The sequence below is a fragment of the Stieleria tagensis genome, from assembly GCF_024129865.1.
Classification (GTDB): Bacteria; Planctomycetota; Planctomycetia; order Pirellulales; family Pirellulaceae; genus Stieleria; species Stieleria tagensis.
The window spans coordinates 1-41,001 of sequence record NZ_JAMYFE010000031.1 but is presented as its reverse complement, the minus strand read 5'-3'; the positions used below and the strand labels follow the sequence as shown (position 1 = coordinate 41,001).

The 41,001-nt window shown below is 56.2% G+C and carries 22 protein-coding genes; 13 read left to right on the top strand and 9 right to left on the bottom strand.

The annotated features are described in order from the left end of the window. Nucleotides 1-5,253: DUF4347 domain-containing protein (locus NHH03_RS06470; protein ID WP_253154944.1), on the bottom strand; the 5,253-nt coding region annotated here is incomplete at its 3' end. 318 nt (nucleotides 5,254-5,571) lie between these two features. Between NHH03_RS06470 and NHH03_RS06465 the strand changes: the two genes are divergently transcribed. From NHH03_RS06465 to NHH03_RS06445, 5 genes are all read left to right on the top strand, one after another. Further along, complete coding sequence (locus NHH03_RS06465; RefSeq protein ID WP_253154943.1) at nucleotides 5,572-7,371, top strand: TolC family protein; 1,800 nt, start codon at nucleotides 5,572-5,574, stop codon at nucleotides 7,369-7,371. Between the two features lie 412 nt (nucleotides 7,372-7,783). Further along, a complete protein-coding gene (locus NHH03_RS06460) occupies nucleotides 7,784-8,527 on the top strand; it encodes an efflux RND transporter periplasmic adaptor subunit (protein WP_253154942.1) in 744 nt (247 codons plus the stop codon). A gap of 51 nt (nucleotides 8,528-8,578) precedes the next feature. After that, nucleotides 8,579-10,423 carry an efflux RND transporter periplasmic adaptor subunit gene (locus NHH03_RS06455; RefSeq protein ID WP_253154941.1) on the top strand — a complete coding sequence of 615 codons (1,845 nt, stop codon included), beginning with the start codon at nucleotides 8,579-8,581 and terminating at the stop codon, nucleotides 10,421-10,423. Between the two features lie 4 nt (nucleotides 10,424-10,427). After that, nucleotides 10,428-12,578: a site-2 protease family protein gene (locus tag NHH03_RS06450; RefSeq protein ID WP_253154940.1), complete on the top strand. Its 2,151-nt coding sequence runs from the start codon at nucleotides 10,428-10,430 to the stop codon at nucleotides 12,576-12,578. Between the two features lie 183 nt (nucleotides 12,579-12,761). Then, nucleotides 12,762-13,940 (top strand): HD domain-containing phosphohydrolase, encoded by a 1,179-nt coding sequence (locus NHH03_RS06445; RefSeq protein ID WP_253154939.1) that lies wholly within the window; start codon nucleotides 12,762-12,764, stop codon nucleotides 13,938-13,940. 258 nt (nucleotides 13,941-14,198) lie between these two features. Here NHH03_RS06445 and feoB read toward each other — a convergent pair whose 3' ends face one another. The 3 genes from feoB to NHH03_RS06430 form a co-directional block, all read right to left on the bottom strand. Continuing rightward, nucleotides 14,199-16,337 carry a ferrous iron transporter B gene (feoB, locus tag NHH03_RS06440; protein WP_253154937.1) on the bottom strand — a complete coding sequence of 713 codons (2,139 nt, stop codon included), beginning with the start codon at nucleotides 16,335-16,337 and terminating at the stop codon, nucleotides 14,199-14,201. Continuing rightward, nucleotides 16,334-16,570: a FeoA family protein gene (locus NHH03_RS06435; protein ID WP_253154936.1), complete on the bottom strand. Its 237-nt coding sequence runs from the start codon at nucleotides 16,568-16,570 to the stop codon at nucleotides 16,334-16,336. The genes feoB and NHH03_RS06435 overlap by 4 nt, the downstream gene beginning before the upstream one ends. Nucleotides 16,571-16,674: 104 nt before the next feature. Next, nucleotides 16,675-18,051, bottom strand: coding sequence for a dicarboxylate/amino acid:cation symporter (locus tag NHH03_RS06430; protein WP_253154935.1), 1,377 nt, complete (start codon nucleotides 18,049-18,051; stop codon nucleotides 16,675-16,677). 298 nt (nucleotides 18,052-18,349) lie between these two features. Here NHH03_RS06430 and NHH03_RS06425 point away from each other — a divergent pair, with 298 nt between their 5' ends. From NHH03_RS06425 to NHH03_RS06415, 3 genes are all read left to right on the top strand, one after another. After that, complete coding sequence (locus NHH03_RS06425; protein ID WP_253154934.1) at nucleotides 18,350-19,657, top strand: hypothetical protein; 1,308 nt, start codon at nucleotides 18,350-18,352, stop codon at nucleotides 19,655-19,657. 110 nt (nucleotides 19,658-19,767) lie between these two features. Further along, complete coding sequence (locus NHH03_RS06420) at nucleotides 19,768-21,213, top strand: sulfatase family protein (RefSeq protein ID WP_253154933.1); 1,446 nt, start codon at nucleotides 19,768-19,770, stop codon at nucleotides 21,211-21,213. Nucleotides 21,214-21,308: 95 nt separating this feature from the next. Next, nucleotides 21,309-22,172, top strand: a complete 864-nt coding sequence (locus NHH03_RS06415) for an inositol oxygenase (RefSeq protein ID WP_253154932.1) — start codon at nucleotides 21,309-21,311, stop codon at nucleotides 22,170-22,172. On the opposite strand, the gene NHH03_RS06410 is transcribed toward NHH03_RS06415, so the two are convergent. Next, nucleotides 22,138-23,982, bottom strand: a complete 1,845-nt coding sequence (locus NHH03_RS06410; RefSeq protein WP_253154931.1) for a sulfatase family protein — start codon at nucleotides 23,980-23,982, stop codon at nucleotides 22,138-22,140. The two genes, NHH03_RS06415 and NHH03_RS06410, sit on opposite strands and share 35 nt — an antisense overlap. Nucleotides 23,983-24,067: 85 nt before the next feature. Beyond that, nucleotides 24,068-26,218 carry a Tex family protein gene (locus NHH03_RS06405; RefSeq protein ID WP_253154930.1) on the bottom strand — a complete coding sequence of 717 codons (2,151 nt, stop codon included), beginning with the start codon at nucleotides 26,216-26,218 and terminating at the stop codon, nucleotides 24,068-24,070. Between the two features lie 172 nt (nucleotides 26,219-26,390). Here NHH03_RS06405 and NHH03_RS06400 point away from each other — a divergent pair, with 172 nt between their 5' ends. Further along, complete coding sequence (locus tag NHH03_RS06400; RefSeq protein ID WP_253154929.1) at nucleotides 26,391-27,152, top strand: exodeoxyribonuclease III; 762 nt, start codon at nucleotides 26,391-26,393, stop codon at nucleotides 27,150-27,152. A gap of 8 nt (nucleotides 27,153-27,160) precedes the next feature. Next, a complete protein-coding gene (locus NHH03_RS06395; RefSeq protein ID WP_253154928.1) occupies nucleotides 27,161-28,411 on the top strand; it encodes a PHP domain-containing protein in 1,251 nt (416 codons plus the stop codon). Between the two features lie 147 nt (nucleotides 28,412-28,558). Here NHH03_RS06395 and NHH03_RS06390 read toward each other — a convergent pair whose 3' ends face one another. Together NHH03_RS06390 and NHH03_RS06385 are read right to left on the bottom strand one after the other, a co-directional pair. Then, nucleotides 28,559-31,033 carry a YidC/Oxa1 family insertase periplasmic-domain containing protein gene (locus NHH03_RS06390; protein WP_253154927.1) on the bottom strand — a complete coding sequence of 825 codons (2,475 nt, stop codon included), beginning with the start codon at nucleotides 31,031-31,033 and terminating at the stop codon, nucleotides 28,559-28,561. Nucleotides 31,034-31,188: 155 nt separating this feature from the next. Next, nucleotides 31,189-35,061 carry a DUF7133 domain-containing protein gene (locus NHH03_RS06385; RefSeq protein WP_253154926.1) on the bottom strand — a complete coding sequence of 1,291 codons (3,873 nt, stop codon included), beginning with the start codon at nucleotides 35,059-35,061 and terminating at the stop codon, nucleotides 31,189-31,191. 332 nt (nucleotides 35,062-35,393) lie between these two features. Between NHH03_RS06385 and asnS the strand changes: the two genes are divergently transcribed. Beyond that, nucleotides 35,394-36,788 (top strand): asparagine--tRNA ligase, encoded by a 1,395-nt coding sequence (gene asnS / locus NHH03_RS06380; RefSeq protein ID WP_253154925.1) that lies wholly within the window; start codon nucleotides 35,394-35,396, stop codon nucleotides 36,786-36,788. An 8-nt stretch (nucleotides 36,789-36,796) separates the two neighbouring features. Here asnS and NHH03_RS06375 read toward each other — a convergent pair whose 3' ends face one another. Next, nucleotides 36,797-37,882 carry an acyl-CoA dehydrogenase family protein gene (locus NHH03_RS06375; RefSeq protein WP_253154924.1) on the bottom strand — a complete coding sequence of 362 codons (1,086 nt, stop codon included), beginning with the start codon at nucleotides 37,880-37,882 and terminating at the stop codon, nucleotides 36,797-36,799. Nucleotides 37,883-38,111: 229 nt separating this feature from the next. Between NHH03_RS06375 and NHH03_RS06370 the strand changes: the two genes are divergently transcribed. Next, nucleotides 38,112-39,767, top strand: coding sequence for an alpha-amylase family glycosyl hydrolase (locus NHH03_RS06370; RefSeq protein WP_253154923.1), 1,656 nt, complete (start codon nucleotides 38,112-38,114; stop codon nucleotides 39,765-39,767). Next, complete coding sequence (locus tag NHH03_RS06365) at nucleotides 39,764-40,906, top strand: glycerate kinase (protein WP_253154922.1); 1,143 nt, start codon at nucleotides 39,764-39,766, stop codon at nucleotides 40,904-40,906. The genes NHH03_RS06370 and NHH03_RS06365 overlap by 4 nt, the downstream gene beginning before the upstream one ends. The last annotated feature ends 95 nt before the right edge of the window (nucleotides 40,907-41,001 follow it).

Genomic DNA, 41,001 nt, shown 5'->3' with positions numbered 1-41,001 from the left:
GTAGCTGGCGGTGATGCTGGTGCCGGTGGTGTCGGCGGTTAGCGTTTCGTTCCCGTCATCGAGCAAGTTGGCGATGGTGATCGTGAGTGAGCTGAGGGTTGCGTTGTCCACGTCAGTCAAGATCGCGTCGCTGGAATCGGTGATCAAGACGGCGCCGCCGCCCTCGTTGAACGCCGTGTCGTAGTCCTCGCCGGTTGCCCCACTGGAGTTATCACCGTCCAGGTCGATGGTCGGTGCATTGTTGTTTGCCGTGATCGTGACGTTGGCGGTGGCGACGTTGCTATTTGTTTGTCCGTCGTTGACGACAAACTGGATTTGGCGAGTCGTTGTGTCTGGATTGACAGAGCTGTTGTCGTAGCGGATGGTTCGCAGGACTTGCTGGTAGTTGGCGACGCTGTCGATGTTGCTGAGCGTCAGTGTTCCAGCAACGTAGCTGGCGGTGATGCTGGTGCCGGACGTGTCGGCGGTTAGCGTTTCGTTCCCGCCATCGAGCAGATTCGTGATGGTGATCGTGAGTGAGCTGAGGGTCGCATCGTCCACGTCAGTCAAGATCGCGTCGCTGGAATCGGTGATCAAGACGGCGCCGCCACCTTCGTTGAACGCCGTGTCGTAGTCAGCGCCGGTTGCCCCACTGGAGTTGTCACCGTCCAGGTCGATGGTCGGTGCGTTGTTGTTTGCCGCGATCGTGACGTTGGCGGTGGCGACGTTGCTGTTTGACTGACCGTCGTTGGCGACAAACTGGATTTGGCGGGTCGTCGTGTCTGGATTGAGGGAACTGTTATCGTAGCGAATCGTTCGCAGGACTTGCTGGTAGTTGGCGACGCTGTCGATGTTGCTGAGTGTTAGCGTTCCAGCTACGTAGCTGGCGGTGATGCTGGTGCCGGTGGTGTCGGCGGTTAGCGTTTCGTTCGCACCATCGAGCAAGTTGGCGATGGTGATCGTGAGTGAACTGAGGGTCGCATCGTCCACGTCAGTCAAGATCGCGTCGCTGGAATCGCTGATCAAGACGGCACCGCCACCCTCGTTGAACGCTGCGTCATAGTCCGCGCCGGTGGCCCCGCTGGAGTTGTCATCGTCCAGGTCGATGGTCGGTGCGTTGTTGTTTGCCGCGATCGTGACGTTGGCGGTGGCGACGTTGCTGTTCGACAGGCCGTCGTTGACGACAAACTGGATTTGGCGTGTTGTGGTGTCTGGATTGAGGGAACTGTTGTCGTAGCGGATGGTTCGCAGGACTTGCTGGTAATTGGCGACGCTGTCGATGTTGCTGAGTGTTAGCGTTCCAGCAACGTAGCTGGCGGTGATGCTAGTGCCGGTGGTGTCGGCGGTTAGCGTTTCGTTCGCACCATCGAGCAAGTTGGTGATGGTGATCGTGAGTGAACTGAGGGTCGCATCGTCCACGTCAGTCAAGATCGCGTCGCTGGAATCGCTGATCAAGATGGCGCCGCCACCTTCGTTGAACGCTGCGACATAGTCTGCGCCGGTGGCCCCGCTAGAGTTGTCATCGTCCAGGTCGATGGTCGGTGCGTTGTTGTTTGCCGTGATTGTGACATTGGCGGTGGCGACGTTGCTATTTGTTTGTTCGTCGTTGGCGACAAACTGGATTAGGCGTGTTGTCGTGTCTGGATTGAGGGAGCTATTGTCGTAGCGAATCGTTCGCAGCACTTGCTGGTAATTGGCGACGCTGTCAATGTTGCTGAGTGTTAGTGTTCCACCAACGTAGCTGGCGGTGATGCTGGTGCCGGACGTGTCGGCGGTTAGCGTTTCGTTCCCGCCATCGAGCAAGTTGGTGATGGTGATCGTGAGTGAGCTGAGGGTTGCGTTGTCCACGTCAGTCAAGATCGCGTCGCTGGAATCGGTGATCAAGACGGCGCCGCCACCCTCGTTGAATGCCGCGTCATAGTCAGCACCGGTGGCCCCGCTGGAGTTGTCATCGTCCAGGTCGATCTGTGGGGCTTGGTTTTGCGGCAGGACTGTGACTTCCCCGCTGGGCGTGAATTGAATACCGGAGGGACTGCTAATTCCGGCCGAATCGGGTACGAAAACGTCGATCAAATTGCCAAAACTGCCATAGCGGAGCACTGTGTCACTCAGGCTGCTGGTGACATAAAGCAAATCGTCTGGCCCGAATGCGACTCCGATCGGGCCATCGAGGCCGCCTAGTCCCGCGCTAATAAAGACGTCTTGGAATGCCCCGGTCGTAGCATTGAAACGCAGGATTTGGTCAGTGTTGTAGGAGGCGACGTAAAGGTTCCCGTCGCGGCCGAAGGCGAACGATTCGGCGCCATCCAACCCGCCGGATCCGGCAGTGATGAACTCGCTGACCAGTGCCCCGGTTTCCCCATCGAAGCGGAGGATGTTGTCGGAGTTTCCGCCGGAGACGTATAGGTCACCGTCGGCGAAAAATGAAAGTGCCGTTGGACCATCTAGACCCCCTGATCCCGAAGCGACAAATTCGTCGATGAAGGCACCTGTGGTTCCGTCGTAGCGAAGGATGCTGTCGGTGTTGTAGCTGGCGACATACAGGTTGCCGTCCGGTCCAAATGCGATGCCGGTTGCGCGGTCGAGACCGCCACTGCCGGCGGCAACGAACTCATTGATTAACGTTCCAGTGACCGGATCAAATCGTTGCACATTGTCCGACAGGTAGCTGCTGGCATACAACATTCCATCGGGGCCAAACAGGATGTCGGCACCTCCCTGTTCAAACAGAGAGGACAATCCCAAACTCAACTCCAACGTGCCATTGAGAGGGTCTAAACGCAGCAATGGATTGGCATTGGCGGATCCCAAATAGAGGTTTCCATCAAACCAACGTCCATCTTCATCGATTGCCGAAACCAGAATGTTATGCGTTAGTCCGGCTACGGTGTAGGTGTGCGAGACACTGGTCAAACTGCCTGAATACAACGCGACGGTGCCATCGCCCCAATCAACTCGCCACAGGGAGACGTTGTCATCGCCGGGGTCTGAAACGGCCAGATTGAGTGTATGTGATTCGTTTGCGGTGGCATTTCCAGACCCTGTGACGGTGATCGTCGGTCTGGTGTTCTCAACCGTCACGGTGGTCGTTCCAATGTCTTGGCCGCCCTTGCCATCCTGGACGCGCAGCCCAATCTGGAAGGTTCCATCATCATCAATTCCGAAGCCAACCAGAGTTGCCCAGTCAACCGACGCCGACGCCGTGACCGGTTCACCGATCTCGCCGAACACGCCATCGTTATCCAGGTCCCAAGCGAAACTGATTGTATCGGCATCAAAATCAGTCGAATTCGAACCGTCCAAAATCAACGAGTCGCCTTCATTGATTAGATAAGGTGTCCCTGCGGACAGATCGACGACAGGATCTGAATTATGGAACTGGCGCAGAAAAACGCCGGACGAATCGTCGTGTCCGCCCCGGGTCCCGTTGCCGCTCCAGGCGACGACTAGATTGTTAACGTCGTGAATTGCGACTGAGGCATTGGATTGCGTTCCGGCGGTCGTTGAATTGACCGCTTGCTCGGTGGCGATCGTCAGGCCACTGGAATCGAATCCCTGGTAAAAAACGCCCCGTCCGTCGGCATCGGCTTTTGAGTAGCTGATGACATACTGGTCGTTGTCATCCAGATCGATCGATGGATCCATCGCGGTGATGTCGTTGCTGATTTGCAGGACGGATTCCATCGATCCGTCATTGTGAATCAATCGTTGCCAAATGCCTTCGGTCGAAACGGTTTCCGATTGAGCCACAACGACAAAGTCGCCGTTCTGCATCACTGCGACCGCGGGATTTTGTCCGGTTTGGAATGGCAGACTTAGATCCAGTGCCGCGGCCACCGCGGTATCGGATCCAAAATCATATTGTCGAGCGAGCAGATCCGCCCCGTCTTTCCAGACCACAACAAAACGTCCGCTTTGGTTGATGTCGATCGCTGCATCGGTGGCGGTGGCAGCGGAGTCGATTGCCAGCAGTGACGTCGACAATTGGTTGCCCGCTGCGGCCGAGGTGAAATCAAAATTGCGAGCGAAAATCCCTTGGCTTGCGTTGCTGCTGTGCCATGACAACACAATCTGGTTGGAGTCATTGCTGGCGATTGAAACGTTCGTTTGTTCGCCCACGGTCTGACCAGCGTTGACGAGCAAGTCGGCGGTATCGATCGCGTTGCCACTGGAATCAAACCTCCGCAAATAGATTCCGCTGCCGTCACCGTCACTGGAGACAAAAGCGATGGCAAAGCGTCCGGAATCGTCAACCGTGACCACCGGCTGAGACTGGTTTCCCGTGGCGTCGGCGTTGACCTGAAATTCCGAGCCCTGTTTGACGCCTGCCGAATCAAACCACTGTGCAAAAATCCCGCTGCCATCTCCGTCGGCGTTGCTGTCGACCCAGACCACGATGCTGTTTCCAGCCCCGTCGACTGCGACGGTTTGTTGAGGTTGCTGAGTTTGTTGATCGCCTGCGGTTGTCGTGTTGGTTCGTAGTTCGTCGGTCGCTGAAATTTCAGGGGCAGCTAGCAAGCCGATCCAATCATTGTTGCTAAATGCATTGACGGTGCTGGTGGTTTCGATCAGGCCCGTTTGGTATTCCAGATCCCAGTTTCCTCCCCGCAGCATATGCCCGGTGTCGTCACTTGATGCAGCCACGTCGGCTCCAGTCAGCACCGAAAGGGCCTGGATCAATGTTCGTCCGGAATCGGTTTCGGCAACATTGCACCCGTAAATCAAGACGTCGGCTTCCCCGCTGAGGGCTGATTGCCAGGAGGCCAGATCCGAGGCGTAGCCATCCAAGTTGTTCGCTTGGATAACGGAATCACCCAATCGCAATTTGCCGTCGTTTCCATGTGATAAAACATGCACCGCGTCGACTTGGTCATAGCTGGAGAGAATCTCGGTGATCTGTTCGATGCCGTCTCGAGAGGCGTCTAACAGATAGACCTCCAGATCGCGATGTTCGCCGTCAAGTTGTAGATCGTCGATTAGTTGCTGGTGGTCGCCGACACCAGCATCAATGAAAACCAGTTCGAGCCGTTTCTCGGTCGAACTTTCTTGAGAGGCCGACGGTGTCGCGTCTGGCGCTGATTGATTCGACGGGGGGGCTGTCTCTGGTTCCAGCGTGGTTTGTGGCAATTCAACGGCTGGTTCTTCGGCGATCGGTGGCGCGATCGGAGTGGCGCTAAACAAGATCCTGCGTTCCAGGACGGCTGCGTCAATCGCACGTCGATCGGATTCAACCACATTCGTGGGGGTGATCGATTTGCGGTGAAGCCAAGTCATGCGGAGAACTCAAAGGTCGACGTGAGTAGAGTGCGAAGGTTGACGTAACGGATGTGTGCTGGGGCCCCCTCCAGGACCGTAGGCGTCCATCATGCTGTACCCGTGCACGTAACCCTAGGTCAGAAACTGCTCGCTTGGCGGGGCACCGTTGATGTGCCGAGAGAAGTAACGGCGAAGCCATTGGGGTTCACGCCGATTTGTAAACACGGTGAAGGTGTTCGGGTTATCCGACCTGTCCGGCCCCTAACAAAGAAAGCAACTCGGTTGGCACGGTGTGCGGCGACCGGAAGACCTGTGGATCGCCGATGGGATCAAGTAATGACTATACGTTTGAGTCTATTGAGCTTGACGGTGGCGGCAAACTGGTTTGCGGCTGGGTTGCTGCATGCCCAAACGGACCAGAAAGTCGAGAGCAAAGATTCGATCAAACCAGCATGGCTTGCCGCTTCACCACTGGAGAGTCCAGCGGATGCGCTGGAATCCCCCCAAGAGAAAGAGGGCTCTGCGCAGGCAAAGGCGATGGAATCTACGATCGCTGGCGGTCAGGCGACAGCCCAGATCGATGTGGGAACGGTACACAAGTATCTGCACGCATCTGATACCGCACCCGCATTGGCCGATGATTATCACCCCTGGTGGGAAGCGACCGCGACGAAATCGTTTCAGCTATCGCCGTATTCGATGGTGGTGCAGAGTGACATGTTGATTCTGTCGGCATTGCGTCACAGTCCGCGGATCGCTGCACTCAACGAAAACGTCACGATTGCGAACACCAGTATCACTCGTGCGGCTGCTGAATTTGACCCGACGGCATTCGTCGAATCGCGATTCGTTCGCACGAGTGTTCCCACTGGCAGTTCGCTGGAAGCCGGTGTGAATCGAGATCGATTGCGTGAAGAAAATTTTTCAATGTCTGGCGGACTACGGCGCAGAACCGAAACCGGTGCGCAATTCGAAATCGGCCAACAGATCGGACTGCGCGACAGCAATTCGCAGTTCTTTACGCCGGCCAATCAGGGAAATTCCCGATTGACGCTCAGCTTTGATCAACCGCTGTTAAACGGTGCTGGCAAAGCGATCAATTGCAGCCTGATCGTGCTTGCCAAGATCGACACCCAAATCGCAATCGAGAACACGACCACAGTGGTCCAAGACCATTTGTTGGCGGTCAATGAAGCGATGTGGAATTTGTACTTCCAGCGGACTTCGCTGCTGTTGCGAATCCGTCATCTGGAACTGGCCACCGCAATCCATGACTGGTTGGAAAATCGCCAAGACTTGGATGCATTGACCAGCCAAGTCAAACGGGCCGAGGCGGCGGTGGCTACACGAAAGTCAGAACTGGCGCGGGCGGTCACTGCGATTCGCAATGCGGAAGATCAGTTGCGGGTGCTGGTGAGTTCGCCTGAACTGACACAGGATCAATCATTGGAGATCATCCCTGCCCGGCCACCAAGTCTGGCCTATTTCCCGGTCTCGCTTGAAGATGCCGTCGTCACCGCACTGCAACAGCGCAGTGAGATAAACCAAGTGGCTCGGCAGTTGGATGCCGCACGGGTTCGCATGCGCATCGCCCGCAATGAGATGTTACCGATGTTGGACTTGGTGCTGGAGACCTATGTCAGCGGCTTGCGCGGGCAAAACGACATCAGTCAATCCTGGGTGGATCAATTCAGTGTCGGCGAGCCAAGTTACTCGGCAGGGTTGCTGTTTGAGGTGCCACTGTATCGACGAGCGGCAAAGGCCAACGTCCAGCGACGGCAGGCGGAATTGCGCCAACTGGCGGATCAAATGAGTCAAACGATCCAGCAGTTGCACGCCGAGGTCGCTGCGGCTGTGCGTGAGGTCGAAACCAGTTATCGCGAAATGAACGCTCGCTACATCGCCATGGTATCGGCCGAAGACTACATGGAATTGATCTCCAGGCGTTGGCGTGAACTGCCAGGTGAAGGGGATTCGTCCAACCTATTGCTGGACGATCTATTGAATTCCCAGGATCGGTTGCTCGTCGAAGAGGTCAAATTTGCTCAATCGCAAATCGACTATGCCCTCAGCACCACGCGTTTAAAACGCGCCACCGGATCGTTATTACAGATCCAACCGGCAGTTCCGTACTAGCCCGACACGGCGCCGCAGCGCAACAAGTCATTGTCGTGTGCTTTTCCGTAGCTGGATCCGCCGGGATTCAGACCACCACGCCAGGCTTCAAATAACGCATTTCTATTTCACTTTTCCAAGTGAGAGTGAACGGATCGAAGTGACAATATGCCGAACGATTTGAATTGGCAAGGCAGTTTAGCGCAACTTCAAAACTGACGTGTCGGGTAACAAAAACCCAATGCCTGACGCAGATGCGCAACTTCAGAACACGATGGCGAAAGGCCTAATTGCAACCTAGGTTTGCCAACAGGTCTTCCGTTCCGTGCTTTTCTAAAACGCAATGTCTGCTCGAAATCACTCACTGTCGAAGTCACGTTTTGGATGGCAGCTAGGCTCGCTTTTATGCGGTCTCCTGTGCTGTCATTCCACGTTGGCCACCGAATTAGAAGGCTATACCGAGCCGCTGCGGACGATCGAAGTCGCTTCCGATGAGTCCGGTACGATTGCTGAACTCCTGGTGCAACAAGGCCAGGTGGTGACGCAGGGGCAGCCAATCATGCGGCTCAACAGCCAGGTTCATCAGGCCCAGTTGCAGATCGCGAAACAGCAAATGACGGCCGCCGGTAGACTCGATGCAGCGCGAGCAGAACTGGAGCTAACGACCCAGCGGGTGGAGAAACTTCAATCGTTGAGATTGTCGGGACATGCGCGGCAGTCAGAAATCGATCGCGCGGCAAAGGAATTGAAAGTTGCCCAAGCCAATTTCCAGGCCAACACCGAAGAACTCGAAACACGCCGATTGGAATACGAACGGCTGGCCACTCAAATCGGTCGACGGGTGATCCATTCGCCGATCGATGGGGTCGTGACGGAATTGCACAAACAACCCGGCGAGTATGTCGCGCCGATTTCGCCAGAGATCGTGACGCTTGTTCAAATCGACACCTTGTTGGCGACCTTTGCCATGATCGGTCCGCACGCCGCCACACTGCGCCAGGGGCAATCGATTCACGTGTCGATGATCGAATCGGGCCAGTCGGTCAAGGGAATCGTGTCTTATGTCGCACCGGTCACCGATGCGGAAAGCGGCACAGTACTGGTCAAAATCCGGATTGAGAATACTGAGGGCCGGTACCGCAGTGGAGCTCGGTGCACGATCCAGATTCAGGACTAGTTTGACGTGGCGACACAGATCTCCCCTGCAAATCCGGCTGATACAACGTCTTTGGCACAGACGATTGTGACTGGCAACTGCGCCCCCGGAAATGGCTTGCAGGATTTGGATTCGTTGGTGTCTGCGTTTGATCCAGCGCAGACGATTGAAGATGCCCATCGAATTCTTCTTTCACAATTGGATCGCATTCTCAGTGCGGATGTAGTCGTCTGTTTTGAAAGCGGCCGATCCGTCGTCGAAGCCGAACTGACATCGCTGCGTTCGCGATTGCCACCGCAGGCGACAACGGCTGATACTGTCACGACTGAAAGCCCGTTGACCCATCAATTGACAATGCTGTGTCAACGAAGTGCCGGATCGGGCCGTCTCGAGAGGCGTCAACAACTGATGCCACGTCGCATGTTGCTGGCGTTTCCGGTTGAAACCAGTACCACCGATCACAATGCGATCGGATTGATTGTCAGTGGCACTGAACCATCCGTCGATGCGATCGCGGATGTGCTGGTTCTGGTCGCCCAGTTTTCGATCTGGCGAATCCGTCGCGATCTGAAACGACAAACGGATCTCGCCAGCGATGCGGCTGCGATCGTCGAATTGTTGCAACAATCCCTTGTTGCCAGTGGCGCGCGCGCGGTTAGCCAAGTGATTGTCAGCGAATTGGCTGACTATTTGGACCTGAGACGCGCAGCGATCGGTTTGCGTGCTTCCGAAGCGTCACCCTGTCGGTTGGTTTCACTGTCCGATGCAACTCGGATTGATGTCACTGCCGCATTGACACGAGACTATGAAAACGCCATCGATGAATCGTTGATGTTCGACCAGATTGTCGTCGCGACGGAAGACGACGAGTCGTCTGCGGGCACGCAAGCGGCAACCCAACTGGCGCGTCAGCTTTCGGCAACGATTGTGGTGGTGCCCCTACGCGACCAATGCCGATCGGTTTGTGGCGGCCTGATTGCGGTGATCGAACCCGGCGTAGCGGTCGAATCGACGCAGCGGTTCTTCAGCGCCGCCCAGCCGTCGCTGGGTGAGTTGTTGTCGGCGTCACTTCGTAGCCGCAATGCCACCGTGATCGGACGGGCGATTAAGCGAATCCGATCCAATGCTGGACTTGTGTCACTGGCCGCCCTGGCAACGTTGGTATTGGCATTGTTGATGCCGGTGCCGCATCGTGAATCCTGCGATGTACGGATCGAACCGAGCCAGCGGCGGTTTGTTTCCGCGCCGTTTGACGCGATCCTGCAGGAGTGTACGGTGGAACCTGGCGACATCGTTCAGCAGGGCGATGTGTTGGCAAAACTGGATGGACGAGAACTGACTTGGAAACGGGATGCACTGCAAGCCGATTTCGAGCAATCTGTGAAAAAGCGCAACGCCGCCCAAGCATCCGGGGCGTATGCCGATCAACGGATTGCACAGCTTGAATCCGATCGTTTGCAATCGGAATTGAATCTGTTGGATCACCGTTTGGGCGAACTCGAGCTTCGTAGTCCGGTCGCTGGAATGGTCGTCACCGGCGATCTAAAACGCGTCCGCGGCGCTCCGTTGACGACAGGCCAGACGTTGTTCGAAGTTGCGCCGTTGGATCGGATGTTGGTCGAAGCCGCTGTGACAGAGGAGCAGGTTGCGTTGATTGATTTGGGCCAGTCGGTGACACTGCGATTGAATGCTTACCCGCATCTGAGCTGGGTCAGTCGTGTCCGACAGATCAGTCCACGCAGCGAAATCCGTGACAACGAGAACGTTTTTGTCGCGGATTGTGAATTAGAAAATGACACCGGTCTGTTACGCCCTGGAATGAAGGGCAGTGTCAAAATTGATTGTGGAACGCGGCGTTTAGGATGGATTGTGTTACACCGGGCTTGGGATGCTGTTGTGACAGCGTTGTGGTGGTAGCGCGATGACGGGTTCTCGAGAACATTTTGCGTGTGACCTGAGCACGGCTCGCTTGCGGTTCCGCCGTGATCTGGCGGTGACGACCAGCGACGACGCTCGGCGGCCGCATGTGATCATCGAAGATCCCGTTAGTGGTGCGTACTATCGGCTCGGCAAAATGGAATACGCGTTGGCGTGTCTGTTGTGCGATGACCGAAACATTGCCGAAGCCTACGCGACCCTCTGTGAACAGTTTCCCGATCAGCCACTCAGCGAGTCGGACGCTGGTGATCTGTGTCGTTGGTTGGTTTCCAGCGAACTGGCTCACACGGATTCGTCGCAGTCGGCATCACGGTTGCACCAATCGGCAAAGCAGTATCGTGGCCAACAACTGCGACAGCGTGCCAATCCGATCGCGATTCAAGTGCCGATTTTACATCCGGATCGTTTGGTCAGCCGGATTCAACCTTGGATCGGTTGGCTGTTTAGTCCGTGGGCGAGCGCGCTGGTGTGCCTGTTGATGTTCGTCTGTGGCTGGCTGGTGCTGGCTAACTGGAACGCTCTGAATCGATCGTCAGAGTCACTGTTTTCACCGTCCAGCATGCTCTTTTTGGCGTGTGTCACGATCGGATTGAAAGTGGTTCATGAATTTGCGCACGCACTGGTCTGTAAACGATACGGCGTCAACGTTGGCGAGATGGGGGTGCTGTTCATTCTGTTTGCCCCCTTGGCTTATGTGGATGTGAGTTCTGTTTGGCGGCTGCGCTCACGCTGGCAACGGATTCATGTCGCCGTTGCCGGAATCTACATCGAAATGTTGGTCGCCGCTCTGGCGATGTTGATCTGGATGTTCAGCCAATCGCCGCTCGTGCAACACGCCTGTGTCGGTGTGATGTTGTCGGTCGGTTTGGCGACACTGGTGTTCAATGCCAATCCGTTGATGAAATTTGACGGCTACTTTGTGATGACCGATTGGGCACGGATGCCAAACCTGTACGTGGATAGTCAACAATTCTTGTCAAACAGTCTGCGGCGTTGCTTCTTGGGCGATGCAATCTGCTATCCGAATTGGAGCAACCGCTATCGTTTGGTCGTCGCGATCTATGGTGTGCTGGCGCTGATTTGGAAAGCAGTCGTCTGTGTCGGGCTGGTCGCTGCAGCGGCTAAATTGTTCCATGGGTTGGGAACGGTGCTGGCAATCGCAGCGGCGGCTTGTTGGATCGGAGTGCCTCTCTGGCAGGGCCTGAAACGCCTCCGCAGCGCAACAAATCTGGCACGCCTTCGGTTCGCACTGATTTCGGTTGCGTCGGCGGTGATGATCAGCGCCGTGATGTTCGGGTGCCCCTGGCCCCGGTGGGGCAGCACGCCGGCTGTCGTGGAGTATGCACCGCACGAAATCATTCGTGCCAAAGTGGCCGGAATGGTTGAGCGGATCGATGTCGTGCCCGGACAACAGGTGTCGCCAGGTGATGTATTGATTCAATTGCGCAACCGAGAATTGGCGAATAAGACGGCAGACCTGGAATTTCAAATTGCGCAGTCTCAGGTCCGCCAACGTCAACTGTTACGCCAGGGCAAGCGGGCCGGTGCGCAAGGAGAATCATCCAAATCAGCGGCGCTGGAAAAACAACTTGGCGAGATGCAACTGCAGGTCGACGCGCTAACCATTCGAGCCAGTGGACCGGGGGTGATCGTTTGCCGCGGGTTGCTTCACCGACTGGGGACCTATGTCCAGCAGGGCGATGAGATCTTGGTGATCGGTCAAGAGTCCCAAAAGGAATTGCGACTGATGATTTCACAAACCGAATACGATCGATTTCGAGATCATTTACAACAACCGATTCGCTACCGCGCCGCAGGGATTCCGACACAGAGTTCGACGTTAAAAAGCATCATTCCTCGCGCGACCACTCAAACGATTCATCCGGCGTTGCTGACCAACAATGGCGGCCCATTGGCGGTCAAACCGGTCGCTCTCAATGCCGATCGACCGCGGGGGACGGCGAACCAAACCGAGTTCGAGTTGTTGGCACCCCATTTTCAAGGCATCGTGCCGCTCGGCCCGCACCAGAGTGCTCAGCTGCGCAGTGGTCAACGTGCAAGCGTGTCTTTGGGATTGGGCAGCGAATCGATTGCAAGCCACTTGTACCACTCTGTTGGGAGTTGGGGTGAATAGTCCGCCAGTAGGTTCGCAGCGGCAGGCGATTGGGGGTCATACCGGTTATGCGACCGGTGGGGCGAAACAGGTTTTAAATACCGGTGGGGAATGCACGATGAACAGGCTCCCGCTGCATCTTAACTTAGTGTTTGACGACTAGATCGACTCGTGAAATGACGCACTCCAACGTGTGAATCTTCGATGACTGTGACCTCCACCTCCTATTCAGCGATCACGCCGGCACCGGTTGTGCCCTTGGCGTCGTTGACAAAAGACACACTCAGCACCAAATCGGGACGAGTGATGGTGGTCGATGACGAACCGATCAATATCAAGCTGATTCAAAAGTATCTGCGAACAGCCGGCTATCGTGATTTTGTGACGACCAGCGACTCTCGCGAGGCGGTGGGGCTGGTTCAGTCGGCCAAGCCAGACATCCTGATCTTGGACGTGCTGATGCCGCACGTGACGGGATTGAATATTCTGGAAACGATCCGCTCGGACAGTCGACTGACTCATATTCCGGTATTGATCGTCACTGCGTCGACCGACGAGCAAACCAAAATTGATGCGCTCGAATTGGGCGCGACGGACTTTTTGTACAAACCTGTCAAGCCGACCGAACTGCTGCCTCGAGTTCGCAATTCGTTGGTTCTAAAAGCTCATCATGACCAGATGGCGGCCTATTCCAAACGGCTGGAATGCGAAGTCGCACAGCGCACCGCGGACCTGGCGCAGTCGCGTGAAGAAGTCATTCATGTATTGGCCTGTGCCGCAGAGCATCGTGACCAAGAGACGGGGAATCACGTCATTCGTGTGGGCCGGTTCACCGGGATCATTGCGCGAGAGTTGGGCTATAGCGAAGCCGAAGCGGATCTGCTGGAGCATTCAGCGATCTTGCATGATGCCGGAAAGATTGCGATTGCCGATTCGATTCTGTTGAAGCCCGAGAAACTGACGGAAGAAGAGTTTGAAACGATGAAGCGCCACTGCGAATACGGTGAACGTATTCTGAAGGCGCAACCGAGTGATGAAAGTCAGCCGTTTCTGCTGCACTGTCAGCCGCCGGTCACTCGGTCGCCGGTGCTGCGTACCGCCGCTGCGATCGCCAAAACACACCACGAACGCTGGGACGGCAAAGGCTATCCGGATGGTTTGGTCGGGGATCAGATTCCGATCGAAGGTCGGATCACCGCGGTGGCCGACGTGTTTGATGCCCTCAGCAGTAAACGCTGCTACAAAGACGCGCTGCCGCTGGAGCAATGCGTCGGCATCATGCTGGAGCAGCGCGGGAAACATTTTGATCCCCGTGTGCTGGACGCATTTCTGGCTCGTATCGACGAAGTGGCTGAAGTCGTGATCAGTCTTTCCGACGCCTGAATCTGTGCCGACGACGATTTGCCAGCCCAGTCAAGGGCGACGCGCAAACGAGTGGCTTTCATCACAAGCGCGACGCGTTAGTTTTGAAGTTGCGCTTTTATCCCAACCCGATGCGTTAGCGAGGGATTTAGCGTGTTAACGGGATCCCTCGCTGACGCGTCGGGTTACCAAAAAAAATGCCTCACGCGAAAGCGTCACTTCAAAACTTGCACGTTGCGGTGGTCTTGGTTGACATCCCATGCAACGTGCGCTGTTGAGCTAGGCGTAGCCCGCTGCGGCCAGCGATTGGTACACGATCAACGCAGTCAGATAGGCCAGCGCGGTCATGTAAATAAATTGGAACACAGCCCATTTCCAGCTGCCTGTTTCGCGTTTGGTCACGACTTGTGTCGGCAGGCATTGCATGGCTAGCACAAAGAACACCAGCAGGCTCAAACCCGTCGCGGTTGAGAACACGAGCGATCCATCGGGCCGCGTCTGACGACGTAGCGTTTCGACCAGTCCCAACGGTTCCTCCGAACCGTCTTCGCCCAATCCATACACGATCGATAGCGTCGATACCAAGACCTCGCGGGCGGCAAAGGACGTGATGATGCCAACGTCGATCTTCCAATCAAAACCGAGCGGCGCAAAAATCGGTTCGACCAGCCGACCTGCCTTTCCGGCAAAGGAGTTTGCCAAAGCGGCCTGAGCATGCTCACGCTCGGTCGGGTACGACACATCCGTGGGCAATTTGGGATAGGTGGCAGAGGCCCACAGGACCACCGAAATCAACAGGATTGTGGTACCGGCCTGTCGCAAGAACACGGTCGCACGATCGAGTGTTGTGAACCAGGCGTTGCGCAAACTGGGCAAACGGTAGCGTGGCAACTCCAATACCAACGGTGCGGCTTCGCCGGGGATCACCGTCTTTTTCAAAACGAACGCCGTGCCCAACGCGGCAACCAGACCCAGGATGTAGGCGGCTGCAAACATCACCGATGCTTTCCAAGGGCTGTCGCCAAATAGCAGTGCCGCGACCATCACATAGACCGGCAATCGAGCCGAGCAGGTCAGCAACGGCAACACTAGAATCGTGACCAGTCGGTCGCGCCAGGTTTCAATTGTACGCGCCGCCATGATCCCGGGGATCGCGCAAGCATGGGCGGACAACATCGGCACAAACGCTTTGCCCGGCAGTCCGACGCGACGCATGATTCGTTCCATCACAAACGCACCCCGGGCCATGTAGCCCGAGTCTTCTAGCAAGGTGATGAAGAAAAACAGGATGCAGATCTGGGGCAAAAAGACCACGACACCAGCGATCCCACCGACCACTCCGTCGATCGCTAGCGAGCGAAAATCGTCTAGCGGCAAACAGCCGACCAAGACCGAGACGACAACGGCGATCAGTGTCGAGACGCGTGTCCAGCGGGTGCCGTTTAACCAATAGGCACCGGCGAACACCGCCAGTGAAATGCCAGTGGCGATCGGGAACCACAGGGCGGCTGACAGCGGTTCGGTGGGCAATAGGTCGTCGACCACACCGCCGATCCATCCGAATCCGTCTTCGATCGCCGACATCGGGATGTCAGCCAGCGAGAAAATCAGAAAGAACACGGCCAACATCACCGACAACAACGCGATCAAGCCAAACCCTTTGGAAGTCAAGAGCTTGTCCAGCCATTCCAGTTTCACGCCTTTTCGCGGATCTTGCTGAACCGACGATTTGACCACTCCGTCGGCCCAGTCATAGCGGGCGGCGTAGGGACAGCCTGTGCATCCAGCCACACAGGACTGGCGCGCAATCGGCAGCACGGATTCGGCCGGTTTGGTCAATGTATAAATGGCTTCGCGCAGCTCGGCCAAGCCACGCCCTTTGCGGGCACTGACCGGGATCACTGGACAGCCGAGTTGGCGACGCAAATCATCGAATTCGATTTTGGTGCCCGCTGCATCCGCGGCGTCGATCAAATTGACCGCGACGATCGTTGGAAGGTTTTGTTCCAAGACCTCGCTCGCTAACACCAACGTTCTGGCAACGTTGGTGGCATCCACGACCACCACCACCGCGCTGGGGCGATCACCCAACTGATCGGACAGTTCGCCTCGAATGCAGCGGGCCGCCACTTCCTCTTCCGGGCTGGCCGGTTCCATGCTGTACAGACCCGGCAAATCGACCAGCTCAATTTGCGTGCTCGCTTGACAGCGGGGATCGTTGTCGACCGACGCTACCTTCAACGCGGCTTTGCGCAAATCAACGGTGATGCCCGGGTAGTTGGCCGTTTTGGCACGCATCCCGGCAAGGGCGTTGAATAGAGATGTCTTGCCGACGTTGGGGTTGCCGACCAACAACACAATCGGAGTGTGGGTGGTGTCAGGGGAACCGCTTTTCGGTGTCGCAGTCGAGCAGTTCAAGGGACTTGTATTTCGACCGTGACAAGGGAAGCGAGCTGTCGCGAAAGTCCGATACGTGACTCGCCGATGCGAACCACCATCGGATCTCCCCGGCCGATCAATTCCAATTCCCGGCCGGCGCAAATCCCCAATCGCTTCAGTCGGACGGCGTCCAAGCCCGCCGCGAGGACTTGTTCGCAACGAAACCGACCGGCATTGGCATCAGCCAGCGTCAACGATGGGGCCTGGACCATGGGCATCGATATTCAACCTTCCATAAAGGCGGCGGAGAGACGGTCTGCGAGCACTGCAGGGGCGGGAAATGAGAATCAGTCTCAACAGCATTGCAGCCCCGGTTTCAGTTGTCAATCTCCGGTAGCGTTTTCTCCACGACCGCCGCACCGACGGCGTCGCCAAACACGTTGACGGTGGTCCGAAAACGGTCCAAAAGCCAATCGACCGATAGGATCAAACCCATGTATTCCAGCGGCAAACCGACCGCATTGAGCACGATCAGCATGGTCACCAGGCCGGCTTCCGGGATTCCGGCGGCACCGATGGCGGCCAATGTGGCGGTCACGGCGACGACCACTTGCTGCCAAAAATCCAGGTCGATCCCCGGTGCGACCTGAGCGATGAAGATGGCGGCGGCGGCTTCATACAGCGCCGTCCCGTCCATGTTGATGGTGGCCCCCAGTGGCACGACAAACTCGGTCGATCGTTTCGAGATTCCCGCGGCCTCACTGCATTCCAGGGTGACCGGGAGAGTCGCCGACGAACTGGCCGTCGAAAACGCGGTCAGCAAGGCTTGTGACATGGCCAACATGTAGCGATAGGGGTTCTCGCGTCGAATCAGATAGAAAATCGCTGGCAATGTGATGAAAGCGTGGATCCCCAGACCCAGCAAGACGGTGCCAAAATACCAGCCGATTTGAGAGAGTTCCTGGATGAATTGCCCATTGGCTTGCGCTTCGCCAAACCGCGCCGCGACCAGGCAAAAGATTCCGATCGGGGCGAAATACATGATCAGCATCACGAATTTCATCAACGCCGCGTTGGTCTGAGTGATCAGCGTCGTGATCACCGACACTTCGTCATGCATTGTCGTCAGCATGCCGGCGAACATGATCGCAAACACGATGATCGGCAACAGTTGGGTGTTGGCTGCTGAAACGATCAGGTTGTCGGTGACCAGCATCAACATCAGGTTTTCAAAGATCGTGCCGATTCCGGGCTGGACCGATTCCCCAGGCGGCAAATTTTCCAGCACACCGCCGACCTCCGACACGCTTAACCCGCTGGATTCCGCCAGGGTTTTGATGATCTTGGATTTTGGCGACCCCCGGTCTTCGGTCTGCATTTGATCCAACGTGGCCTGGTCGACGGTTCCCACACCGGGCTGAACCACATTGACGACCACCAATCCGACGATGACGGCCAGAATTGTGGTGGCGATGTAGTAGCCGATCGCGGCGGCGCCAGGCCGGCCGAGTTTGCGGACGTCTCCCATTCCCAAAACCCCGCACATCACCGACGTGAACACCAACGGGACCACGATCATCTTCAACATCCGCAGAAACAATTCGCCGCCGATGTGCAACGATGCCGCAAGGTGGGGCGCCAACAGCGCCAGCGCGATTGCGGCAACGATCGCAACACAGATCGCATAGGTCAGCCAATTGCCATGGGGTTGCTTGGTCGATTGGGGTTCATCGGTTGGGATCGGATCAGACATACACGCTGGGTGGTGCGAGTAAAACGAGAGTGATGCGCTATCAAGATAGCAAAGTTCGGCACAGGGTCATTCCGCCAAGCCACGGGCTGCAAAGAAATTACGCAGCAATCTTGGGACACTTCACTCCTGCTGGATCGTTTCATTGGTTTCACAAACGCGGGGAGCATTCTGTCAGTCGACCGACGAGTGTCGTCTGTCGAGTGCGGCGTCCGTTGAAATCACAAACCAGTCCGGTCAGCGGTTAGACTAAGCTCGTCCCGTACTTTTTGATTTTTGTTTTGCACATCGAATCGGACTGATGAAACTAACACGCCGCCAATTCCATATCGCCGCTTCGTCCACCGCAGTTGCTACGTTTGCCTCCCGTGCTCGGGGTGCGGCGGACCCGGCGCCGGAAACAGGACCCCTGGAAACATTTGTCCCCTGCCGGGCAATCACCGCTGGGCCGAAAAATCATTGGTTTGGATATTACGACAAGCGTGAATTTGATGGGACCAACACGCTGGTGTTGTCCAACGAAGTTTCCTTCGAAGGTCGGTCGCCGCAGCAGGGAGACAAAATCGGTGTCGGTTACGTTGACACGGCAAACGGTGACCACTGGAACCCGATCGGAGAGAGCGCTGCCTGGGGTTGGCAGCAAGGCTGTATGTTGCAGTGGCTCGGAACCGATGGAAAACAGATTCTTTGGAACGATCGCCAGGGCGACTCGTTTGTGTGTCGAATCTATTCGACAGACACCCAGCAGGTGCGGACGTTGAATCGGCCGATTTACACGGTTTCACCCGATGGCGCGTTTGGATTGTCGGCCGATTTTCGTCGCATCAACAATCTTCGACCGGGATATGGGTACGCCGGACTAGCCGATCCGCATGTGGCCGAACGTGCGCCGGCGGATTCCGGAGTCTGGCGTGTCGATCTGGCCACCGGCGAAGAGAAACTGATTTTGTCGCTGGCCGACGTCGCGGCAATGCCCTGGTCCGATGGCGACACGCACGCCCAGGCCTGGCACTATTTCAATCATCTGCTAGTCAGCCCCGATTCGCAGCGTTTCATCGTGCTACATCGCTACCGACCGCAATTCGATCCGAAAACATTGCAGTACAAAGGCGGGTTTGTCACGCGGATGTTGACCGCAGCGGTCGATGGCAGCGACCGATACGAGCTGGATCCGTCGGGATACACCTCGCACTTCATTTGGAAAGGCAACGATGCGGTGACGATGTGGACCAAGCCGCAAGGGATGCCCAATGGCTTCTATGACTTTGTTGATCAAACCAAGATTGTCAAACCGGTGGGGGCCGACAAAATGACATCCAATGGGCACAACACGTATCTGGCTGCGCCCTATCAAGATTGGATTCTGAACGACACCTACCCCGATAAAAAGACACGGCGGCAAACGGTTTACCTGTACCATGTTCCCAGCGGTCGTCGCTTCGATTTAGGGCATTTCCCCTCGCCGCCTCAATACACCGGTGAATGGCGCTGTGACACTCACCCACGTTGCAGCAACGACGGAACGCAGGTTGCCATCGACAGTCCACACGATGGTGGGCGTCAGGTCTATTTGTTGGACATCGCCGACCTGCTGAAACAAAACAGTTAGAGATCAGTCGTCCCAAACCGTGACGGGACCAAACACGGAAAACACCGCCAGTTTCGTTTCTCGTTCAATCCACTTGTCCTGCGCTGCATGCGTTTACTTTGGTGTTGCATATGATCATCCGTACTTTCATTACCAGTCTGTTGCTGCTGGCCGTTTCAGTTGCCTCTGCGGGCGAGCGACCCAACGTGGTCATCATGCTGGCCGATGACATGGGGTTTGGTGAACTGCAGTGCTTGAATCCTAAACGCGGCAAAATCCCCACACCCGGGCTCGACGCGGTCGCGGCGAGCGGGATGATTTTTACTGACGCGCACAGTGGTTCCTCGGTCTGTACGCCGACTCGCTATGGTTTGATGACAGGGCGATATGCCTGGCGGACGCGGTTGCAGTCCGGTGTGCTAACCGGTGGTGATTCATTGATCGCGGCTGATCGTTTGACGCTTGCCAAGATGCTGCGGCAACAGGGCTACCACACAGCGATCGTCGGCAAGTGGCATTTGGGGATGTTGTTTGACGGGCAACACATTTCAAAAGAAGTTCCCGTCGGCAGCCAAGTCACTCAGGGGCCGATCGATCGAGGCGGGTTTGATGAATTCCATGGTTTTCACCATGCCCGCCAAATCCGGACCTGGATCGACAATGATGTCGTCACTGCGACGATCGAACCGGTCGAAATGTTGCCACGGCTGACCCAATCCGCAGTGAACTATATTGAATCGCGAAAGGGCAATTCACAACCGTTTTTTTTGTATGTGCCGTGGAGTTCACCACACAGTCCTGTCGTTCCGAGTGCAAAATGGGAAGGCAACAGTGGGCTGAACCAACATGCCGATTTTGTCATGCAGACCGACGACAGTTTTGCCCAAGTGGTCGCTGCGCTGCGTGACAGTGGCAAGTTGGACAACACATTGATCATTTGCAGCAGTGACAATGGGACGTCGGCGCCAACTTCCAATCTCAAACAGTTGCAAAAACTCGGTCACTACCCGAGCGGCGACCTGCGCGGTTCCAAAGCCGATATTTGGGACGGCGGACATCGCGTCCCTTTCTTGGCATCCTGGCCCGGAGTGATCACACCTGGAACGCGTCAAAACGGATTGATCTGTTTGACCGACGTGATGCGGACGGTTGCTGACATCGTCGACGTGGAATTGCCAGCCGACGCCTGCGAAGACAGCATCAGTTTCCTGCCGTTGCTCAAGGACGAATCGAAATCCTCGCGTGAGACCATTGTCCACCACAGTGTCTCCGGTTTCTTTGCCATTCGTCAGGGCAATTGGAAGCTGTCACTGTGCCCCGGTTCAGGCGGCTGGACCGGCGACCGCCCGTCGAAAAAATCTTGGGCGAAGTACAAACAACAGGGTTTGCCGATGGTGCAATTGATTGACATGAACGCGGATCTTGGCGAACAGGACAACTTGGCCGCCTCCCATCCGGAAAAAGTAAACGAGCTCAAGAACCTGTTGCAGCAACAAGTCGCTGCCGGGCGTAGCACTCCCGGTGCCCCGCAAGCCAATGATGCCGAAATCGTGATTGAAAAGACGCCTGGCAAATAGGGCCTCGGCTGGTCATTGTTGTAAACTGCAGTCAGGTATCCCCCCTCAAAAACACCCACACTTATTTCGGTCATCTTTACCATAGGCAGCAGCAGATGTCCCACCTTCACCAACCACAACCCAATCCACTCGAAGACCTGGATCAATGGGAAGCCGATGTCGTAGAGCGTTACCCGGAACCCGGCAAGCCGAGCGAAGAGTTTCGCAACTACGGCGAAGACACTCGGGCCGGTGTGAAGGAGTTTTATCGGCTGAATCATCGCTATCAAACGCTTGATTTTGTTCGTCAAAAACAGGCTCAGTTTTTGCCGCTGCGGCAATCTCAGATGACGGTTTGGGAAGCCATGGAGTTTCTGAATCAGTTGGTCGATGACAGCGATCCCGATACGGATCTTTCCCAGATCGAACACCTGATGCAGACCGCCGAAGCGATTCGCGCCGACGGTCACCCACGCTGGATGATTCTGACCGGTTTAATCCACGACTTGGGAAAGGTGCTGTGTTTGTTCGGTGAACCCCAGTGGGCCGTGGTCGGCGATACGTTTCCGGTCGGTTGCCGGTTCTCAGACCGCATCGTGCTGGCCGAGTACTTTGACGACAACCCCGATCAGGCCGACGCGCGATACAACACGCCGCTGGGAATCTACCAACCACAGATCGGGCTTTCACAGGTCTCGATGTCTTGGGGGCATGACGAGTACTTGTACCAGGTCGTCAAAGATCGCATGCCAGAGGAAGCGTTGTACATGATCCGCTATCACTCGTTTTATGCCGGGCATCGCGAATCCGCCTACGACCATCTGATGAACGATCACGACCAACAGATGTTCCATTGGGTGCGATTGTTCAATCCGTATGACTTGTATACCAAAAGCGACCAGCGCCCCGATGTCCAACAATTACGACCGTACTACGAAGAACTGATCAACGAGTTTCTGCCGGGGAAGCTGAATTGGTAATGATCGGTCCGGCGGTTCGGTGTAACCGGTTGGTGGCGAAATCTTCGCCGACGAAAGCAGCCACGTTGAAGCGGTCAGACGTCGCAGGAAGTTTAAATCGAAATTCCAACGTGCCATTTCCGGCGGCGGATTTGACGATCCGTTCAATCCGTTTCCCTGCGCCGTCCTTGAGTGTGACGTGAAATTTTTGGGTGCCCAGTTCGCTGGGTAACTCGTAGGTTAATTTGGCCACCAATTCGTTTGCCGATTCGATTTTATCGGGGACGCTCATACGAAATAGTTTTGCATTTTGAGCCGGTTGAGACCGCCGCGAGGCTGATGGTTGTTTTCGTTTGTTTTGCCGTCTGGCGTCCGATTCGGCCTGCACTTTGTCGACATAGTCACTGACCCGTTGTTTGTCGTTGCGGTGTTCAAATGCGTCCAGCAAAGGATCACCGGATTGTTGCATCATCGTTAGCATCGCAGCCCGATGCTCCGCTAATTCCTGAGCGTAATGGGGATCGTCGATCAGATTGTGTAACGCATCCGGGTCGTTTTCATAATCATAAAATTCTTCGGGGACGCCATGCTGGAAGAACTCCAGCCGCGCTGCGATCGATTCGTCGTTGGCGGCTAATCGCTGCATTGCGCGATAGGTCATCGTGCCTGTGGTTGCCGTGCGAAACACACGTTTGCCGTCTGACCAGGGATTGAATAGATAGCCGAAACGTTTTGATTGAACACTGCGCATGGGACTGCGATTGCCACCGGAGTTCTCGTTGTAGACTTTGAAAACAAAGTCACGCCCGGATTGGTCCTGGCCTTGCAAGGTCGGCAAAAACGAGCGTCCGTCAAAACCGCCAGGTGCTTTGATACCAGCGATCTCGACCAGCGTTGGCAGCAGGTCGACCGCGGAAATCATGTGTTCGGTATCAATCGAACTGGGTTCGGTCACACCCGGCCAGCGGACGATCCACGGCGTGTGTGTGCTGTGATGCCAGAGGGCGGTTTTGGCGAACGGCAGTGGCATTCCATGATCGGACAAAAAGACCACGACAGTGTCATCGTCTTGGTCGGATTCACCCAGCGCCCGCATGACGGCAGCGACACAGTCATCAGCCCGACGAACCGACGAATAGTAATGTGCCAATTCGACTCGCACATCTGGGTCGTCGAACAAGAAACCTGGAATCGGAACCTCCGCCGGCGTGAACACACGCGACGGCCGATTCGGATCATCAATGACCTTGCCCGATTTGCCCATCGCGTAGAACGGTTTGTGCGGATCAGAAATGTTGATGTTCAAGCAGAACGGTTTGTTGGCCTGCTGGGCGAGTTCAATACCGCGTCGTGTTGATGCATAATACGAATCGGCATTCTTCATGTCCTGTTGTTTGCCATTGAGAATCGTTAGGTCGGCGTCCCAGGCGTACGGTTGGTAGGGTGTGGAGTGGGAAACCTTGCCACGAATGCCAACGAAATAGCCGCGTTGTTTCATCAGATCGACCAGATGCGGATAGTCCGGGTTTTTTACCTGGTAGAAACCTTCGACTCCTGTGTTGTGCGGATAACGTCCCGAAAACATCACGTTGCGCGACGGATAACAGTTTCCGACTTGGACATGCGCGTATTGGTATCGCATTCCCGATGCAGCCAGGGCGTCGATGTTGGGCGTTGTGTCAGCGAGTTGGCATCCAAACGCACCGACCGAATCACAACTCATGTCGTCAACCGTGATCACCAACAGGTTGGGCGGATCGTCGGCCCTGCAGTAGCCTGGCAATAGCAGTAGGAGACTGGCGAAAAGCGTGGCGGTGCGAAGCGATGTCATCGGCTGAGACCTCTGGCAGGGAATCCGCACGACCGAAACTGGCCGTGGGGGAACGACAGTTTACCAGGATCCTAACCGCCGGCGGTTAGAACTTACGTGTTACCGAAATTCGCTTTCGCGCCAAATCGACTTCCAACACTTTGACCTTCACCACGTCACCGACCGAGACCACTTCGCTGGGATCCGAAACATACTGGTCGGACAATTGCGAGACGTGGATCAGTCCATCTTGATGCACGCCTAAATCAACGAAGGCGCCAAAATGGGTCACATTGGTGATCACACCCTCCAGCACCATGTTGGGTTTTAGATCACCTATTTCGTTGATCGCATCATCGAATTTGGCTGCCTTGAATTCACTGCGTGGGTCGCGACCGGGCTTGCCCAGTTCCGACAAGATGTCTTGTACGGTTGGGATCCCGAACTGGTCGTCGGCAAAATCTTTGGCGTTCAGTTTTTGACACAGTGCGGTGTTGCCGACGATCGATTTGAGATCCGACTGCAATGATTTCGCCATCCGCTGCACCACCACGTAGCTTTCCGGGTGCACCGCAGATTCATCGAGTGGTTGATCGCCGCCACGAATACGCAAAAAGCCGGCGGATTGTTGGAACGCCTTCTTGCCCAATTTGGGTACCGACGTCAATTGATTTCGATTGCTGAATTTTCCGTTGGCGTTGCGGTGCTCGACAATTTTTTCGGCCAATTTGGGGCCGATTCCTGCGACGTAGGACAGCAACGGGGCGCTTGCCATGTTCAAGTCGACGCCGACACGGTTGACACAGGACTCGACAACGCGATCCAGGCACTTGCGCAGTTGCGCTTGATTGACGTCGTGTTGATATTGACCGACACCGATCGATTTCGGATCGCTTTTCACCAGTTCCGCCAACGGATCTTGCAACCGACGGGCGATACTGATGGCGCCGCGGACGGTGATGTCCAGGTCGGGGAACTCTTTGGCCGCCAATTCGCTCGCTGAATAGATCGATGCTCCGGATTCGCTGACCATCACTTTGGTCACATCCAAGTGATGTTCCTTGATCAGCGCGCCGACAAAGGCATCGGTTTCTCGTGATGCCGTGCCATTTCCGATTGCGATCAGTTGTGCGCTGTGTTTGCGGATCAGATCCAACAGAACCGCTGCCGCGCCGCGGGTATCGTTTTTCGGTGGCGTGGGATAGATCGTCGCATTGGCAACAAACTTTCCAGTGCCGTCGACCACGGCGACTTTGCAACCGGTTCGAAATCCGGGATCGATGCCGATCGTGACTTTGGCGCCGGCCGGTGCTGACATCAGAAGTTCTTGCAGATTTTTGCCGAACACTGCGATCGCTTCTTCGTCGGCTTTTTCTTTCAAATGCTGTAGCACGGTGGACTCGGTCGCCGGCATCAACAATCGTTCGTAACAGTCGTCGACACAGTCTTGCAGTTCATTGAAGAATTCAAAGTCGCGGTTGTGGACCAGTCGACGTTTCAGTTCGTTGCGCTCGCGGTCACTGTCCAGTTCGACATTGATGCGCAGGATGTTTTCCGATGATCCTCGCATCATCGCCAGCAGGCGGTGACCGGGAATGCGATTCACCGACTCTTGGCGTTCAAAGTATTGGTCGAATTTTTCAGCCCCCTCGGCCGATTTTTTACCGCGCTTGATCGTCGAGGTGACGCGGCCATATTTCATGGTTTGGTCGGCCATCCAAGTTCGCGTCTCGGGGTCCTCTGACCATTGTTCGGCAACGATATCCAGTGCGCCGGCCAAGGCGGCTTTAACATCGGGAACCTCTTTGGCGGCGTCAACAAATTGACTGAGAGTTTGCTGTTTGGCCTTGCCCAGTCGTGATTGGGACGCCAGCAGATCGGCCAGTGGCTGTAGACCTCGCTCGCGAGCGATGGTCGCTCGTGTACGGCGTTTGGGTTTGAACGGCAGGTACAGCGTTTCCAGCGAACGCATGTCGGTGCATTGCTGAATCTGTTGCTGCAGCGCCGTCGTCAACAATCCTTGTTCTTCGATCGACTTGAGCACGGTCGTTTTTCTAGCGGCCAGGGCCGCAGCGCGTTCCGCGGCGTCTTCGATCGCCCGCAGTGCGATTTCGTCCAGCATGCCCGTGGCTTCTTTGCGGTAGCGGGCAATGAACGGAATTGTGTTGCCGGCTTCCAGCAGTTCCACCGCCGCGCGAACTTGTTTCAGTGGGATTTCCAGCTGATCGGCGATGGATTGCAGCGTTTCGTCGTTCATCGTGCTTTTGATTTGTCTTCGTGCGGTTCTCAACGGGCAACAAGGATTGCCGCGTTTATCTCAGACCGCTGGTTTGGACGCAATATTCGTCGTGCAGGTTGCTGATCGATCGCCCGTTGGAGTGGTTGGCGGTACAATCCGGGCTTTTCCCGGTAAAAGCGATGAGCACGCGATGAAATTGATTTCTTGGAATGTGAACGGAATCCGAGCGGCGATGGACAAAGGGTTCCGCGAGTTTGTGGAAACGGATCAGCCCGATATTTTGTGCTTGCAAGAAACCAAGGCGGAACCGCAGCAGGTGGACCTGGGCTGGGCCGATGATCTGGGTTACCACCAAACCTGGAACTGTGCCAGCAAGAAGGGCTACAGCGGGACGACAATTTGGTCCAAGTCGCCGCCGCAGAAAACGCAGCTCGGAATCGGCCAGGAAGAACATGACAACGAAGGCCGTGTGGTCACGGCGACCTTTGCCGATTTTCATTTGGTCAACGTTTACACGCCCAATTCCAAGCGTGGATTGCTGCGGTTGGATTATCGCCAACAGTGGGACCGCGATTTCCTGGACTATGTGAAAAAACTAAATCGACGCAAACCGGTGATCTTCTGTGGCGATGTCAATTGCGCGCATCAAGAAATTGATTTGGCAAACCCTAAATCCAATCGCAAAAATGCCGGTTTCACCGACGAAGAACGAGGCGGTTTGGACAACATGGTCAAAGCCGGCTTTGTCGATTCGTTCCGTCAATTCAACGCCGATCCAGGCAACTACACTTGGTGGACCTATCGAATGAACGCCCGTGAGAAGAACGTCGGCTGGCGTTTGGATTACTTCTGGGTCGCTAAAAAGTTTTGGGACCGAATCGAAGGTGCCAAAATTCGCTGTGAAATATTGGGTTCCGATCACTGTCCGGTCGAACTGACTCTCAAAGCATAAGGAAATAGATGATGAAACGATTTCTGACAGGAATGATCGCGATCCTTGCCAGTCTGCAATCGGTCGTCTTGGCCGAGCAGCCGAAATTGGATGACGAATTGCGTTGGTGGAAGGGAAACTTGCACACCCACTCGTTGTGGAGTGATGGAGACCAGTTCCCGGAAATGATTGCCGACTGGTACCGCGACCATGATTATCAGTTCTTGGCGCTGACCGACCACAACGTGTTGAGCGAAGGCATGCGTTGGATGGATCTGGAAAAAGTGATCGCTCGCAGCGACGATGGCGTCGTTGACCGTTATCGCGAGCGATTCGGCGATCACTGGGTGCAAACTCGCGAGTCGCCAACAACCGGGCAGATGGAAATCAGGCTGAAACCGTTGAACGAGTTTCGCCATTTACTGGAGCAACCGCGTGAGTTTCTGCTGATTCAAGCGGAAGAGATCAGTGACCGAGCCGAAGGCAGACCGGTTCACATCAATGCCACGAACATCGCCGATGTGTTGGCGCCGGCGGGTGGCGAAACGGTTCGTGAAGCGATGCAGAACAACTTGCGTCTGATTTTGGAGCATGAAAAATCCCACGGTCGCGAAGTGTTGCCGCACATCAATCATCCCAATTTCGGGTACGCGATGACCGCAGAGGACCTGGCCGCTGTTATCAGCGAGCAATTCTTTGAAGTCTACAACGGTCACCCCGGTGTCAATCAGCTGGGCGACAAAGACCATCCGGGCATCGAGCAGATGTGGGACATGGTCAACGCGATCCGTTGCGGTGAGGCGAACGTCCCGCCAATGATGGGAATCGGGACAGACGATTCACACGAGTATCACGGCAAACGAGGCGCTCGACCGGGGCGTGGTTGGGTGATGGTCCGCAGCCGGTTCCTAACGGCCGAACATTTGATCGCTGCGATGAAACGCGGCGATTTCTATGCGTCCAGTGGCGTGTCATTGCAGTCGGTCGACTTTGATGCTGAATCAGGGACGCTGGCCGTCAAGATCGATGCTCAAAATGGCGCGACCTATCGAACCGATTTTATTGCCACTCTACGCGCCGACGGATCGGATGCGGATTCAGACCGGATCGGCGTGACCGTCGCGTCGCACACGGGCGACTCAGCAACGTACACGATGACCGGCAAGGAATTGTACGTCCGCGCGTTGGTGACCAGTGACCAAGACCACCACGATCCATCGTTTGAAAACCAAAAGCAACAGGCTTGGACGCAGCCGGTCGGTTGGAAAAAGTCGAACTAAGCACGGAGTAGAAGCTCTAACGGGCAGTGTTCCCGTAGCTGATCCCGCCAGGGTTCAGTCGGCCACGCGTGCGGGGAAATCTGAACCGTGGCCGGTCCAGCTACGGTTGCCAGGCGCGAGTGTCGTCACTGATCGTTCGGCTGAACGCTAGCGTTTTTTATTGCCTGGTGGACGTTTCCGTTTGCTCGGGCGTTCGACGGGTTGTTCCGGTTCTTGCGGATTGACCTGAGCCATTAGTTTTTCCGCCAATGTCAGCTTTGGTTTTCCGCTGCCTGCTCGGGAGGACTTGGATGTTGCCACCGCGTCGATCACGTCGCCATCGCTGTCCAATTCCAAATCAAAGTGTTTGCCCTTGGGCAGCGTCTTTTTGACCAACAGGCGTTCGCCGATACCCCACAGGCTGCTGGCGATGAAGTAGATGCACAAACCGGCAGGGACACGGAAAAAGAACAGGCCCATGAACAGGGTCATGAACGTCATGACCTTTTGCGTCATGGCGGTCTGTTCGTCCGTCGCCGGCGGCATGAACAACTTTTGCTGGGTGATAAACAGCACGACCACAAACAGTGGCAGGATATTCAGATAGGGTCCCAGCCAGCCTGTTCCGCGTCCGGAAAAGAATTCCGGCATCCAGTCGCCCCAATACAGCAATTGGTCGGGAGCGGCCAGGTTGGACGCCCAGCCGTTGGGAGAGAACAGCGGTTTTTGCCGCAGATCGATGTCAACCGATAGGGCGCGGTACAGGCCCATGAAGATTGGCAGCTGCAAGAACATCGGCAGGCAACCTGCGAGCGGATTAAAACCGACGCGTTTTTGTAGTGCCTGTTGAGCCTTGAGACGGCCTTCCATGTCGTCTTTGTATTTTTCCGCGATCTTCTTCATCTCTGGCGCCAGCTCTTGCATCCGCTGGGCATTGACGGCCGCATTGCGGCTGAGCGGGAACATCAGCCCGCGAACGATCACGGTCAACAGGACGATTGCGATCCCATAGTTCTGCACGATGCTTTGCAACACGTGCAGCAACCCCGACAGGATGCTGGAGAAGAACGAGAACCAGCCGTAGTAGACAAAGTCACCGATGCCGTATTGGTTCAACAACTCCGGTTCCTTTGGACCGGCAAACATCCGCAATGACTGGCGGATCGATTCGCCCGGGGCAATGCTGGCGGGACTGCTATTTAAAAAGAACGAAACGTTGATCGCCCGTTCTTTGTTGGCTTTGATCTTGGCTTCGTCGGCCACGATCATTGCGCTGGCGCGGTCGAATTGATTCAGCAACGCTTCGCCATCTGCGGGGATGTAGGAAACCGCGAAATACTGGGCGTCGACACCGATGTAGCTGAGCTGTCGCGCTGCTGCGTCGCTGTCCGCAGCAAACAGCCCATAATTTGGTTCTTCCGGCGTTTTGCGAGTTTCCTTCAGCAACGTCATGCCACTGATCAGTTCATGCCCGTCGGCAGCGGTTCGGTAGACCACGTCGCGGGCCGCCGCTCCGCTAAAGTTGGGGCTGATCTTGGTGCTGTACCACCAGCCTTCGTCGGTCAACCCGTTGGGGCCTTCCAGGCGATAGGCCAGTTGCTGTGGCGTGTCACCCAGATTGATGACTTCCATGTCCATATCGACGATGTAGCTGCTGGGCTCGATCGTGAACGAGCGAACCATGCGAACCGGTTGGCCGCCCAGCTTCTGCATCGCTTTGGCACCCAGGTTGGTTTCGAAGCGAATTGATTGGCTGCCGTTGTCACCGGAGGTCACGTTGGCGGTCCAAGTCTGGTTTTCCGGTAAGGGCAGCGAATCGAGCGCCCGTTTTCCCGTCGAGATGCCTTTGCGGCCGACTTGGGCGAGCGTCATCAGACTGGACAGCCGGGACAGGTTGCCGACGATTTGATCGTCGCCGCCGTCTTTGGCCAGCCGAATCAGATCCAGCGGATGCTCGGTCAGCGTGACGTCAAATAACAGTGGTGCAGCGGCCGCATCGGCGTTTTCGCCGCGCACGACTTCGACGACCACTGAATCACCAGGTTTGGTTTCCCGCAGCGCCTCGGCAATCTCCTGCTCGGATTGCACCGGGGCACCCGCCACGGCGATGATCACATCACCGACTTGGATGCCGGTTTGGCCGTCGGCTGTGGTGGCAGTGGTCGCCGGTGATCCGGGGCCGATCACATTGACATGCAAGCCATCGATTCGCTCGCTGGCAGTGCCGGCAAAATAGCCTAGATAGCCACTACGGGTGTCGACGCGGCGATAGGCAAATGATCCATCTTCCTCACGGGCGGTCAATTCAATCCGCTCGATCGCGGCGCCACGATTTCGGAAATAGATCAGTAATTGATGTTCGTCAGCCGGGTTCATCGAACCCAGCGTGTACCACTCGGTGGTTTGCGTCGTCGAATCGCCCGCATCGTCCTCTGCGTCTTCTGGTTGATCCGGTTTGTCACCGCTGGGCAAATCCGCAGCCAACTTCTCACCCTCAGCCGATTCGTCGGCTGGTTGAGCGATTTCATCGGCGGGTGGGACGTTCGGTGGCGGCTGCGGCGGGACGACCAGCGTTCGCAGCGAGAGGTAGAAAAAAAGAAATGCCGCCGAAGCGACAACGAACGTGTAGGTGCGGCGATCCACGATCGATCCGGTTGATGCGGGGAAATACGGGCTGATCCACCGGGGCGACGGGTGTGTCGGGGAATCGCCACGAGTTTATTCGGTGGGTTCATGGGGAGCGCATCGATGGCGCTCCGCTGCGGTATTCTTGCCGCCCAACAGAATCTTGGGAAGCACTAGGGCCGACTGGCGATCTCGGCGGCGGGAACCACGCCCAAATACGCCATCATGTCGCTGATTTCAGTCAACGTCAGTTCGTCGATCAGCCCACTTGGCATGATACTGCTGGTATCGGGCAGGATTTGGTCCACATCGCCCGGCCGCACCATGGAGATATTGTTGCGTGCGTCACGCACGACCAGGGTCCCGTCGGACTGCTCGCTGACCATTCCGATCAAGACTTTTCCTTCCAGCGTCAAGATTTTTTTGCTGGAGTACTGGTCGCTGACCACGTGAGCGGGATACAGGATCGATTCGACGATTTCGCGTTTGGTGAATCGGCGGGCGATCCCGGACATGTCCGGGCCGATCGATTCGCCATGATTGCCGAATCGGTGGCACTGGGCACAGTTGGCCTTGTTGAACGCCAGTTTGCCGCGTTCCGCATCACCCACACGCCCTTTGTCACTGTTCAAATAACTGACCAGTTGTTCAAAATCCCAGCGAGACTCGTCGGCTTGAGGTGGCACGGCGGCGGGGCGATCGGGGTACACCGTGGCATACCATTTTTGCCAGGGCTGCATGGATTTTTCTGCACCCGTGGGGCGTTCCATCCCCGTCCAATGTTCCAGCAATCGCTCGACGTCTTCGTAGGATCGATCGGCTTCATCGGCTCGCACACCCAACAGAATCAACTGTCGGAGCGCCATCGGGTCGTCGGTTGCGACGTCGACCTTGATCAGTGCGCGGACCACTTCTTCGCCGGCATCGGCGTCGACAATGTTCAAGCTGCGAACCAGGTAGTCCCAGTTTTCGCCTTCGGGATGAACCGACAGTGCCATTGCCAGTACGGCGCGTCGCTGCGGTTCGTCTCGCCACAATTCACGCAGATAGTCGCCGGCCTCGGGTTCTTCCGAACTGGCCAACAGGGCGATGATTCCCGTCCGCAGGCGGCGTTGCACGTCGCGAACCTCTGTCTGATCTCGAATTCGTCGATCCAGATTCAACAACGTCGTGGTCGTTTTGGCATCGATCGGTCGCTCGATTTTGTAAATCGCCGCCAACGCCGCGTTTTGCCAGACATGTCCCTGTTCCAGGATGGCGTGCAAATCGTCGACCGACAGCGTCGATGCAAAGTCTCGGGTGACATTGGTCATGTACATCGGCAACGATCCGGCGGTGGATCGATTGGCCGCTTTTTCAAAGAACTTCAGAATTGCGAAACGCTGTTTTGCATTCCAGCCTTTGGACATCGATTGCAAGCACATCGCCACCAACGTGCGACTCTCGTGCGGTGCATCGGATTCCAAGTACTCGATGGCGCGATCGGCTAGCGAATCGGACCCGAAATAGCTGGCCAATCGAATGACTTCGTGATTAATACGCGGTTCACCTGCTGGGAATTCTTCGGCGATTTGGCGACCGAGCGCGGCAACTTTTTCTGGATCTACACCACTGCGGTGCAATGTCACTTGGCACAATCGCAGCACATCGATGAAGTCGGCATCGCTTAGGAAACCGTTCATCATCTCGCTGGAACGCTCCAAGACGGCGATCGCGGTGGCCTCGCTTTGATCGGTCGAAACCAACGCCAACATGCCCACGATAGCGATCCGCGTGTCTTCGGTGCTGAGCACTTCGTTGCGGAAACGTTCGTTGGGGATTCGTTCTAATAATCGACGGCCGACAAAGGCCAACGTGCGGTCGCCCGATCCGACCACTGCCAGCAAGGCTTTGGTGTCGGTTGGGATCACGTTACCACGTAACATTGATTCACAGGCGGCGCGTTGCACGACTGGTGCATCGTCCTCTAGTAAGACTTGCAGGCGTTTTTTACCTCGCGGTCCCGGTTTGCGACCAAGCATCAGCGCAGCTTTGGCACGCACCAATTCGCTTTCGGCTTCGCTCAGTTCCAGCAACAGGTCTTCGCTGGGGATCGGGCCGAACAATTGCATCAATGTCATCGCGCGGACGCGATAATCCGGTGGGTTGTCGTCGCTGTAGGCCACGCCGGCAACAAGCTGGTTCCATTGATCACCGAGTTCCCGTTTGATCGACGCGATTTTTTGCCGTGACCAAGCCGCTTCGACTTGGGGTTGCCGAACCGCTGCTGCGATGCCCGTGCCCAGTTTCTTCATCCGATCCGGGATATCGCCTTTGTAGATCACGCGGTACACACCGCCGGCGGTTGATCGACCACCGGTACAGAAATACAGCGCGCCGTCGGCACCCACTTCCAGGTCGGTGACGTTCAGCGGTTGGCCTTGCAAAAACACTTCGCTATCAGCGACGTAGCTGGCGCCACGCGGTTTGATGCGAACGTTCAGGATCTTGCCTTCGCTCCAGTCGGCCAGAAACAGTGTGTTTTGGTAGCGTACGGGAAAGGCGTAATGTTCGTAACAGACGCTGCCGGTCGGGCTGCCGCGTCCGGTGTCCAACGTGTCGGGCAGTCGGTCGAAGTAGTACTCGGGCCATTTTGCCCAGCCGGTTCGCCAGCCAAATTCACCGCCTTCGGTCACGTCAAAAACAGCGTTGGGTCGATACCACGCGGTGTCGACGTCGGCTTCCATGTCCGCATCGTGCACAAACATCGCACCGCCGGAGTGGAACACAATGTCATAGGGGTTGCGCAGTCCACCGGCGACTTTCTCGACAACACTGCCGTCGGTGTTGGTGCGAATGATCGTGCCACCGGGGGCTTTGATACCGCGGCCGTGTCCAGCCGGATCTTCATAGCGCGGCAACAAATCGCCTTCGTACGGGTCGCGATAGGTTTCGCCATCGCCGATTTTTCCGCTGACCTGAACGTGGCTGCCGACGGCGACATAGATCATGCCATCGGGGCCAAGCCGCAAACCATGGGCGCCGTGTTCGCCCAGTTTGGCGGGTTTCCCATTGGCGTCAACAAATTCGACGATCGCTTCGACTTCTTCCAATGTTCCGTTGCGATCTTTGTCGGTCAACTTGTACAGCGCCGCGCCTTTGGGGCCTTCGGCGGTCACAAACACTTGGCCGTTGAGAGCCAGAATGCCTTGACAGGAACTGACCTGTTCACAATAGGTGCGTACAGTTTCTGGGATGCCGTCGTCGTTATCGTCATAGGCCAGCAACAGTGGTCCGTTTTCCTGCGAGATCAACAGGTGGCCAAACTCGTTGAACGTCATCGCGATCACGGAACCGATTTTTTCGTCCGCCAGAATGCGTTGCACTCCGAATCCCTTTTGGATTTGAAAGCGTTCTCGTTGCTGGGTTTGAGGGGCTGAATGGTCGGCTGCGTCCGCATCTTGGGCGACGATCGAATTTCCAACTGAATCGCTGAGATCGTCTTGCGGCGTCGGGCGGGGCATTGCTGGTGGGGCGTCTGCCAATTGGTCCGCAGCCGTTTCGGCGCGGTCCCACGGCACGGTGTCACCAAGCGGGCCGAACGACGCAGCGGTTCCCCACAGCCGATCGTTAAAGACAACGGTTTCCCACAATTCGCTGTGGGTGGTGCTGGTTTTCCACGAGGGGTCGGAACTGAATGTAAACCATTCGTCGCTGTTGTTCGGACGCACGGCCACGCGAGCGGCCAGCGCTGCGGTGTCGCCTTGGCGGTTGGTGACTTCGATTGCCACCATGTTGCGGCCGACGATGAAATACTCGCTGACGTCGTATTCATCCACGGTTCGCGACGATTGGCCGGCACCGACGCTGTGACCGTTGATGAACAGTTTGTATTGGTCGTCGGCGGCGATTTCGACCTTCACTTCCGCGGCAACCCTCAGGTTGATCGGCTTGCGAAAATAGCATCGGCTGCCAACCGAGATCGATTGCTGTGCGCTGGTGCCGTTCGCCCAGATCCATTCGGCTTCACCCGCCGCTGTATTGCCAGGTGACAGGAATATCGTCATACCAGCAACAAGCATTGCCGCAGTCAGGTTGCCGAGCAAACGGCCCACCGAAACGTGGCAACACCGCGACGAAGCCAGGTGTTTTCTGGTTGACTGATCTACACAAGCTGGTTTTTCGATCCAACTGCCGTCCATGGCGCAATCATTTTGTGGAGGAGGTCGATAAAATACTGTGGCAACGTAGGCAGATCCGGCCGTTCGTTGCAAGAGCAAGTTGTCGGCCGAAACGCATCGAGCACCTGATCTGGATTGCCACGGTGGGCGTCGAGCGATAATTTCCCAGTCCGACTACGATTCTTCACCCTCGACTCCTACACCGGCCGTATTTTCTTATGAGCGATTGGATTCCCGTCAAACAAGCTCGAATGGCCGAATCGGTCGGCCCCAATTGTGAGATCCGTGGCTGGGTGCGAACCCGTCGTGATAGCAAAGGGGGCTTTAGCTTTTTAGAAATCAACGATGGTTCGTCATTGGGGAATGTCCAAGTCGTCGCGCCAGGAGAACTGTCGAACTACGCCAGCGAAGTCCAGAAACTGACCGTCGGCTGCAGCGTGGTGGTGCGAGGCGAATTGCAATCGTCTCCGGCAAAAGGCCAAGCGACGGAATTACATGCCAACGAAATCCGTGTGTTGGGATGGGCTGATCCGGAACACTATCCGCTGCAAAAGAAACGCCACTCGTTTGAGAAACTGCGTGAGTGGGCGCACCTGCGGACGCGTACCAACACGCTTGGTGCGGTGATGCGTGTTCGCGACCAAATCAGCCAATCGATTCATCAGTTCTTTCACGAGAACGGTTTTTTTTATGTCAACACGCCGATCATTACCGCCAGCGATTGCGAAGGCGCCGGCGAGATGTTCCGTGTCACCACCTTGGATCTAGAACGGCTAGCCAAATCCGGCGGCCCGGTCAATTTCTCGTTCGATTTTTTTGACAAGCCGACGTTTTTGACTGTGAGCGGTCAACTGGAAGCCGAGACCTATGCGACGTCACTGGGGCGGGTTTATACATTCGGGCCAACGTTCCGCGCCGAAAACAGCAACACCAGTCGGCATCTGGCTGAATTCTGGATGGTCGAACCCGAGGCTTCGTTCTTTGATCTCTCTGACAACATGCAGTTGGCAGAGAAGTTTCTGAAGCAAGTCTTTGGCGATGTGTTGGAACATTGCGGCGAAGACATGGAGTTCTTTGACCTGCGGATCGAGAAAGGAAAGATCGATCAGATTCGTGGCGTGATCGACAAACCGTTCCAGCACATGACCTATACCGATGCGATCAAAGTCCTGGAGACCTGCGGTGAATCGTTCGATTATCAAATCCAGTGGGGGAGCGACCTGCAAGCCGAACACGAGCGTTTTTTGACCGAAAAACACGTCGGTGGTCCGCTGATTTTGACGGATTATCCGTCCACCATCAAACCGTTTTACATGCGCGTCAGTGATGACGGGAAAACCGTCGCGGCAATGGATGTGCTGGTGCCCGGCGTCGGCGAGATCATCGGCGGTAGCCAGCGGGAAGAGCGGCTGGATGTGTTGCAGCGGCGGATGGCCGAGCAATCCCTCAGCGATGATGACTACTGGTGGTACACCGATTTGCGCAAATACGGAACGGTGCCACACGCCGGGTTCGGGCTGGGACTGGAACGGGCGGTGCAATACGTCACCGGGATGGCCAACATTCGTGACGTGATCCCGTTTCCACGGACACCCGGCAGCGCCGAATTCTAGTGCGCTCTTTATTCCAAGCCGACCAATTCACACAGGTGGGCTTGGGCGACCGGTTGTGGGCAACTCCACACCAAGAAAAAGAACGCTTGTTGGCACCAGCGGCCGACCGGATGATCAATCATCAGCCCAGCGCCTTTGGCCGTTGTCATCGCCGCGCTGGTGGTCCGTTGCACCAATCCATTGGCAGTGGAACGAATGGATGCCGAGTCACAGGCCGATTGTCCGGCGGCCGCAGCCAGAATCAATTCTCGTAGCGATTGATGTTCGACTGAAAACCGATCGACGATCGCTCGCAGGTGTTCACGCTGTTCCGATTCCGACCGCAAGTAGTTGAGCGCGGCGGTGGACAAGCCGAGCGCCAGCGCGGACGTTTGCAACCCACCGGCTCCCGTGGGCGCGGTTTGCGACTGGCCGACGGCGGTCAGCACGTCGGCTTTCGGCCCGCTGATGATCATCGCGTCGGCAACAAAGACATCGTCCAGAATGACCTGATCGGTGCAACTGGCTGTCATCGCGATCATTTCGGCGCCCGGTCCGCAATCAACGCCGGGATCATCGGGAGTGATCAGCGCCAGCAGTTCGCTCTGATCGTCCAGTGAGGCGCCGACCACAATCTGGTCGACGTGGCGGGCACCAGTCACCCAAGGAATGGTACCGGTCAGGCGATAGCCTCCATCGACCCGCTGAGCCAGCACCGCGGGGCGATTCAGATGGCGTCGGCTGGTTGTCAAATGACTGATCCCGACCGAAGCAATTTGGTCACCGGACAACAAATGGCCAAGCCGCTGCCGACTGGATGGGTTGTTGGCGGCATGATCTGCATTCAACAACCGTTTGATCGCACCTAAGTGTTGGGTGATCACAAACGTGGTCAACAGATCCGCCGTCGCCAGTTCCATCATCGTTTCCAACTGACGCTGCGGACTCCAACCGGAATCGGAATCAGGGTCCGTCGCCAGCCCACTTAGCCCACGGAATAGTCCGCTGCGGCCACACAGGACCAACGAGTCGCTGGGCCAATCATTGACCGTGCGCCACCGCGCGGCATCACGGGCAAGCGTTTGAAACGTCGTGTCGAGGGGGTGAGGTGGCACGGTGATCGATTTCTCAGCAGTCAGACGAAAGAGCGTTCGGTTGATCGCCGTCGGTTGATGCGGCAATTCGCGTTTGGTTGCACGACTGCCCCAATCGGGATCTAGCGGAGTCTAGTCGGGGCGTTGCCAAAGGCGACGGCAAACAGAGTCACCCGATGGAGTAAATTATTGCAGCAATGCCAAGTCACGCAGGAATGGCATTCGAGATGCGACATCAAAAAGGGAACCAATGAATACGGCCTCTATGATCCAATCACTGTATCCCGAGGATGCCCACCGGGTTGAATCAGGGGTTCAGGCACTGCTGACCAAGTATCAATTCAAGGTTGCAACTTCCCAGCGTCTGTCGCAACGCGATGCCATCATGATCACATATGGAGATGCGTTTGTCGACGATGATGGCCCGCCACTGGATTGTTTGCGGCGGTTCGCAATCGCACAGTTGGGCGATGCTGTCAGTGCCATTCATCTGCTGCCCTGTTTTCCATACACGTCGGACGACGGGTTCAGTGTTCAAGACTACTACCGGATCAATCCAGCTCTGGGTGGCTGGGACGATGTCCAGGCGATCGGCGAATCCTATCAGTTAATGTTTGACGCGGTGGTCAATCACATTTCGCAACATTCACAATGGTTTCAATCCTTTCTAGCGGGTGATCCAAAGTACGACGACTACTTTCTGGTCGCCGATCCCAGCGCGGACTATTCCAGTGTCACACGGCCACGAGCGCTGCCGCTGTTGCATCCCTACCAACGTGGTGACCAGACGGTTTCTGTATGGACGACGTTTTCGCAGGACCAGGTTGACCTGAATTTCCACAGCGCCGACGTCTTTGTCCAGGTGTTGGACGTGTTGCTGTTCTATGTGTCGCGTGGCGCCCGCTATATCCGTCTGGACGCGATTGCGTTCATTTGGAAACAACTGGGAACGTCGTGCATGCATTTGCCGCAGACGCACCAGATCATCCAACTCTACCGGCACTTCATCCAACAGATCGCGCCCCACGTCGTGATCATCACGGAAACGAACGTGCCCCATCATGAAAACGTTTCCTATTTCGGCGACGGATACAACGAAGCCCATCTGGTTTACAACTTCACACTGCCACCGCTGTTGATGCACTCGTTGCACAAGCAAGACGTGACGGTGTTGACGCAGTGGGCACAGAGCTTGGACCTGCCCAGCGACCAAGTTTGTTTCTTTAATTTTACGGCCAGCCATGATGGCGTTGGCGTTCGTCCGCTGCAGGGCATCGTGCCTGACGACGACGTCGAACAGTTGGCGGCGATCGCTCGAGAACACGGCGGGTTTGTCTCGATGCGTGACAACGGTGATGGGACACAGTCGCCTTACGAGATCAATTGCAATTACTTTGATTTTGCAACCTCGCCGCAGCAGTCCGATGCGCTGCGCGTGCAACGTTTCTTGCTGACACAATCGGTGATGCTCGCGATGCCTGGGGTCCCAGGGATCTACTATCATTCCCTGGTTGGATCGCAGAATGACCGCCAAGCCGCGATCGACTCAGGCATCAATCGTCGCATCAACCGACAAAAACTGAACTACACAAAATTGAAACAGGAACTTGCCGTTGCAGGATCGATTCGCCACAGTGTCTTTACACGCTACAAACAGATGTTGAGTGTTCGATCAGAGCAACCGGCGTTTGATCCCTATGGACCCGCCGAGTACGAACAGCATGGCAGTGTGTTTTTGGTAAAACGTGGCATTGGCGATGACCGGGTAATGACGCTCCATAACTTTTCCGATCAACCCGCGACGGTACAAGGGATCGATGCCGGCGCGGTGGATCTGCTGACCGGAATACCGGTCGCCGGCGATTCGGTTTCATTGCAACCGTTTGAATTCCGGTGGCTGAAATGAACATCCTGATTATTCCAGACAAGTTCAAAGGATCGTTGAGCGGGGCTGAAGTCATCGCCGCGATTGCTGAGGGCATCCGCGCCGTCGACGATCACATCAAAGTTCACCACATCATCGCTTCGGATGGTGGCGACGGATTTTTGCATTCGATCGAAAACAATCATCCCTGCCTCGATTCGATTGCCTGCCAGACAACCGATCCGCTGGGACGTGAAATTCAATCGAAGTACCTTTTCGATGCCCAGGCAAACTGTGCCTATGTTGAAATGGCCAAGGCATCCGGCATGGAGTTGTTGTCGGCGGCGGAACGCAACCCGATGCTGACTTCCACGCGGGGCACCGGCGTCTTGATCGCCGACGCGATCGCCCGCGGCGCCGAAACAATCTTCGTTGGTTTGGGCGGCAGTGCCACCAACGATGGCGGCGTCGGCATCGCTGCTGCACTTGGTTATCGGTTCATCGACCCGCAAGGCACTGAAATTGATCCGGTTGGTGGACAACTGCAGCAGATCGCGTCGATCGATGCGAGTGGTCGATTACCCGCTCTGGATCACGTTCGCGTCGTTGCCATCAACGACGTTGCCAACCCACTGTTGGGTGATGAAGGGGCCGCTGCCGTCTATGCACCACAGAAAGGCGCCGATGAAGACATGGTCGCGCAGTTGGAGTTGGGGTTGGCCAACTTGGACCAAGTGGTGCAGCGAGATTTGGGCATCGCGGCGGCCGATGTCGCTGGCGCCGGCGCGGCCGGAGGCACCGGGTATGGATTGAAAGTGTTTTTGCAGGCGGAGTATCAATCCGGGATTGAATTTGTCCTTTCACTCACCGGGACCGAACGTTTGTTGGCCGGGGGGGCGGTCGATTTGATCATCACGGGTGAAGGACGGATTGACGACCAAACCGCCTACGGAAAATTGGTGCACGGTGTTTCGGTTGTCGGCGAAAAATACGGCGTCCCGGTCGCCGCAGTTTGTGGTCAGTTGGCGATGCAGCAAAAAACGATCCACGATTTGGGTTTGCGCCGTGTGATTCAGATCCACGATCCAGAACGTGATCTGGAGTTCACCATCCAGAACGCCAAGTCACTGTTAGTGGACGCGGCCAGCCAGCTCATTCGCCCATTTCAAAGTTCGCAATAGCGGCGCTGCGTTACAGCAAACGTGAGTGAAGAGATCGAAGTCGCAATTTGCCGATCCATTTGAGCTGAAAAGCCAGTTGCGCTTTTACGGTAACC

Bases quoted from the DNA above. Each gene is read 5' to 3' on its own strand.
- NHH03_RS06425 (WP_253154934.1), top strand. From the start codon at position 18,350: ATGAAACTAACACGCCGCCAATTCCATATCGCCGCTTCGTCCACCGCA.
- NHH03_RS06405 (WP_253154930.1), bottom strand. From the start codon at position 26,218: ATGAACGACGAAACGCTGCAATCCATCGCCGATCAGCTGGAAATCCCA.
- NHH03_RS06420 (WP_253154933.1), top strand. From the start codon at position 19,768: ATGATCATCCGTACTTTCATTACCAGTCTGTTGCTGCTGGCCGTTTCA.
- asnS (WP_253154925.1), top strand. From the start codon at position 35,394: ATGAGCGATTGGATTCCCGTCAAACAAGCTCGAATGGCCGAATCGGTC.
- NHH03_RS06430 (WP_253154935.1), bottom strand. From the start codon at position 18,051: ATGTCTGATCCGATCCCAACCGATGAACCCCAATCGACCAAGCAACCC.
- NHH03_RS06385 (WP_253154926.1), bottom strand. From the start codon at position 35,061: ATGACGATATTCCTGTCACCTGGCAATACAGCGGCGGGTGAAGCCGAA.
- NHH03_RS06365 (WP_253154922.1), top strand. From the start codon at position 39,764: ATGAACATCCTGATTATTCCAGACAAGTTCAAAGGATCGTTGAGCGGG.
- NHH03_RS06450 (WP_253154940.1), top strand. From the start codon at position 10,428: ATGACGGGTTCTCGAGAACATTTTGCGTGTGACCTGAGCACGGCTCGC.
- NHH03_RS06370 (WP_253154923.1), top strand. From the start codon at position 38,112: ATGAATACGGCCTCTATGATCCAATCACTGTATCCCGAGGATGCCCAC.
- NHH03_RS06465 (WP_253154943.1), top strand. From the start codon at position 5,572: ATGACTATACGTTTGAGTCTATTGAGCTTGACGGTGGCGGCAAACTGG.
- NHH03_RS06395 (WP_253154928.1), top strand. From the start codon at position 27,161: ATGATGAAACGATTTCTGACAGGAATGATCGCGATCCTTGCCAGTCTG.
- NHH03_RS06445 (WP_253154939.1), top strand. From the start codon at position 12,762: ATGACTGTGACCTCCACCTCCTATTCAGCGATCACGCCGGCACCGGTT.
- NHH03_RS06435 (WP_253154936.1), bottom strand. From the start codon at position 16,570: ATGGTCCAGGCCCCATCGTTGACGCTGGCTGATGCCAATGCCGGTCGG.
- NHH03_RS06400 (WP_253154929.1), top strand. From the start codon at position 26,391: ATGAAATTGATTTCTTGGAATGTGAACGGAATCCGAGCGGCGATGGAC.
- NHH03_RS06415 (WP_253154932.1), top strand. From the start codon at position 21,309: ATGTCCCACCTTCACCAACCACAACCCAATCCACTCGAAGACCTGGAT.
- NHH03_RS06410 (WP_253154931.1), bottom strand. From the start codon at position 23,982: ATGACATCGCTTCGCACCGCCACGCTTTTCGCCAGTCTCCTACTGCTA.